The sequence below is a fragment of the Acidimicrobiales bacterium genome (genome assembly GCA_035547835.1).
GTDB lineage: Bacteria > Actinomycetota > Acidimicrobiia > Acidimicrobiales > Iamiaceae > DASZTW01.
In genome coordinates this window covers 60,705-118,375 of record DASZTW010000006.1, presented here as the reverse complement: position 1 = coordinate 118,375, position 57,671 = coordinate 60,705, and the positions used below count along the sequence as shown (strand labels likewise).

Below are 57,671 nucleotides of genomic sequence, written 5' to 3'. Positions count from 1 at the left end.
TCGCCCGGGTCATCGGTCCACCACCCGGCGGCGCGGAACCCTGCGGCGCACACGTCGGCGGTGACGAGGTCGCGGTCGAACTTGGTCGACAGCTCGGTGCGCACACCTTCGCCTCTCGCGAAGTCGACGCTCAGGCCGAGATCGGCAACTTGCACGGTCTGGGCCTCGGACGAGCGGAGCCACATCTCGATGCGGTGCTGTGGTTCGTTCCAGCGGGCCTCGTGGTCGAACGACGCCAACTCGAAGTCGGCGCCGAGCTCGCGGTTGAGGACCGCCAGCACGTTGCGGTTGAACGCCGCAGTGACGCCGCCGGGATCGTCGTACGCGGCGAGCAGGCGCGGGCGATCCTTGATCAAGTCGGTGCCGAGCAGCAGCGCTTCGCCGGGCTCGAGCACCTCGGCCATCGTCGCCAGGAAGCAGGCCCGCTGTTCGGGGTCGAGGTTGCCGATCGTGGAGCCGAGCAGCGCGACGGTGCGGCACCCGGGGGTGGGCAGCTCGTCGAGATGCCGCTCGAAGTCGCCGACCACCCCCACCACACCGAGATCGGGGTAGCGGTCGTCGAGGACCGCCGCTGCGTAGCGCAGGATCCCCTCGCTGACGTCGAATGGCACGAACGTGTGGACGCCGGTGGCGACGAGCGCGTCGAGCAGCAGGCGGGTCTTGTCCGACGTGCCCGATCCCAGCTCGACCAGCACTTCTGCGCCGGTCGCGGCGGCGATCTCGGCAGCGTGGCGGGCGAGGATCCGGCGTTCGGCCTCGGTCGGGTAGTACTCGGGGAGACGGGTGATCTCGTCGAAGAGCTCGCTGCCGCGGTCGTCGTAGAACCACTTCGGCGACAGCCACTTCGGGTCGGCGGTGAGGCCGGCGGCGACCTCCTCGCGCAGCGTCTCGTGGAGGTCGTCGTCAGTGAGGTGCACCTCGATGGGCACGGTGGCGGAGGCGGACATGGCGTGGGATGCGGGCACAGCAGGGTCCTTGGGAAGGGCGGGCGCGCAGGGACGACCGGCGGGTGGGTGCGGGTCAGGCGTCGGCGGCCAGGCGGAGCCCGGCGAACGCCCAGCGGGCAGCGGGCGGGAAGAAGTTGCGGTACGTAGGCCGGACGTGGCCGGCCGGTGTGATCGCGCAACCACCCCGCAGCACTTGCTGGTTGCACATGAACTTGCCGTTGTACTCACCGACCGCGCCGGGCGCGACCCGGAAGCCGGGGTACGGCGCGTACGAGCTCGACGTCCATTCCCACACGTCGCCATACAGCTGGCGCAGGCGTGGTTGCGGACCGTCGGCCCCGGTGCCAGCGACGGGGTGGAGGTGGCCGGCGGAAAGGTCGTTGAAGACCGGTGGTGGCGCGTCCGACGCGGCGGCGTGCTCCCACTCGGCTTCGGTGGGGAGCCGGGCGCCGGCCCAGTGGGCGAACGCGTCGGCCTCGAAGTAGCTGACGTGCACGACCGGCTCGGCCGGGTCGACGGCCCGCAGACCGTCGAGCGTGAAGACCTGCCAACCGCCGTCGCCGCCGCCCTGCCAGTAGAAGGGCGCGATCCATCCCTGCTGTTGCACGGTCGCCCAGCCTTCGGAGAGCCACAGGCCCGGCTGCGAGTAGCCACCGTCGTCGATGAACGCCAACCAGTCGCCGCACGTGACCGGGTTGGTCGCCAACCGGAACGGTTCGAGATGCTCGCGATGGCGGGGCACCTCGTTGTCGAACGCGAAGCCGTCGCCGCAGTGGCCGATCTCGACCAGGCCCCCGTCGAAGTCGACCCAGCCGATCGACGCCGGTACGGCAGCGGATCGGGCGGGGGAGGTGGCGGCACCCGTACGGCCAGGGCGGGTGCGGTACGAAGGGAACGTGGGGTTGCACGACAGCACGTGCTTGATGTCCATGAGCAGCAGCTCTTGGTGCTGTTGTTCATGGTGGAGGCCGAGCGTGACCAGCTCCACGATGCGGTCGCGGGTCGAGGCCGGGTGGTCGTCGAGCGAGTCCAACAAGTCGAGCATCTGCTCGTCGGTGGCGGCCCGGTAAGCGGCAACTTCGGCGATGCCGGGGCGGGAGATCACCCCGCGGCGGTCGCGGGCGTGTCGCTGGCCGACGGCCTCGTAGTACGAGTTGAACAAGTACGCGAAGGCCGGGTCGTGCGGCTGGAAAGCCGGCAGGTGGGGGGCGAGGAGGAAGGTCTCGAAGAACCAGGTGGTGTGCGCCCGATGCCACTTGGTGGGACTGACGTCGGGCATCGACTGCACCACTTGGTCCTCGGGCGACAGGGGCGTGGCGAGGGTCTCGGTGAGGGTGCGCACCTCGCAGTACCGGGCGCGCAGGTCAGACGGTCCGGCGGCGCCCATCAGTCGTGCCCGAACTGGGCATGCACCCACTCGTCGTCGCGGATCGGTGGCAGGTCGAGACAGCTCAATTCCAACCCGAACATGTCGACCATGCGGTTCTGCATCAGACACCCTCCGCGATCTTGGTGGCCCAGGGGTAGTCGGGTTTGCCGCTCGGCGAGCGGACGACCGTGTCGACGATCACGAGCTTGCGCGGCACTTTGTAGCGGGCGATGCGCGCCCGGCAGTGCTCCTGCACCGCGTCGAGCGTGGGCGCGGCTTGCCCGTCGACCAGCTGGAGCAGCGCGCACACCGCTTGGCCCCAGCGCTCGTCGGTCACGCCGACCACGATCGCGTCGGCGATCGCCGGGTGGTCCTTCAGCGCGCCTTCGACTTCTTCGGGGTAGATCTTCTCGCCGCCGGAGTTGATCGATGCCGAGCCACGGCCCAGCAACGTGATCGTGCCGTCGGCTTCGTGGCGGGCCCAGTCGCCGGGCATGGCGTAGCGGGTGCCGTCGGGGCCGGTCACGAACGTGCGGGCCGTCCGCTCGGGGTCCTTGTGGTAGCCGAGCGGGATGTTGCCGGCGCGGGCGAGCCTGCCGACTTCGGGCGACCCGGCCGGGAGCGGGCTGAGGTCCTCGCCGAGCACGAAGCTGCCTTCGAGCCCTTCGACGCTCACGCCGATGCCTTCTTTGCGCTCGGCGCCCGAGGGGATGATCGCCTGCCCGTTGTGGCCGGTCTCGGTCGAACCGATCGCGTCCACGAGGATCAGCCCGGGGAAGCGGTCGAGGAACCGCTGCTTGAGCACCGGCGAGAAGCTCACGGCCGAGCTCGACAGCACGAACAGTGACGACAAGTCCCAGCGGTCAGGTTCGGCGTCGAGTGCCTCGATGAGCGGGCGGGCCATGGCGTCGCCGGTGATGAACATCGTCTGGACCTTCTCGTCGTCGACGAGTTGCCAGGCCGCCTCGGCCGAGAACTTCGGGATGAACACCACCGTGTTGCCTTCGAAGAACATCCGCAGCGTGCCCCACTGCGCGGCCCCGTGCATGAGCGGCGGCGTGCAGAACGAGATCATCGGCGACTCGGAGGTCCTCGCCTTCTCTGCCGGCTCGAACTCGTCGGTCACGTGGTGGCCGGTGTACGCGTCGACGCCGCCGCCGAGGGCGTAGTACACGTCTTCTTGGCGCCACAGCACGCCTTTGGGCATGCCGGTCGTGCCGCCCGTGTACAGCACGTACAAGTCGTCGGGGGAGCGCGGGCCGAAGTCGCGGTCGGCGCTTCCCGCGGCCACAGCGTCCTCGAACGGCACCGCGCCGAGCGCCGAGGCGTCGGTGCCGGACCCGTCGTCGATCACCACGAACGTGCGCAGGGCCGGCAGCTCGGGCGCCACCTCGGCGACGCGGGGTGCGAAGGTGGCGTCGAACACCAGGCCGACGAGGTCGGCGTTGTCGAACAGGTAGCGCAACTCGTCGGCGACGTAGCGGAAGTTGACGTTGATCGGCACCGCACGGATCTTGAAGGCGGCCAGCATCGCCACCACCCACGCTTCGGAGTTCAGGCCGTAGATCCCGACGTGGTCGCCGACGCCGATGCCCTGGCCGGCGAGATGGTGGGCGAAGCGGGTGGCCCGCTCGTCGAGCTCGGCGTACGTCGGCCGCCGTGGCCCGGCCACGAGCGCCAGCCGGTCAGGGACGACGTCGACCGCGTGCTCGAACAGGTCGGCGATGTTGAAGGCCATGAAACACGTTCTAGCGCGCGTGTCCCGGCGTTGGACCCAGCAGGGCGACGGGTCTGGCGGGCCGAGGCCCGGCGCGGGTGAGGGCCCGGTCTACGACTTGGGCTTGGCGGCGCGGGTGGCCGCGGCCCGCTTGCGTGTGGCGGGCGTGGCGGTCGACGCCTTCGTCGCCCGTCTGGCCGTGGTGGCCTTGGTGCCCGCCCGCTTGGTGCCCGCCCGCTTGGTGGGCGCGGGCTTGGCCGACGATCCGGTGGCGGCGGGCGCGGCCTGCCCGGCCGCCGCCGTCGCGGCCTTGCCGTTCGACGCGCCGCTGCGGGTCCGGGCGGCGGCGAGCAACTCGGCCATGGCGGGTCCGGCGCCAGCGGCCATGTCCCACACGTCGGGCACCAGCTCGCGGCACACCACGAGCCCGATGTCGACGTTGTCCTGGTAGCTGAACACCGTGATGTTGAGGCCACAGCCCTCCATCACGGGGCCCAGCGGGTACGTGGCGAGCATCTCGGCCCCCGCGAAGTACATCGGGAACGGCGGGCCGGGCACGTTGGACACGACCGCGTTGTGCACAGGCCGGTGGCGGCCCGCGAGCGACCAACCCGAGTAGAGGCGGGCCGCCAGGTTGAAGACGTTGGGCGGCGCGTACTCGGCCCAGCCCATCAAGGTCTCCGCTCCGATCGCCTTGTGCTCCTCTTTGGCTCCCTTGGTGGACTCGGCGATCGCCAGCAGGCGCTCGCCGGGATCGGCGATGTCGGTGGCGAGCGACACGAACATCGCCGACACCTGGTTGATCGACTCGCGCTCGGTGCCGTCGTGGACCGAGATCGGGCACGTGACGAGCAGCGGTGTATCGGGGACGCCGCCATGGTGGTCGAGGTAGCGGCGCAACATGCCGGCGCACAGCGCGAGCACAACGTCGTTCACCTTCACGTCGAACGCGGTCTTCACTTCCTTGATGTCGTCGAGCGAGACGCGCGCGAGACCCACCGAGCGGTGCGCGGTGACCGACTCGTTCCACGGGCAGCGCGGCGCGGTCAGCGGCACGGCCCCCACGCCCTTGGTCGGGTCGCGGCGGCCCTGGATCACGTTGTTCACCGACTCGACGGTGGTGCGCAGCAGGGGCAGCAGGCCGGTGGCCTTGCGAACGCGGGAGCGGACCGCGTGCTGCACCAGCTCGAGGTCGGTGGGGATGTGGTCGTCGCGCGGGTCGAACTGCTGCTCGGGCACCGGCTCGCCAGTGAGCGCCGCGAGGTCGGCCGCCGCACCCCGACCCCCGCCGTCGGGGGTCAGGTCGAACAGGTTCATCATGATGTCGGCGCCCGACACGCCGTCGACCGCGGCGTGATGCACCTTGGTGACCACGCCGATCCGGCCGTGCCTGAGGTTCTCGATCACCCACATCTCCCACAGCGGCCGGCTGCGGTCGAGCGGGGTGCCGGCGATCTGAGCCGCCAGCGCGCCGAGCTCGCGGCGACCGCCGGGCGAGGGCGCGCCGATGCGTCGCAAGTGGTAGTCGAGGTCGAAAGTCGGGTCGTCGACCCACACCGGGTGCGCGAGGCGGAACGGCACCTCGGCGATGCGGCGACGGAACAGCGGGAGGTCTTGCTTGGACTCGATGAAGTCGCGGAGCCGCTCGAAGGAGTACCCGCCGGGCATGGTCGACGGGTCGAGCACCATCGTCATGCACACGTGCATGTGATGGGAGGGCGTTTCCAAGTACAGAAACGAGGCGTCGAGGCCAGAAAGCCGCTTCATGGGGCCCTCCCTGTCGGGGAATGGTCGAGGGACGCGAGTTTTCCACCCGGTTCGCCGTGCCGCACCTTCGATCCTCCACGATCTGGCCGGTGGGAGCGTGTGCGGCAAGACTCCCCGCATGGGATGGGTTCTGCTGGCGCTCGGCAGCGTGAGCGCGCTCTTCACGGTGAACGCCCGGTACCCCAGCCGCAACCGGTGGCTGGTCGCGCCGAGCTTCTTCGCCTCGTGGCTCACGATCGAGCTCGCGCCCCAACTGTTGCTGGGCCAAGCGGCGATCGCTGCAGTGTTGTGCGTGTTCGGCGCGCTGGGCTCGGCGCCGGGGTGGGTCGGGCTGGTGCTGTGCGCGCTGTCGTGGGTGGGCCTGCTCGCCATGGTGGCGCAGGCCCAGCGGAGCGCGTCGACCATGCGGGCCGCGCTGGTCGACACGATCGGCGCCGAGGCCGGGTCGCGCTTGTCGCGGGGTGCCCTCCTCATGCCGTTCGTCCATCGGGCCAAGGGCGTGGCGTCGAAGCGCAACATCGTGTTCGCTCGGGCCGGCGGGCGGCGCCTCACGCTCGACGTCTTCCACCCGGTCGACATGAAGCCGGGTGATCGTCGCCCGACGATCCTGCAGATCCACGGGGGCGCCTGGGTCCTCGGGTTCCGCCAGATGCAGAGCATCCCGCTGCGGAACCACCTCGTCGCCAACGGGTGGGTGTGGGTCGACACCGACTACCGCCTCGCCCCGGCGGCCGGTTGGCCCGATTTCCTCGTCGACTGCAAACGGGCGCTGGCGTGGACCCGCGAGCACGCAGAGGAGTGGGGGATCGACCCCGACTTCGTGTGCGTGACCGGGAACTCCGCCGGCGGCCACCTCAGCTCGCTGGTGGCGCTCACCCAGAACGACCCCCGGTACCAACCCGGGTTCGAGGACGCCGACACCAGCGTCCAGGGCGCGGTCCCGATCTACGGCGTGTACGACTTCACCAACCGCAACCGGTCGATGCACGACGACTGGGTGCCGACGTTCCTCGAGCCGTGGGTGATGAAGGCGTTCCACGACGAGCAGCCCGACTTGTTCCGCGACGCCTCACCCATCGACCAGGCCAACGCCGACGCACCACCGATGCTCGTGGTGCACGGCGACCGCGACACCTTGGCGCCCGTGGCCGACGCCCGCACGTTCGTCGACGCGGTCCGCGCCGCGTCCCGCCAACCGGTGCTCTATGCCGAGCTGCACGGCGCGCAGCACGCCTTCGACATGTTCCCGTCGCTGCGGTCCCTGCCGGTGGTCGAGGCGATCGAGCGCTTCCTCCATTGGGTCCATACAAGCCGCCTCGAGGCCGACCCCGCCGCCAAGTCCCCCCCGAAATCCCGTGCTGTGAGCAGTTAGCCACCTGGTGGGTGGCCAAGTGCTCACAGCAGGACGGGGGTTGGGACGAGAACGTGTTCTACTCTCGGGCCGATGGATTTCGGGGACACGCCGGAGGAGGCCGAGTTCCGGGCGCGGGCTCGGGCCTGGCTCGAAGCGAACGCCCCGGCCAGGGGGAGCGCGGATGACTTTTCCGACGGCTACCTGAACGGCCAGTTCACCGAAGCCGAGCACGCCGAGAACTGCAAGCGTTGGCAGCGCGCGTTGCACGAGGGCGGTTGGGCGGGTCTGGCGTGGCCGGTGGCCTTCGGCGGGCAGGGTCGTCCGGCCATCGAGCAGGCCGTGTTCAACCAGGAGATGACCGGGTTCGGCGTGTCGGTGGGTGTGTTCGCCGTGGCCCACGGCATGGTGGCACCGACGCTCATGCGTCACGGCACCCCGGAGCAACAACGGCGGTTCTTGCCGGCCATGCTGCGCGGCGACGAGCTGTGGTGCCAGTTGTTCAGTGAGCCGGCCGCGGGGTCCGACCTCGCCGGCATCACCACTCGTGCCGTGCGCGACGGTGACGAGTTCGTGGTGACCGGCCAGAAGGTGTGGACGTCGAGCGCGGCCGAGAGCGACTGGGGCATCCTCCTCGCCCGCACGGATCCCGACCAACCCAAGCACCAGGGCATCACGTTCTTCGTGGTCGACATGCGCAGCCCCGGCATCACGGTGCGACCGCTCGTCCAGATGAACACGCTGTCGCACTTCAACGAGGTCTTCCTCGACCAGGTGCGCATCCCGGCAGCCAACGTCGTGGGCGACGTCGACGGTGGCTGGCGCGTCGCCGTGACCACCTTGTCGAACGAGCGCGCCGCCATCGGCGGGTCGAGCAAGGGCGACGAGTTCCTCCAGCTCGTCGACCGGGCGCGAGCGCTCGGCCGCACCGGCGAGCCCGTGATGCGCCAGCGTCTGGCCGCGGCGTTCGTGCGCCACCACATCCTCCGCTTCCTCCGCTACCGCATGCAGACCGCGGTGAGCCAGGGCCGAGCGCCCGGGCCGGAAGCCTCGATCATGAAGCTCGTGTACACGCAGCACGTGAAGTCCATGGCCCAGATCGGCACCGACTTGGCGGGGCCGGGCGGGATGCTGTGGCGAGGGCCGGACGCCGACACGTTCTGGCAAGGCCGGATGCTGATGTCGCTGTCGCTGTCGATCGGCGGGGGCACCGACGAGATGCAGCGCAACGCGGTGGCCGAACGGAGCCTGGGGCTACCTGGCGAAGTGCGCGCCGACCGCGACGTCCCGTTCCGCGACCTCGTCCGCGCGGGTCGTTAGCCTCGCCCCGATGTTCGACGCGGAGGACCTGCCCCAGGGCCAGGCTGCCCGCCGCCAGCGGGTCGTCGAAGCCGCGCTCGCGCTGGCGGCCGACGGTGGCTACGACGCGGTGCAGATGCGCGACGTTGGCCGCGAGGCGGGCGTGGCGCTCGGCACCATCTACCGGTACTTCTCCTCGAAGGACCATCTGCTCGCGGCCGCGCTGGTGTCGTGGGTCGACGTGCTCGAACAGCAGATCTCGCGCCGGCCGCCGACCGGGGCCACGACCGCGGAGCGGGTCGCCGACATCTTGCGTCGAGCGCACCGGGCGATGCAGCGCCAACCCCGACTGGCCGAAGCGGTGGTGACCGCGCTCGTGTCGGCTGATCCGGCCACCGCCGTGCCCCAGCGCCAGGTCGGCGAATCGATGGGTCGAGTGCTGTCGCGGGCGATGTCCGACGATCTCGACCAGGCATTTGCCGACCAGGTGATCATGGTGCTCACCCACGTCTGGTACTCGGCGTTGATCATCTGGATCAACGGGAGCGGCGACATCGCCGCGGCGGCCGACGATGTCGAGACCGCCTGCCATCTGATGCTCGACCACGTCGAGTAGCGGCCGGGGCCCACGGAGGTCGGACACCGGTCGCCCGGCACGCCCGGGGCTGCTTGGCCCTCCGCCAGGCTCAGTGCGGGTGGGTGAACTTCGCCATCAGCTCGATGAGCGTGCGCACCGCGAAGCCGGTGCCGCCGGCGGGGAAGTCCTGGTCCTGGCTCTCGGCGAACGCCGGGCCCGCGATGTCGAGGTGCGCCCACGGCGTGTCGCCGACGAACTCCGCGAGGAACAGGCCCGCCACGATGGTGCCGCCGTACGCACCGCCGACGTTCTTCAAGTCGGCGATCTTCGAGTCGAGGTCCTTGCGGTACTCGCGGTGCAGGGGCAGCGGCCACAGGCGCTCGTCGACCGCGTCGCCCGCGGCCCGGACCTGCTCGGCGAAGCCGTCGTGGTTGGACAGCACCGCGGCGACCTTGCGGCCGAGCGCCACCATCGCCGCGCCGGTGAGGGTGGCGACGTCGACGATCGCGTGGGGCGACTCGGCGGCGGCCGCCAGCAACCCATCGGCGAGGATCAGCCGGCCTTCGGCATCGGTGTTGAGCACTTCGACCGTGGTGCCGTCGGAGTACGTGATGACGTCGCCGAGGCGCTGCGCGTCGCCGCCCGTCATGTTGTCGGTGAGCGGGAGGAAGGCCCGCACCCGGGTCTTGACCCCGAGGTCACGCGCGGCGGAGACCGCCGCGGCCACCGCGGCGGCGCCAGCCATGTCCATCTTCATGGTGAGCATCGACGCGTTGGGCTTCAGCGACAGCCCCCCGGAATCGAACGTGATGCCTTTGCCGACCAGGGCGAGGGTGCCGCGGCTGCGGCCTTCGGGCTCGTACGTGAGCTCCACGAACCGCGGCTCGTGCTGTGACCCGCGGTTCACGGCGAGCAGGCCGGAGTAGCCCAGCCGCTCGATCGACTTGGCGTCGTGGATGGTGGCGACTGCACCGCCCGACCTGGCCAACGCGGCGATCGACTCGGCGAGCACCGCCGGCACGAGCGTGCCGCCCGGCTCGTTCACCAGGTCGCGCGCGGCGCAGACGGCCTGGGCGATCCGCGCGCCGCGGTCGAGCGCGGCCTTGGCGCGCGCCCCGCCGGTGCCGACCACGATCACCCGCTCGAGCTCGGAGGCCTTGGCGTCGCGCTTGTACTTGTCAAACGAGTACGCGCCGAGCACGAAGCCTTCGGCCACCGCTTGGCTCGGTGGCAGGTTGGTGGCCACGAAGTGGTTGCGCTTGAGGGCACGGCCGGCGGCCGTTGCGGCGCGGCGGAGGTTCTCGCTGTTGGGCACTCCGCCTTCGGCGACCTCGCCGAGCCCGACGAGCAGGCGGCCCGGCAGCCACAGGATCTGACCGACCTTGCCGTCGAAGTCGACCGTCTTGGCGTACTCGGCAACCGCCTCGGGCAGCTCCGCGTTGGCGGCGACGCCTTCGACGGTCACCTCGGCGTGGGCCGGCAGCTCTCGGGTGAGCTCGAATGTGATCGGCACGGTGCCTCCGCTCGCTCGTGGGTGCAGGGTCTGAGCTTGTCAGGTGTGGATCACGACGGGCGTGCCGGGCGCGACGCGGCCGGCGAGCTCGGTCCAAAAGGCGTTCGGGACGCGGACGCAACCGTGGCTCACCGACTGGCCGATCAGGCCGGGCTCGTTGGTGCCGTGGATCCCGATCTGGCCGGGTCCGCCGCCGAAGGTCTCATACACGTTGGAGAACGCCGCCAGGCCGAACGCGCCGGCGCCGTAGGGGCCGGTGTCGTACGACAGCCGGATGGTCGACGTGACGTAGAAGTGGCCCGTCGGGGTTGGGGACGCGGGCTTGCCGACCACCGCGAGCGACGAGAGCACCGGCTGGCCGTGGTCGAAGAGCGTGACTGTGTGCGCGGTGAGGTTCACGACGATCCGTTGCGTGAGGTGGCGCAGCCGCACGTCGGACGACCGGACCCAGGCCGTGGCTTCGTTGGGCCGTGCGGGCACTTGCACGTGGACCCACCCAGGTTGACGCCCGACGACGAGGAACACCAACGCCCCGCCCTCGGGCGTCTCGGACATCGAACGGCCCGATGTCTGGCCCGGTGAGCTGTACAGCTCGACCGCAGGTACGACCGCGTCGGCCGCCCACGACCCGGGGTCGACGGGGACCTCGAGCGTGCCGTCGACGGTCGAGGACTGCGTGGTGACGGCCTGCGCCACGTCGAGCGTGGCGGCTCTGCCGTCGTTGGCGATCGTGATGACGCCGACCAGCACCAACACCGCGGACGCGAGCCCCACGAAGAACGACGGGATCCGACCGGGACGCACGGCTCCACGCTACGCGATCGGTCGCGCGGCATCGATCCCGCGGCAGGCGGATCGAGGTCGACGCCACCCGCCCGCGGCCGGCGGGCAGCCGGAGTAGGCCGGCAGCCGCGGCTGGCATGGCCGGCAGGCAGGTTCAGCCGGCAGCGGGGCTCGTCAGCGCGAGCCGGACGAGGCGTTCGATCTCGGCCCGTCGGAGCGGCTTGCGGAGCAGCAGGCGCCGGTAGAAGACCGCGCCGACGAGCGACGTCTGCACGTGGTCCGCATCGACGCCATCGGCGAGGTCGCCGCCGGCGCGGGCCGCACGCAGCCGCGCGGCGAGCATCGAGCGGCGCTCCGCGATGTGCGCGTCGAGCGCGGCCGCCACCTCGGGATCGTGTTCGGCGCGAGCGATCAACGCCGGAAGTGCCTTGCCGTAGCGGCCCTGGTGGAGGCGTCGGTTGAGGCTCACCATCGAAGTGATGAGGTCGGTCCGGAGGTCGCCCGAATCGGGGATCGGCTCGCAGCTGGCGAGCACCGGGACGATGTCGCGCACCAGCGCTGAGCGGTCGGGCCAATGGCGATAGATCGTGGTCTTGGCCACCCCGGAGCGGGCGGCGATCGCCTCGATGGTCACGGCGTCGATGCCCGACTCGGTGAGGAGCTCGACTGTTGCATCGACGATGGCGGCCTTCGATCGACAAACGCGTGGGTCGTCGACGGTGGTGGTCACGACGGCACCGCCGCCTCGGCCGGAGCAGAGGAGGTGCGGCCCGCCGCAGCGGGGTCGGGCACGTGGCGGGCGCCAGGGCGCAACTCGGCCGGCATCCGCCACCACACGATCACCGCACCGAGCAACGTGAGCGCGGCGCCGACCCACATCGCCACGAGGATGCCGCTCGCGAACGCCGAGCGGGCGGCATCGGCGATCGCCGCGCCCGCCGTGCCGTGGCGGCCGGCCACACCGAGGGCAGGTCCGATCCCGTGCAGCACCGTGGAGCCGTCGGCTGCCGAGAGGTGGTGGACCGTCGGCCCCATGGCGGCGCGGTACTTCGATGCGAGCAGGCTGCCGAGCACGGCGATGCCGAGCGCGCCGCCGAGCTCACGGGTGGTGTCGTTGACCGCAGACCCGACGCCGGCCTTGTTCAACGGCAGCGAAGCGATGATGGCGCCGGTTGCCGGCGCGGTGGCGAAGCCCATCCCGGTGCCGATCACCCCCAGCCCCACCAGGACCAGCCACGACGGCCCCGTGCGGCCCAGGTACGCCAGCGCGATCATGCCGCCGCCGATCAGGACCAGGCCCGACGTGAGGACTTTGCGGTAGCCGTAACGCTCCACCAGCGCCGCGCTGCGGGGCGCGGAGATCATCTGGGTGATCCCCGACGGCAACGAGTACAGACCCGCACGCAACGGCGACATGCCGAGCACGAGCTGGAGGTACTGGGTCAACAAGAAGTATGACCCGAACAGGCTGAGGAACGATCCCGAGATCGAGATGCAGCCGAGGCTGAACCGTTCGTCGTGGAAGAAGGCGAGGTCGAGCATCGGGTCGGGGGCGCGTCGCTCCCAGGTGATGAACACGCCGCCGAGCACGACCGCCAGCGCGATCGAGCCGAGGATCTGCGGGTCGCCCCAGCCCCAGGCGGGACCTTGGATCAGGCCGAACAGCAGCGACGTGAGCGCCGCGATCGACAGCAGTGCTCCGATGCGGTCGAGCGGCGCCTGGCTGGTGTCGCGCGAGGTCGGCAACAGCACCATGCCGGCAGCCAGGGCGATGGCCACGATCGGCACGTTCAACAAGAACACCGAGCCCCACCAGAAGTGCTCCATCAAGTAGCCCGACATGAGCAGCCCCGCGGCGACGCTGGCGCCGGCTACGCCGGCCCAGATCGCGATGGCCTTGGGTCGCTCGCGGGGAGGGAACACCGACGCGAGGATCGACAGCGTGCCCGGCATGACGAACGCCGCAGCCACACCCATCACCCCGCGGGCGGCGATCACCTGCCAGCTGTGGGTGGCCTGGCTGGCGAACAGCGAGGCGAGGCCGAACACCACGAGGCCACCTTGGAGCGCGCCCTTGCGACCGAAGCGATCGCCCAGCGCGCCGGCTGGGAGCAGGAGGCCCGCGAACAGCAAGGAGTACGCGTCGACCATCCACTGCTGCGCCGTGAACGAGGAGTGCAGCGTGTCGCCCAGGTCGGGGAGCGCGATGTTGAGGCCGACGTTGCCCATCACGATCATCACCAGGCTGAGGCAGAGCACGCCCAAGATGAGCCAGCGGCGTTCGTACGCGTGGCCCCCGGGTTGTTCGATCATGGCGGTGCTCCGTCGGGCGGTGAGGCGAACCTCGGCACGCTAAGGAGCGCCGTGGGGAAACGCAACGCGCGCGTAGCGAAATGCCGGTGCGCCATCGGCCACGGCGGCGCCGAACTTCGGCGAGTTGTGGGGGTCACGCGACCCACAACTCGCCGAAAGTCGGCAGCGAACTAGAATCTGTTCTAGTTTCGGCGGACGTGGCGACAGAGATCGAAGTGAGCGACCAGGGGGTCATGTCGGCCCCATCGGTCATCGAGTACCCGTTTACGCGCACCACCGGGCCGGTGATCGGCGCGTTCATGACCGGGTTGCGCGAAGGCATCCTGGTCGGGAGCCGCACCGAGGCCGGCGAGGTCGTGGTCCCGCCGATCGAGTTCGACCCGGTGAGCGGCAACGACCTCAGTGAAATGGTCGAGGTGGGTCCGGCCGGCGTGGTGACGACGTGGGCCTGGGTCGGCGACCCGCACGACAAGCACCCGCTCGACCGCCCCTTCGCCTGGGCGCTGATCCAGCTCGACGGCGCGGCCACCGGGTTGCTGCACGCCGTCGACGCGGGGTCGGCCGACGCCATGTCGACCGGTATGCGGGTCGTGCCGCAGTGGCGCGACGACCGCGAGGGCGAGATCACCGACATCGTGGCTTTCGTGCCGGAGGAGGGCTGATGGCCGAGGTACAGCTTCCGGAGCGCCTGCAGGGCCTCGAGCCGGTGCGTTCGGTCCGCACGCCGGCGCGGCTCGACTACCAGTTCACCGCCGGCGCCGCGTCGTCGCGGTTCCTGCAGGGCATCGCGAACAAGCGGATCCTCGGTGAGCGCTGCCCGATCTGCAAGAAGGTGTACGTGCCGCCGCGGGGAGCGTGCCCGTCCCACGGCGTGCCGACCACCGAGCAGGTCGAGCTGGCCCACAAAGGCACGGTCGTGTCGTTCTGTGTGGTCAACGTGCAGTTCTACGGGTCGGTGATGGAGATCCCGTATGTGTGCGCCAACATCCAGCTCGACGGCGCCGACCTCCCGCTCATGGGGCTCATCCAGGAGGCCAAGGCATCCGACGTTCGCATCGGGATGCGGGTCGAGGCGGTCTGGGTCGACGACGAGGATCTCGCCCCCACGCTCGAGAGCATCAAGTGGTACCGGCCGATCGACGAGCCCGACGTCGACGTGCACCAACCCGGCGAGCACGGGTGGGAAGGGGTCGAGGACTGATGCGCGACGTCGCCGTCGTCTCCTTCGCCCAGTCGCAGCCGCACCAGCGCCGGGTCACCAACGCGAACGAAGTCGAGATGCTGATGCCGGTCACTCGGGCGGCACTCGACCAGGTCGGCCTCACCATCCGCGACATCGGCTTCACGTGTTCGGGCTCCACCGACTACCTGGCCGGGGTGGCGTTCTCGTTCGTGTCCACCCTCGACGGGGTGGGGCCGTGGCCGCCGATCGCCGAGTCGCATGTCGAGATGGACGGTGCGTGGGCGCTGTACGAAGCGTGGGTCAAGCTCCAGATGGGCGAGATCGACACCGCGTTCGTGTACTGCTACTCGAAGTCGTCGCCGGGTGACCTGCCGATGGTGCTCACCCGTCAGCTCGACCCGTTCTCCGAAGGCCCGTTGTGGCCCGACTCCGTCTCGATCGCTGCGCTCCAGGCCCGCGCCGCGCTCGACGCGGGGGTCGCGACCGAAGCCGACATGGCCGAAGTCGCCGCGCGCAGCCGCCGTGACGCGCTCGCCAACAACCCGGCCGCGCAGCTTCGCTTCGACCGTCCGGCCGACGAGTTGCTCGCCGACCCGTACCTGATCGCTCCGCTGCGGCGTCACGACTGCCCGCCGATCACCGATGGCGCGGCCGCCGTCGTGTTGGCCGCAGGCGACCGGGCCCGCGAGCTCGTCAACCGCCCCGCGTGGATCCGCGGGATCGACCATCGCATCGACCCGATGACCATCGGGCGGCGCAACCTCACCGACGTGCCGTCGGCGCGGCTGGCTGCGGAGAAGGCCGGCGTCGCGTCGGGCAGCGTCGACGTCGCGGAGCTGCACGCCCCGTTCACCCATCAGGAGCTGTTGCTGCGCAAGGCGATCGGCTTGGCCGACAGCGTGACGGTGAACCCGTCGGGTGGCGCGCTGTGCGCCAACCCGATGATGGCGGCGGGCCTGGTCCGCATCGGCGAAGCGGCGAACCGCGTGATGGCCGGCGAGGCGGGCCGGGCCGTGGCCCACGCCACGCAAGGCCCGGCGCTGCAACAGAACTTGGTCTGCGTGCTCGAGGGAGAGAGCTGATGGCGAAGGAACGGGTCGGGGTCATCGGCATCGGCCAGACCAATCACACCTCGGTGCGCGGCGATGTGTCGGTCACGGGACTCGTGCGAGAGGCCGCCAAGCGGGCGCTGGCCGACGCCGAGCTCACCTGGGCCGACATCGACGCCGTCGTGATCGGCAAGGCGCCGGACTTCTTCGAGGGCGTGATGATGCCGGAGCTCTTCCTCGCCGAAGCGCTCGGCTGCACCGGCAAGCCGATGTTGCGGGTCCACACCGCTGGCTCGGTGGGTGGGTCGACGGCCATCGTCGCAGCGAGCTTGGTGCAGGCGGGCATCCACGAGCGGGTGTTGACGGTGTGCTTCGAGAAGCAGTCGGAGTCGGAGGCCATGTGGGCCTTGTCGATCCCGATCCCGTTCACACCACCTCTTCACGCCGGCGCCGGCGGCTACTTCGCGCCGCACATCCGCTCGTACATGCGGCGCTCGGGCGCGCCCGACACCACCGGGATCTTGGTGGCGCTCAAGGACCGCACGAACGCGCTGAAGAACCCGTACGCGCACCTCCACGAAGAGGACGTCTCGTTCGACAAGATCAAGGACTCGGTCATGTTGTGGGACCCGGTCCGCTACTCCGAGACGTGCCCGTCGTCCGACGGCGCCTGCGCGCTGGTGCTGGCGTCGGAGTCGGCGGCAGCCAAGGCGCCGCGACCGCCAGCGTGGGTCCACGGCACCGCCATGCGCAGCGAGCCGACCATGTCGGCCGACCGCGACCCCGTGCTGCCGCGCGCCGGATCCGAGTGCGCCCGCGACGTCTACCGCCAGGCAGGCATCACCGACCCGCGCCGCGAGATCGACTGCGTCGAGATGTACGTCCCGTTCAGCTGGTTCGAGCCGATGTGGCTGGAGAACCTAGGTTTCGCCGGCCCCGGTGAAGGCTGGCGCATGGTCGAAGACGGCGTCACCGCCATGGACGGCGATCTGCCCGTGAACATGTCGGGCGGGGTGCTGTCGTCGAACCCGATCGGCGCGTCGGGCATGTTGCGCTTCGGCGAGGCGGCCATGCAGGTGCGCGGCCAGGCCGGCGAGCACCAGGTCGACGGCGCCCACGTGGCCCTCGGCCACGCGTACGGCGGCGGCTCCCAGTACTTCTCCATGTGGGTGGTCGGATCCGACAAACCCTGACCCGACCCGAGCTGACCTGACCTGACCGTCGCGTTCTGGGCACCCGAGAGCTGCCCAGTTCGGCGTCGGGGTGGGTGGGCGGGGAGTGCGGGAGTGGGCGCGCGTACAGTCGGTGCCATGGTTGACGCCACCACTGCTCCCACGGCCGACGAGCGAGACGCGGCCAGAGCAGCCAAGCGGGCATCCGCGGAGTTCTCCTTCGAGGTGTTCCAACGCGCGTCGGCCACCATGACCACTCTCATGGCCGCGATCGGTGACCGGCTCGGGCTCTTCGCCGGCCTCGCCGAGGGCCCGGCGACGGCCAGCGAGCTGGGCGCGCGGTCCGGCTGCCACGCCCGCTACGTGCGCGAGTGGGCCGCGGCGTTGACGGCTGCCGGCTACGTCGACCACGACGCGGCCACAGACCGGTTCTCGTTGCCCGACGCGCACCGCGCCGCGCTCGCCGACGAAGGCGGCACGCTGTTCCAAGGCGGGATGTTGCAGAACCTGCTCGGGGTCGTGCCGATGCTCGACGCCATCACCGACGCGTTCCGCAGCGGCGACGGGGTCGATCCGTCGCGCTACCCGCCCGACTGCTTCGAGGGCATGGCGCGCATGACCGGGGCGGCCCACGACAACGTGCTCGTCCCGAAATGGCTGCCGACCGTTCCCGACGTGCAGCAACGGCTGATCGACGGCTGCTCGGTGGCCGACGTCGGCTGCGGGCAAGGGCGTGCCATCACCGCGCTGGCCTGGGCCTTCCCGGCCTCCACCTTCACCGGTTACGACCCGTTGCCGGGGCAACTCGACGCGGCGCGGCGGCATGCACAGGCGACCGGGGTCGCCGACCGCATCCAGCTCGTGCGCGCGGACGCCATCGCCGGCCTGCCCGACCAGCACGACGTGATCTGGCTCTTCGACGTCCTGCACGACACCGCCGATCCCGCCGCGCTGGTGCGGTCGATCCATGACGCGCTGCACCCCGACGGCGTGGCCCTGGTGCTGGAACCGAACGCGGGCGACGCGCTCGCCGACAACGTCGGGCCTGTCGGCGCGCTGGAATACGGCATGAGCGTCCTGTACTGCCTGCCCGTGGCGCGCGCGGCGGGCGCCGAAGGCCTCGGGACGTTGGGCAGCACCGAAGCGACGCTGCGGGAGCTGTTCGACGGGGCCGGGTTCGTGTCGGTCACCGAAGCACCCATCGACAACCCGTTCAACCGTCTGTGGGTCGCCCGCCGCTGACGGCGATCCGGGCGGTCACTCGCCGATGCGAGCCGACGCGGTGGCCTTGGCCGGGGCATCGTCCATGCGGTCAGGCCAGTACGGCGGCGGGAACACGGTGCGCTCGTCGTCGACCGGCTCCGCGTAGAACTGGCTGATCCAGCGGCGGAACTTCATGATCGGCCCGTCGGTGTCGGCCAGCGCAGGGCGCACGAGGTGCGCTTTGTGCTCCCAGATCGGCTTGTCCTCGAGGAACTGCTTTTCGACCTCGGCGCAGAACGCCTTGCCGACGTTGGCCGTGGTCTGCTCGTCGCCCAGCGTCTTGAACCGGAAGTTGAACCGGGTGACGCAACGCGTGTGGTCGATCGGTGTGGTGGCCGCCAAGTTCACCGTGTCGACGATGCCACCGAAGTTCACCAGCGCCAGGCCCGGCCCGAACTGCTGGTTGTCGATGCGGGCCTCGACCACGCCCCGGGGCGTGACGAACTTCTGCGACGACAACATCTTGGTGAACGGGCCCTCGGTCTCATAGCTCTCGAGCTCGGGAACGGTGGCGGTGTTGTGGACGAACCGGAAGTGCGGTGAGTCGACGCCGTTCTCCGCCATCTCCTGCAGCGCGGCCTCCACCTCGTGCTCGAAGCGGATGGTGGTGGACCAGTCGGCGTTGTCGGCCGCGAACTCGGGCACTTCGGGGATGTCCCACTGCGGCTCGGCCCCGTCAGGGTGGTACCAGAACATCACCATGCCGTTGCGCTCGATGGTGGGGTACGTGGCGACACGACCCTTGCGGTTCACCCGCTCGCTGTAGGGGATCTCGCAGTTGACCCCTTCGGCGTCGAACTTCCAGCCGTGGAAGGGGCACACGAGCTGGGTGCCGTCGACGTGGCCGCCGTGGCCGAGGTGCGCGCCGAGGTGGGGGCAGAACGCATCCATCACGTGGGCGTCGCCATCTGCGTCGCGCCACCAGATCAGGTGGCGGTCGAAGTAGTAGAGCGGGCGGACCTCGCCGCCGGGCAGCTGGTCGGAGTAGCCCGCCATGAACCATCCGAACGGGAGCGGGAACGGGTAGCGGTGTGCGGTGGGTTGCATGGGTCGGCTCCGCGCGAACTAGAACGTGTTTCAATCATCATAGGAGGCGAGCCGGCGGCGAGCCGACCGACCGGCACGGCACCGGTTCACCAGTCGCAACCTGGCGAGGTGCCACCGGATGCACCACGGGAGGCCGGGATCGGCAACTGCCATAGGATCCCGCGGGAACGCCCGCGGGGCGCAACGGGAGGACGCGTGAAGCTCGGTTTGCAGGTTGGCTACTGGTTCGCGGGGCCGACCCCCGGCGTCGCCGAGCAAGTCGCGGCCGCGGAACGGCTCGGGTTCGACTCGATCTGGTTCGCCGAGGCGTACGGCTCTGACTGCTTCACGCCGCTGGCGTGGTACGGACAACAGACCTCGGGTGTGCAGCTCGGCACGGCGGTCTGCCAACTCTCCGCTCGCACGCCCACCGCCACCGCCATGACCGCGCTCACGCTCGACCACCTCACCGGCGGACGGATGATCCTGGGCCTCGGCGCGTCAGGCCCGCAGGTCGTCGAGGGGTGGTACGGCGAGCGCTACCCGCGGCCGCTCGCCCGCACCCGCGAGTACGTCGAGATCATCCGCCGGGTGCTGGCTCGTGAGGAGCCGCTGACCTTCGACGGCGACTTCTACCAGCTGCCACGGACCGGGCCTGACACCACGGGGCTCGGCAAGCCCATCAAGTCGATCACGCACCCGCGCCGCGCCGACCTCCCGATCTACCTGGGCGCCGAAGGCCCGAAGAACGTCGCGCTGGCGGCCGAGATCGCCGACGGCTGGCTGCCCCTGTTCATGGGCCCGGGCGGCGATGCGTACTACCGCGCCGCCTTGCAGGAAGGCTTCGACCGCCCCGGCGCGCGGCGTGGGTGGGACGACTTCGAGGTCTGCGCCACGGTGAGCGTCGTGGTGAACGACGACGTCGAGGTGGCGGTCGACAGCATCCGCCAGCACCTCGGCTTCTACATCGGCGGCATGGGTGCCCGTGACGTGAACTTCCACGCCGACGTGTTCTCGCGCATGGGCTATGAGGCGGAGGTCCACGACATCCAGGACCTGTTCCTGTCAGGTGCCAAGGCCGAGGCGATCGCCAGCGTCCCGCGCCAACTCGTCGAGGACATCGCGCTGGTCGGCCCGGTCGACAAGATCCGCGACGACCTGGCGCGCTGGGAAGAGACCTGCATCACCACGATGTTGGTGTCGGGTCCGCCGCTCGCGCTGGAAGTGATCGCCGACACGATCCGCGGCTGAACCCCGACGTCGATGCGGCGCGCCTGGCGGGGTGGGGGTGTGGGGCCGATGCTGCCGGTGGCGGCGTGGGCGGCCGGATCAGGGCAGCTCGGGTCGGGTGGCGGCGTCGGCGAAGCGGCGCAGCCGGGCGTACGCCACGGCCAGACGGCGGGCGTGCTCGCTGCTGGCGAAGTCGCCGAGCGCACGCTCGAGCTCTTCGTCGGTGGCGGGGTCGAGCAGGAATGCCGTGTACTGCTTGGCCGCGTCGCCGATGGCGTCGGGCGCGAGGTGTGCCACTGTGTCGGGCGCGTCGACGCGCAGCGGGCTCTCGCAGAGCAGCTCGACCAGATGTTGGGTGGCGGGGAGCCGTGCATTCGTCTGGCCGGCCAATGCGTGGTGCCACTCGCTGAAGTAGGGGTCGAGGTCGGCTTCGGCGATGGCGATGGCGTCGAGGATGCGGTGTGCCGCGAAGCCCGGGCCCACCCAGCGACCGAGGTTGTGTCGCCACCAGACGGTGAGGAACCGCCACACGGCCCGCCGCTCGGTGAGCGGCCAGGTCTGCCAGTTGGCGCGCTGCAGCTTGGTGGTCACCACCGCAGGGGTGATGCCGGGATGGTCGGCCGCCGAGAGCTCGAGAAGGCGGGGGAGGAGGCGTTTGAAGTCGTCGACCTCGCCCCAGGTGCTCACCGCCTTGCGGGCGTAGCGACCGAGCAGGTCGGCGGGTACGTCGCGGACCGGCGCGGCGCCCAGCCCCATGAGGTCGGCGTCGCTCACGCAGTGTGCGCAGGCCGGCATCGTGGCGCGGTACGGGTAGGGCGAAAATGCGAGGTAGAGCGCGTCGACGGCCGCGCGCACCTGAGCGTTGCTCGTTGGCTCCTTGGCCGTTGTGATGATCCACCCCCTTCGCAGAGCGCCCGCCGCCGGCGGCGATGCTATCGGCGGTGGCGACGAGCTGTCAGGTCTGTCAGCGTGGCGCCCACCAGGAGCAGCCCGCAGCCGATCATGGCCCACGAGCGCAACGGCGAGCCGGTGCGGGCCAGGGGCACCGCGTCGGCCGGCGCGGCGAGCTGCGCGGGAACGACGGTCACCGGCGGTGCGGTGGTCGGAGGGGTCGTGGGTGTGACCGCGGTGGTCGGCGGCGCGCCGGTCGGCGGTGCGGTGGTGGGCGGTGCGGTGGTTGGAGGGGTCGTGGGTGTGACCGCGGTGGTCGGCGGTGCGGTGGTCGGCGGTGCGGTGGTGGGCGGTGCGGTGGTGGGCGGTGCGGTGGTCGGAGGGGTCGTGGTGGGCGGCGGGGGCGTCGCGGCCAGGGTGGCCTCGGCGCGCAGGGGCCGCACCTTGGGCAGGATCACCCGCTGCGCGACGGCGCTCGTGGGTGCGAACAACGCGGGTTGGAGGTCGGGGACTTCGGCCTGCACCGCCACGGTGGCGGCGCCAGCGGGGCGCGTAACGGTGATGGATGCCGTGCCGTCGAGGCCGGTGGTGGCGACCAGACCCGCCGCCGTGGTGGCACCCGACAGGGCGAAGTCAACGACCACACCGGATACCGGTCGCCCGCCCGCGTCGACCACCGTCGCCACGGCTCTCGGCGGCGCCTCCGCACCGACCTGCGTGGTGGCGTCGTCGGCTGAGGCAGCGGCTGGCGTCACCCAGCGCACGCGCAACGCGATCGGGCCCACGAGCGAGCGGTGGGCTTCGCCGTCCGCGCGGATGGCCCGAGCCCGGGCCAGCACGTTGGCAGCCTTGCCCCCGAACCCGGCGATCTGGTCGGGGCGCAGCCGCTCGACGTGCAGGCGGCCGTAGGGGTACTGCGCCCCGCGCAGGTCATGGAGCGCCAGCATCACCCCAGCCGTGTCGATGGGGTCGGGGCTGCGGCCGTAGCGCCCGGCGATCCACGCCATGGCGGTGAGGTCGCCGGGAGCCAGGGGCAGTGTGGTCGGCCGGTAGCCGAGGGCGGCGTCCGGTGCCCGCGACCCGTGGTCGATGCAATAGGTGGTGCCGATGCCGGCGAGGTCATACGACCCGTACCAGCTCGTCCAGCCCAACACGGTGCCCTCGAAGCCCACACCGTGGCGGACGGCCGCGCGGGCCGGCACGGGGGTTGCCCACAACACGGCCAACCCGACCGCGGCGACGACGCCGACCAGGCGCGCGGCACGGCGGAGGGGCGACCGCGCGGCGGCGAGCGGAAGGGAAGGGGTGGCGACAGCCGGATCTGGCATGGCACGACCTCGATCAGACGGAGGATGGAGGTCGGCCGGGGCCGGCGAGTGGTGAAGATCGAAAGATATCGAAGGATCACGACAGTGGCAACCCGGTGCCAAGTCGGTGCGGCCGTCACCGATGGGTGCGCGGCGGTCGGCGGGCGCAGCAGCGCTCGAGGCGCTCGATGATGCCCTCGGGTGCGTTGGCCTCGATGAGGTCGAGCAGATCGCGCTCGGGCGGCCAGTGATCGACCAACCAGCTGCCCATCACGGCCGGGCCCACCCAGTCGAGGAGCAGCTGCGGCTCGTCGACCTCGATGTCGTCGAGGGCGCGCTCGGCGAGCTCGGGGAACTTGGCGAACAACCACGGCCAGCCCACGTGGTCGAGCTCGCGGTGCAACCGGCGGATGGTCGTGGTGCTGGGCGGATCGGCCCCCGGCGCGGCCTCGGCCAGCTCGGCCCGCAAGAGCGGGTGCACCGCCGCCGCGCGACGCCACGTGAGCGGCGCCTCGGGCTGCAGCGCCAGCGGGGCGACCGCATCGAGCCACATCCGCTGCACCCAGGTGGCGGGACCCGGTCGCTTCCGGTCCAGATCGATGCCGAGCGCGCGTGCGAGCAGGTCGGCCACGCGGCCCTCGGGTGGTTGATCGGCGCAGTCGGTCAGCAGCGCTCGGGCCGCCTTGTCACACGCATGGGTCGACCCCGCCGCGACCCCGTCGCGCGTGAACAGGTGCGTGTGCACGACCCGCCCGGGCTCCGGCGGTCGGCCACCGTCTGGTGCGGGCGACAGCGAGCGCACCGTGCCGCTGACCACCACGCCGATGCCATGCCAGTCGTCAGGCGCGTCGAAGCCGGCGAGCACCTGCACCGGATGCGTGGCACCCGGCTCGATCTCGCCGAGCGGGATCATGCCGATCTCGATCGGTTCGGGCTCCTCGGGCTGGAGCCGGATGCGCACGAGTTGCGGATCGCGCGGCGGGACGGAACGGCTCAACGCCTCGGCGATGTGGTGCAGCTCCGACGGGCCGAGCGGCGGCTCAGATGGGGCTGGGGGCCACGACGGGTCGCCGCCTGCGGCGGCGGGGGACGACGCGTGGGAGGAGGACTGGACAGAGGATCGTTGGGTCGACATGGACCGCTCCCTGCGGAGATGGCAGCGAGACGGTCGCGTGAGCGGGGTGACCGTGATCCCGTCGGGGTGGCCACGATCCAACCACACGGGTGTGACATTTGGGACCTGCGCGGGGAGGTCGCGTGGCGGATCGTCGAGTCGGGGGCGTCCGCGCCCAGGACGCAGGACGCACGACCATGGCCTCCACCAGCCGAGCCGAGGACGAGGACGCCGCCGCGGGCGGCATCCGGCCGGCGAGACGCTGCGCACGCCTATCCGCGCAGGTCCTCACGGTTGGATGTTGGGTCGAGGCGCGGGTGGCGACTCCGACCGTCGCGGTGGGACGGCACGCGCCCCAGGGGTTTGGGGTCAGATCGCGACTTGGGGGCCGGTGGCCGCGGCGGGCGTGAGCCGTACCCGCGGCGCCGGGGCGGGGAGCTGCCAGGACATGGCCGCAGCCGTCTCCGGTGCCGGCATGCGATCGACGTGGCGCGAGGCGTTGGGCCAGCGGCGCTCGGTGAGGACTCGGGCGAGGCGGGCGTCGCTGGCGGCGTACGCGTGGAGCGCTTCGTTGGTGAGGTCGTGGATGTGGGACCGGTCGACTTCGACCGGGGTGAGGCCCATGGCCCTGGCGATCGACTTCAGCGAGCACGAGATCCGCAGCAGCGGACCGACGTCGGACTTGTAGAGGCGATACGCGTCGAGGTGGCGGTGGCCGTACCACTCGCCCCGGTACGCGCCCGGGTGTCCGGGGAGCGGCCCACGCACCGCCAGCGCCGGGTCGTGGCGGATGCGGAGCCCCAGGTCGAGGGGGTGGCGGCTGGCCCGGTCGGCGATGAAGGGAAGGTCGAACGCCCCCCCGTTCCACGTGGCGATCACGCCCGGCGGCAGCTCGAGGAGCTGCTCGTCGACAGCTAGGAGCAGGTCGGGCTCGGGCCCGGTGAACACCCGGTCGTGCCCGGGCCACGACAACGCAACGGTGAGCACACGGGCAACAGCGGGGTCGAGGCCGTTCACCCGCGTGTCGGTCTCGATGTCGAGGCCGTAGATCATCGGCTGGTGTCCCACCGTGTCACGTCCCTCCCGCGACGGCCGTTGCCGAATGCTACGAACGGCTACGGCGCGAACGGGGGATGGTCGCGGGTGGGGTCGGTCGGTGGTGCCAGCACCGGTCGGGCAGGCGACCCCCCGGGGCTCACAGCAGTTGCGAAGCGAGCTCGGCCAGCTCGGACCGTTCGCCGCGAACCAGGCGGACGTGGCCGAACAGGTCCTGGCCGCGGAACGCGGTGACCAGCGCGGTGAGGGCGTTGGTCTGCTCCGACAGGAAGGCCGCGTCGATCTGGGTGGTGTCGCCGGTGAACACGACCTTGGAGTCGGCGGCGATGCGGGTCAGGATCGTCTTGCCGACCTGTGGCGACAGGTTCATGGCCTCGTCGACGATCACGAAGCTCGAGTGCAGCGTGCGACCCCGCAGGTGGGTCACCGATTCCATGGTGAGCTGGCCCCGGGCCCGCACTTCTTCGAGCACCCGTGCGGCGTCCTCCTGGCTCCGTTCGTCGGTGAGCGCGTACACGGCATCGGTGATCGCGGCCATCCACGGGTCGAGCTTCTCGTCGAGCGTGCCGGGCAAGTAGCCGAGCTCGGCCTTGCCGACGGGGACCACCGGCCGGTACACGCAGATCCGGCTGTAGCGGCCCTCCTCTACGACCTGTTGCAGGGCTGCGGCGACCGCCAGCAGCGTCTTGCCCGTTCCCGCGGGGCCGTCGAGGGCCACGACCTTCACGCCTTCGTCCAGCAGCAGGTCGAGCGCGAACCGCTGTTCCTTGTTGCGAGGCCGGAGGTCCCACGCGTGGCGGTCGGGTCCGAGCAGGCGCACGTGCTGGGGCGTGCGACGGACGAGCGCGGACTGGCTGCCGGCGTGGAGCACGCCGTACTCGTTGACTTCGAGGCCGTCGAGCGCCGCTGCCGCGGGATCGTCGGGCAGCACCGAGCCGGTGTCGAACAGCCGGTCGATGAGCGACGCGGCGACTTCGAGCTCGTGCCAGCCGTAGCCGCGCGGCCCGCGGCGCACCGCGCCGAGCGGGTCGTGCTCGCTGGTGGCGAGCCCGAAGGTGGCGGCCTTGACCCGCATTGCGGTGTCGTTGGACACGAGCTGGACGGGCGGCCCTCCGGGCAGCTGCTGGCCGAGTGCGGCGCCGATGATGCGGTTGTCGGGCTTGTCGGCGTCGAGGCCGTGCTCGCGCAGCAGCGCGGTCTGCACGTTGTTGAGCTCGACGCGGATCGTGCCGCCGACCTCGCGCGGCGCCGCGGCCTGCAAGTCGCCCCCGAAGTCGAGGCGGATCCCTTCGATGCGGCGCAACACCTCTCGCGCGGCGACCCCCACCGGGTCGAGCCGCTTCTTCAACCCGTCGAGCTCCTCGATCACGGTGAGGGGCAGGACCAGGTCAACATCGGGGTACGCGTCGAACACGCCGTCGGCATCGGCGACCAGTGCGGAGGTGTCGAGCACCACCGTGGCAGTCGTCGTGGCGCGCCCGTCAGGGCGCGACGGCGCAGGGAGGAGGTCGGTCACAAGGCATCCCTTCGATGGGCGCGGCGGCCCGGCGACGCCGGGGGGCGCAGCTGGCGCCCCTCATCTCTCGCGTCCGTCGGACCTGTGGTCACGAACCGTTCCGGGCTCGCTCACACGAAGCAATCGTGCGCATACCGCCACCAATGAAAGCCGCGCGCGGTGCCGGAGTGGGGGATGGGCCGGGTCAGTTCACGAGATGTTCAGCCGGCCGACACGCCGAGGGCGGTGGGCGCCCCGGTGCGCTGGCGCGGCGTCGCCGGCTACGTGGTGGACGGCGACGCCGTCACGATGAAGTGGACGGCCACCGGTCCGTGCACGCCGAGGGTGATGAGCTGTTCGATGTCGCCTGTGCGGCTCGGGCCGCTGATCAGCACCAGGTTCGACGGGAGGCTGCGCCCGTCGCCGAGCGGCCGGAACACATCCGCGGGCGTGGCGGCGATCGAGGCCGCGTCGATCACGCAGGCGTGGACCCGGGGCAACAGGCTGGCTGTGCGGCTGCCTGCCACTGCGCAGTCGACCACCGCCGAGCCCGTGGCGGCGATGGCGGACACCGCCGAGGTGACGCCGAGGTCCGCACGCGCCGCGGCGGCAGGTGACAGATCGGTCGACACGTCGACGCCGAGGGCACGCAGGGGCTCGACCAGCGCCCGCGCACGGGGCTCGGCGCTGACCACCGCGCTCGTGATGGCGTGCTCGCGCACCAGTCCGGTGAGCAGGTCGGCGGGCACGCCGGCCGCGGCCACCACATCGACCGCGGCCTTCTGGTCGGTGGCGACGCGCCGGAACACGTCGACCAGGTCGGCTGCGGTGCCGTCGTCGGCGGGGTCGACGAGCCGGAAGCGGATCTCGGGCGCGCTCGCCTCCGGTGCCGGCGCGGGGTGCGCGGGCCACCTCGGTTCCGGTGAAGTGGACGTGCGAGCCGCCTGCCGCCGGAGGCGGGCGAGAAACGCAGTCCGGTCGCCGGACTCGAAGGCAGCCCCGGTGGTCACCCGGCGAGCGCGTTCACGAGGTCGGTCACGCTGATGGTCGTGGTGCTCGCGGCGGACGGCGCGGTGACGTCGGTCCGCTTGCCGATGTTGTCCATCGTGGCCCTGGCGTCGAGTTTCATGACTCACCTTCGGTTCGTTGGCGCCAGCGGTCACGGAACCGCTGGCCGGCGGGCACGGGCAAGGTGCGCCCCTTGCTCCAACGCGCCGCTCCTGGAACCATCCAGGGGTGCTTTGCCACGCCGCGACCGAGCGCGGCGGCCTTCGTGGAGGCGTCGTAACCCCGTGGCGACGCCCACAGCATCGACCACGCCCGCCACGCCGCACGCTCGGCTCGGCCCGCCCCGCCGGCCGCCCGGTTGCGGCGATGGGCGAGCAGCAGGTCCTGCAACGGGATCTCGACCGGGCAGGCGTCCATGCACGCGCCGCACAGCGTCGAGGCATCGGCCACTTCTGCGGCGCCGGGCGTGGTACCCGCGAGCAGCGGGGTGAGCACCGCGCCCATCGGCCCCGAGTACACCCACCCGTACGCATGGCCGCCGACTTGGCGGTACACCGGGCAGACGTTGAGGCAGGCGCCGCAACGGATGCAGTTCAACATCTCCTCGAACTCGGTCCCGAGCAGGTCGCTGCGCCCGTTGTCGAGGATCACCACATGGAGCTCGTCGGGCCCGTCGGGTTCCCCGGCGCGGCGCGGGCCCGTGATGATGCTCGTGTACGACGTGAGCCGCTGGCCGGTGGCCGATCGGGTGAGGAGCGTGAGCAGGAGGTCGAGCTGGGCCCAGTCGGCCACGACCCGCTCGGCTCCGATGACCACGACGTGGATCCGGGGGAGCGACGTGACCATGCGGCCGTTGCCCTCGTTGGTCACCAACACGATCGATCCGGATTCGGCGACACCGAAGTTGGCGCCGGTGATGCCCACGTCGGCGTCGAGGAAGCGGCGGCGCAGCTCGGCGCGGGCAAACGCGTTGAGCTCCTCGGGAACCGCCGGAAGCGACTCGGGCGCGCCGGCCTCGGCGCCGAACACCTCGCGGATCGAGCCGCGATCGTGGTGGACGGCCGGCGCGATGATGTGGCTCGGGTGCTCGCGGGCGAGCTGGATGATCCACTCGCCGAGATCGGTCTCGACGACCTCGCACCCCGCGTCCTCCAGGGCGTCGTTCAGGCCGGTCTCCTCCGTGGCCATCGACTTCGACTTCACGACGCGGGGCGGCCCGGCGGTCGCGTGGTCGGGTCGCAGCCGCGCAGCACGCCCGGCGAGCCGGGCGATGTGCCGGTTGGCGTCGGTCGCGTCGGGGGACCAGTGCACGTGACCGCCGGCGGCGAGCACCTGGTCCGCGAAGCGTTCGAGCACGGCGGGAAGGTCGGCGATGAGGGCGCGTTTCACCGCGCGGGCACGGTGACGAAGGACATCGGGGTCGTGCAGCTCGGCCAAGCCGTCGAGGCGGTGGCTCGCGAAGCGGTCGACCGCAGTGGCCACACGGCGGCGTAGCACCGGGTCGGCGACGGCGACCGCCGTGCGGTCGCGCAACGTGCTGTCCGGGCCGAGCGGCCAACTGCCGGTCATCACTCGGGAGTACCCGGTCGCTGGGGTGGCTCGTGGCGGGGTGTGTCGCCGGCTGCCTCCGCCGGCGCGTCGATGGGTGGGGGCAGGGCGGCCGCGAGCAGCTCGGCGATGTGGCTGGTGCGGATCGGCCGGCCGCGCGCCTCCGCGCGGGTGCGCAAGTGCACCAGGCATGACGAGTCGGCCCCCACCACCAGGTCGGTCCCGGTGTCCGCGAGCGAATCGAGCTTCTGGTCGGCCATGGCCTCAGAGGTCTCGGGCAGTTTCACGCTGAACAGACCGCCGAACCCGCAGCAGCGCTCACTGTCGGCCCACTCGGCGCGCTCACAGCCGTCGACAACGTCGAGCAGGTCCAGCGGTTGGTCCCGCACGCCGAGCTCGCGCAACAGGTGGCAGGAGTGGTGCCAGACCACCCGTTGCGGCTCGGGGGTGGCCAGGGCCGGGAGCGGATGGCCGGCCAGCCACTCGGTGAGCTCGAACGTGCGGGCGGCGACCGCGCGAGCCCGGGCGGCCGTGGCGGTGTCGCCGACGAGGTCGAACAGCTCCGGCCACGACCGTCGGACCATCGTGGCGCACGACCCGGCCGGCACCACCACCGCTTCGACGCCCGCGTCGAGCTCGGCCGCGAGCGCGTCGAGGGTGGTGCGGGCCACGCGGGCCGCGTCGGGTGAGAACCCGCTGTTCCACGCGGGCTGGCCGCAGCAGGTCTGCGCGAGCGGCACCACGACCTCGTAGCCCACCGCTTCGAGCAGCTCGACCGTGGCCATGCCCGCCTCGGGCTCGAACACGTCGACCAGGCAGGTGACCAGCAGGGCGACGCGAGGCCGCGCGTCGGGCGCTCGCTCCGCGCCGGCGGTCACGATCAGCGCAGCTCGTACTTGGGGTTCAACAGCGCCAGCCGCCCTCGGTGCTGGCCGACCATGCCGTGCACGCGGATCGTCGAGCCGACGTCGAGCCCGGCAAGCGTGCGACGGCCGAGGAAGACGACCTGGATCTGCCCGCCCTCATCGGCGAGCGTGACTTCGAGCGCCGCGACGCCGGAGACCGGCTGCACTTCCATGACCTTCACGCGACCGACCAGGTCGACTCGCTGGCGGAAGCGGGCGGCGGCGATCGGCGACGGCGTCTCGCTGGGCGTGGCGGTGCCGCGCGAGGCCGCGTCGGGCGCCACGTCGAACATGATGCCTTTCGGGCTCGCCTCCACTTTCGACGGCTTGCCGCCGACGGTCACCGTCCGGAGCCGCTCCTGGTTCGCGCGTGCTTCCTTGGCCGATTCGTAGTAGTCGGCCGCCGACTGCTCGCTGTGGCGGCCCGACTGCAGGTGGAACGGCACGAACGTGACGTTGACGTGGGGGAGGTCGGCGAGGGCCTCGGCGATCTCGTCACCGGTGCGGTCGTGCAAGAAGCGGTGCCAGAACCGCCGGTACTCCAGGCGCGGGATGAGGACGGTGACCTCGGTCTCGGCGTCGATCGCCTCCGCTGCGGCCGCCTCCAGCGCGGCCCGCGCCACCCGGCGGTCGGGGCACTCCACGATCTGCAGCGGCACCCGACCGAGGCCCGTCTCGGTCCAGTTCTCGCCGAGCTCGCGCGCGCGTTGCTCGTCGATCGCGAAGTGCATCGCACGTACCTGGTCGGGGGACAGCGTGCGCGCGTACTGCAACGCTCGACCGACCGCGCGGCTCAACTTGTCGACCATCACCAGCACGACGTGACGCTTCAGCACCACTTCCTCGGGGGCGTTCGACGCCTCGTGCGTCAGTTCGGCGAGCTCGGACTCGTACTGCTTGTTGAGTCGCATGAACACGAGGATCAGCAGCGGTGTGGCCACCACGACCACCCAGGCGCCTTGTTTGAACTGCGTCACCAGGATCGTGAGGAAGACGATCGCCGACAGCAGGGCGCCGATCCCGTTGATGGCCAAGCTGCGCTGCCAGCCCGGCTCGCGCTTCGTCAGATGGTGCTTGGTCATGCCGGACTGGCTGAGGGTGAAGCTCAAGAACACGCCGACCGCGTACAGCGGGATCAATGCGTTGACCGTGGCGTTGGTGACCAACAAGAGCACGGTGGCCGTCACCGCGAGCGACAAGATCCCGTTCGAGAACACCAGCCGGTGGCCGCGCTTGGTGAGCTGGCGCGGGAGGAAGGCGTCCTCGGCGGCGAAGCTGGCCAGGCGTGGGAAGTCGGCGAAGCTCGTGTTGGCCGCCAACATCAACACGAGCATCGTGCTGATCTGCAGGAACAGGTAGCCGAGGTCGGCCAATGCGCCGTGCCCGAACACCTGCCGCGCGACCTGGGAGATCACGGTCGGACTCCCCGACTCATGGGGCACGGGGTGCACCTTGGTCGAAAAGAACGACAGGCCGAGGAAGAACGTGCCGAGGATCACGGCCATCCACACGAGCGTCTTGCGGGCGTTCTTCCACTCGGTGGGACGGAAGGCCGTCACCCCGTTGGAGATGGCCTCGACGCCGGTCATGGCCGAACCACCCTTGGCGAACGCCTGGAGCACCGCGAACGCACCCGCGCCGTAAAGGAACGTATGGGTCATGCCCTGCTTGCCGGTGGGGTGCTTGGTGAGGTCGAGGATCGAGCCGGCCGAGCTGAAGTGCCCGATGTGCGCGCCGCCGAACAACTTCGCGAAGCCGATGGCGAACATCAGCATCATCCCGCCGATGAACAGGTACGTCGGGACCATGAAGATCTTCCCGGACTCCTTCACCCCTCGCAGGTTCACCAGGGTGATCAACCAGGTGACGACGATCGACAGCACCAGCCGATACGGCACCAGCGCCGAGACGACAGAGGTGACCGCGGCGATGCCCGCTGCGGCCGAGACCGCCACCGTGAGGCTGTAACCGATCAGCAGCGAGGTGCCGGCCACCAGTCCGACGACGGGGCCGAAGTTGTCGCGGCTCACCATGTACGAGCCGCCCGCGGTCGGATATTCCTTGACGGTCTGGCGATACGACAACACCAGGAACACCAACACGACGATCATCGCCGCCGTCACCGGCACGACCAGGCTGAAGGCGAAGACGCCGACGAGCGGCACCAGGATGTGGAGGATCTCCTCGGTGGCATACGCCGACGACGAGATGCAGTCCGACGAGAAGACCGCCAGCGCGGTCGGGACGCCGAGACGTTGGTGCTCGAGCTCCTCGGTGTGCAAGGGCGGGCCGAGGAACCGCTTCTTCAGCTTGTACGCGAACGTCTCCGGCAGGTCCAGGGCCGGGGACTCCGGCAGCGGCTCGACCACCGGCGAGTCGGTCGACGGAGGGGACCCGGTCGATGCGGTCGAACCGGTCGGGCTGGCGGTCTCGGGCGGGGCCGTGCTTTCCACAGGGCATCAGTCAAGCAAAGATGACCGCGCCTCCCGCGAAGCACGCGTCCGACGCCCGCCCCGCGAACCCCTCCGAGCGGTGAGCACTTCACCACCTGGCGGGTGGCCAAGTACGTGCGCGGACGGGTCGCCCGAGTCGCGGGTCGCCGTTCATTCGCCAGGCTGCGCGGCCTGGCGAACAGGCGCCGTGTTGCGGGGTCGGCTCGCCTCCTGAGTGCTCACCGCAGGGTGTTGCCGGGGGCGGGTGGAGTTGCGACTGGGCAGTGGACCGTGTTGCATGGCGCTCCGTGCACGTGGTGATCGTGGGATGTGGTCGGGTCGGATCCGAGCTGGCCATCTGGCTCGACGAGCACGGGCACTCGGTGTCGGTGGTCGACCGCGACAAGGGCGCGTTGCACAAGCGGCTACCCGAGGCGTTCGGCGGACGGTCGGTCGTCGGCTACGGCTACGACCGCGATGCGCTCCTCGAGGCGGGTGTCGAGAGGGCCGATGCGGTGGTGGCGGTCACCAGCGGCGACAACTCGAACATCATCACTGCCCGCGTGGCCCGCGAGACGTACCAGGTGCCCTACGTCGTCGCCCGCATCTACGACCCGCGGCGCGCGGTGATCTACCAGCGCCTCGGCATCCCGACGGTGGCGACGGTGTCCTGGACCGTCGACCAGATCCGTCGGCGCCTCATCCCGAGCGTGCTGACCCCCGACTGGACCGACTCCACCGGCACGCTGTCACTCGTCGAGCGTCCCCTGCCGGCGGCCTGGGCAGGCAAGAAGCTGAGCGACCTGGCCGACGACCGCTTCCGCGTGGTTGGCGTGGTCCGCGAGGGCGAGGCGCGACTGCCGAGCGACGACTTCGTCGGACAGGAGGGCGATGTGCTCCACGTCATGTGCACCAGCGACGCGCTCGAGGCGTTCGCGGCTCGCTTGGCGGGCGACGACAACGCCGAGGCGGCGTCATGAAAGTGGCCATCGCCGGCGCCGGGAAGGTCGGCGCGTACATCGCCAACGACCTCGCCGACGCCGGCCATCAGGTGGTGGTGATCGAGCGTGACCAGGCCGTCGTCGCCAAGCTCCAGGAGGAGCAGCTTCGGGCGACGTTCGCGGTGGCCGACGCCTGCGAGATCGCCGAGCTGCACAGAGCCGGTATGGCCGACGTCGACGTCATGGTCGCGGCCACCGGCGAAGACCAGGTCAACCTGGTGGTGTCGCTGCTCGCCAAGCAGGAGTTCGCGATCCCCCGGGTGGTGGCCCGGGTCAATCACCCCGACAACGACTGGCTGTTCAACGAGTCGTGGGGCGTCGACGTGTCGGTGTCGACCCCGCACCTGCTCACGGCGCTGGTCGAAGAGGCCGTGTCGGTGGGGTCGTTGGTGCAGCTGCTGAAGCTCGAGAACGGCGAGGCGAAGTTGGTCGAAGTGACGCTTGCGGCGTCATGTCCGAACACCGGGATCCCGCTCGCCAAGTTGGAGATCCCGCGCGACGCGACCGTGGTGGCGGTCGTGCGGAACGGCCACGTGGTCGTGCCTCGGGGTGACACCACGCTCGAAGCCGGCGACGAAGTGCTGGCGCTCGTGACGCCCAACTCCGAGGCCCGCATGAAGGAACTGCTCGTCGGCGGTTGACGGATTCCCGTGGCCACGAGCTGTCGGTTCTGCCGGATCGTCGCCGGAGAGGAGCCGGCCACGGTCGTGCTCGACGACGACGACTTCCTCGCGTTCCTCGACGTGCGCCCGCTGTTCCACGGCCACACGCTGCTCGTGCCGAAGGTCCACCAGGGCACGCTCACGGACTTGCCGGTCGACCTCGTCGGTCCGCTGTTCGGACGTGCCCGCTGGCTGGCTGCCGCGATGGAAGGCGCGCTCGGCTCGCAAGGGTCGTTCGTGGCCGTCAACAACAAGGTGAGCCAGAGCATCCCGCACTTGCACGTGCACGTCGTGCCGCGGACCAGAGGCGACGGCCTGCGCGGCTTCTTCTGGCCCCGAACCAGGTACGCCCCCGGCGAAGCCGATGAGGTCGCGACCCGGCTCCGCAGCTGGCTCGCCACCAACGACCCGCCCGCCCCCTGACCGCCTGCCCCCTGGCCGCTGCCCCCTGGCCGCGCGCCCCGATCCTGCTGTGAGCAACTTCGGGTGCGCGGATTGGTCACCCGAGTCGCGGGTCACCGTTCGGTTCGTGAGCCTCCACCTGGCGAACAGGCGCCGTGTCGACGGGTCGGCTCGCCTGCCGGCTCGCCTCCTTGGCCACCTCCTGGGTGGCTGGTTGCTCACAGCACGACGGAGGTCAGGCGATCACCGCGAGGTAGATCGCGGCGGCGAGGCCGAGGAGGACGACGCTGGCGCGCAGCGCCGGGGGTCGGAGCGCTCGGGCCACGTGTGCGCCGAGGTAGCCACCGACCAGCGTCGTCGGCGCGGCTACGGCGACCACCGTCCAGCGCACCGGCCCGAACAGACCGAAGATCACCACGCTCACCGTGCAGTCGACGAGCGACAACACCGTCTTGAGCGCGGTGAGGCGGGCGATGGTGCCGGGGAGCGACAGCACCAACGTGGCCAAGATGATCACCCCGAGCGCGCCGCCGAAATAGCCGCCGTAGATCGTGGCGGCGAAGATCGCCGGGTAGCGCCAGCGTCGGCCCTCGCCCGTGGGGTGGCCGAGGCGGCGGGCGATCCACGGTTGCAGGCCGACGAGCGCCGATGCCACGAAGACCAGCGCGGGGACGACCAGGTCGAACGCGCCCGACGGGGTCAGCAGCAACAAGATGCAGCCGGTGGTGGACCCGGCCACGGTGGCCAGCGCCAGGCCGCGCAGGGCCGTGGGCTCCTCCCGCAACTCGCGCTGGAATCCGCCGACGCCGCCCAGGTAGCCGGGCCAGGTGGCGACCGAGTTGGTGACGTTGGCCGTGAGCGCCGGGAGTCCTGCCACGACCATCGCCGGGAACAGGATCAGCGAGCCGCCGCCCGCCACCGTGTTGACCAACCCGCACAACAGCCCGGCGACGGCGACGAGGACGTAGCCGTCGGCATGCATCGCGACAGTCTGGCCGCGGGCGCCGCGTCACCGGTCAAGCGGCCGGTCAGACGAGGGGTCGGGCGGCCGGTCCGGGGACCGGTCGAAGGCTCGCCGGGCGGCCGCTCGAGCGGCCGATCCGCGAGGGTCGGGCCGAGCCGGCCGAGACGCCGCTGGTCAGGCGGTGGCGCCGAGCAGCTTGCGGCAGGCGTCGCCGAGCCCGCGCAGCTCGATGTCGTCGCGCCGTTGCGCCTCCCACACGGCACGGTCCATGGCGAAGCGCAGGAGACGGACCGACTCGCGGGCACCGGTGGCGCGACCGTCGGCATCGAGTGCGGCGCGGCTCATCAGCTCGTCGCCGTTGGGCGCATAGCCGAGCGATCTCGTGACCCCGATCGACGCCGGGTTGTCGTCGTGCGCGCCCGTCGCGGCCCGCGCCGCGCCGAGACCGGCGAACCCGAAGTGCAAGACGGCCGCCCGCATCTCCTTGCCGATGCCCTGGCCCTGGTGCGCCTGGCCGAGCCACGACCCCGTGTGGAAGGTGCGGTTGGTCGGGAAGTCGGTCGCGAAGAGGTCCTGCATGCCGACCGGTGCGCCGTCGGCCCACACCCCGAAGGCCACCCGCCAGCTCTCCGGCCCGAGCGCGCCCCGGCCGGACCAGTGCCATTGATAGAGGCTGCGCCGAACCTCGTCGGGGGTGCCGAGCGCCCAGGCCTCCTCGAACGGAATGGCCGCCGCGGGGTGGATGCCGGTCGCGGCCACATCGGCGAGCGCTTCGAGATCGGCGTCAGTGGGGTGGCGCAACACCAGACGCGGGGTCCGGATCTCGAGCTCGAACAGAGGCCAGTCGCGCATGTACCACGATGGCGATCGGGGTGCGCCGCGAGCCAGCGAGATTCGCGGGCGTCAGCCCTCGAAGCGGACCTTCGGCTGCCCGTCCGCCACCGTCAACGTCACCGGGACCGCAAGGAGGTCGAGCGGATCCCGGTCGCCCAGACCCGCGGCGTGCACGGTGACCACCTCGCCGCGGTGCTCGCCTGCCGCGATCGCCAAGTCGACGCGGACGACCGCCGCGCCGGACGGGCCGTCGGCGTCGACCACCTCGTCGGCGTCGACCACCACCGCGTCGTACCGGCCATCGGGGAGCACCCCGCCACCTTCCCACACCGCCCACCCCGGCAACTGTGAGCACTTGACCACCCACCAGGTGGCCAAGTGCTCACAGCAGGGCGGGGTCGGCGGGGTCAGAGGTCGTCGATCAGGGCGAAGGCCTCTGCCTCGGCAACACCGAGCGCGCGGCCGACCGTGGCGAGCTCGTCGTGGATGCTGCGGCGAAAGCGTGCGAGCGCCGCGTCGCGGCTCGGGTCGTCGTCGCCGGGCACGAACATCGTGGACTCGAACTGGCTGCGGTGCGCCTCGAGCGCGGCGACCTTGGCGTGGCCGTAGCCGGTGACGTCCTCGACGTGCGTGGGTGCGTCGGCCTCGAACAGCAACAGCGCGGAGGGACGGTGCGGGGCCAGACCGTGCTCGCGGAAGAAGTGGGGGTCGCGGGCGGCGACGACCGCGTCGCACGTGAGGAAGCCGGCTTCCCGGTGGTCGGGATGGAGGCGGTACCGCTTCCACGGGTCGTGGCCGACCACGATGTCGGGTCGCAGCTCGCGGATCCAGCGGGCCACTTCAGAACACGTCGACCGGTCGTTGCGCAGCTCGCCGTCGACCTGGTCGACGAACACGACCTCGCCCCCACCGCCGAGCGCGCGGCTCGCCTCCCGTTGCTCTGCTTGTCGGATGGCGACCAGCGCGGTGAGGTCGGCGTCGGGGTTCCATGTGCCTTTCGAGCCGTCGGTGCAGACGAGGTGGTGGATCTCGCAGCCGGCCGCTGCCCACTTGGCGAACGTGGCGCCGCACCCGAACTCGATGTCGTCGGGGTGCGCCCCGATCGCGAGCGCGCGAGCCGGGGTGGGGAGGTTCGAGCTCCGCAGCCGGACGGGGGTGATCGGCGACCCAGGCACGGCCGGATGGTACGTCCGGCGCGGTGCCGCTCGCGCGACCTCGGGCGCCGGGCGCCGTGCGCCGGGCCAGGCCGCCTCAGTCGAGGTACGCGAGGTCGGCGGGGTCGTCGATGTCGTACTGGAGGGCGTCGTGGCGTCGCACCACCAGCGGCAGCGATCGCCGCTCTGCCTCGGCCATGTGCCGCGCGCACGAACCAGGGCCGTACGCAAACTCGAAGCCGGCGCCCGTGGGCACCGAAGCGACGTTGGTACCGTCGCCGCGGCGATCGGGTACCAGCACGACCGTGTCGGCGGCGGCGACGAGCGGTTCCTCGGCGAGCCAGGCGAGGGTGGTGGCGCGGGGCAGGTCGCCGTGGGCGACGACGGCCCGGTCGTAGCCGGCCGCGGCGGCTGCCGCGACGGCGGCCTGCACGGCGCCGTTCAGCCCCGATCCCGGCTGCCAGCTCACGTCGGCTCCCACCGACCGGGCCCAGGTGGCGACTTCATCGTCGTCGCACACCACCCACACGGGAAGCGGCGCGGCCGCACGCACCACGATCGTGGCCATGTGGCGCGCGAGCGCCGAACGCTCCGCCGGCGACAGACGTGGGGCCAGACGCTCCTTGGCCCGGCCGAACGCCTTGACCGGCACCAGCACCACGGCTCCCACCGGGCTGAGTCTACGGCCGGGGACCTGCCGTAGAGTCAGCGAGATGGACATCAACGTGGCGGTGATCGGCGCCGGGTCGTGGGGCACCACCGTGGCGGCCTTGTGCGCGGCCAACACCCCCACGATGTTGTGGGCCCGCCGGGCGGAGCTTGCCGAGCAGATCGACACCGAGCACGAGAACCGCGACTACCTCTCGGGTTTCCAGCTACCCGCGCAGCTGCGTGCCACCGCCGACCTGGAAAGGGCGGTGCGTCAAGCCGACGTGCTCGTCATGGGTGTGCCGTCGATCGGCTTCCGCGACGCGCTCGAAGCGGTGAAGCCGTTTCTGCGGCCGTGGGTGCCGGTGGTCAGCTTGTCGAAGGGCCTCGAGCTGGGCACGAAGTTGCGGATGAGCCAGGTGATCCAAGAGGTGGTGCCCGGCCACCCGGTGGGCGTGCTGACCGGTCCGAACCTCGCCAAAGAGATCCTCGCCGGCCACGCGGCCGCCAGCGTCGTGGCCATGGACGACGACAACGTGGCGCGGGCGCTCCAGAAGATCTTCTACGGCGACCTCTTCCGCTCGTACACCAACCACGACGTCGTGGGTTGCGAGCTCGGCGGCGTGTTCAAGAACGTCATCGCCATCGCGTCGGGCATGGCCGACGGCATCGGCACGGGCGACAACACCCGCGCCACCGTCATCACCCGTGGCCTGGCGGAGACCACCCGCCTCGGTGTCGCCATGGGCGGCGAGGCCATCACGTTCTCCGGCCTGGCCGGCATGGGCGACCTGGTGGCGACCTGCATCTCGAGCCAGAGCCGCAACCGCCACGTCGGCGAGCAGCTCGGCAAGGGCCGCAAGATCGACGACATCATCGACGAGATGAACATGGTGGCCGAGGGCGTCAAGACCTCGAAGGTCGTGGTCGAGCTCGCCGAGGAGTACGACATCGAGCTCCCCATCTGCGAAGAGGTCTACAAGGTCTGCCACCAAGGTGGTTCGGCCGAGGACGCCTACCGAGGTCTTGCTCGGCGGCGTACGGGCCGGGAGATGTACGGCTTGGCTGATCCGCCGCGGCTTCGTCGATGACGGCTCGCCGAGGCTGGCGCTCGGTGGTCGCGAAGCCGCTGGGCGGTCGCGGGCGCGGGACCAGCCGGGGGGCTGGCCCCGAGCCGGCCGACCCGGCGGCCACCAAGGGTTGGGTGCGGCCCTGGGCGTGGTCGCACGGGGGACCCGCGACGCCGGATGCGGGCGACGAGGTGGGACCCGACGAGGTGGGACCCGTCGAGGTGACGACCGTCGACGTGACCACCGGCGGCTCGGCTGCCTCGGGCACGCCCGTGGTCGCGAACGCGCGGCCTGATCGCTTCACATCGATCGGCACGATCGACGGACCGGCGCTCGCCGCCGTCGACCCTCGCGGCCTGGTCACGCCCGGCGGCGCCAGCTGGTCACTCGATTGGTGGGTCGGGGCCGACGATCGCTGGCACCTCCCGTCTGAGGAAGTCGCGGTCCGCCAGCGCCCGCTCGGCGCCGCCCCGGTCGTCGAGACGGCGATGCGCATCCCCAACGGCGACGCCGTGCAGCGCGTGTACGCGGCGCAAGTCCCCGATGGTCACGTGGTCGTGGTCGAGGTCGAGAACCGCTCCTCGATGCCGTTCGCCCTCGCATGGGCGGTCCGGCCGTTCGTCCGCGGTCGGGTCGGATCGGTGGGGTCGGTGGTCGTGGAGGGGCGAACGGTCGTGGCGCGGCCTGCCGCGGGGTCCGCCGCGCACGACGCGCCCGCGGTGGTCCTCGATCGTGGTCCGGGCCGCGTTGCCGTCGGCGCGGGTTCCGGCGGGGATCTGGCCAGCGTGGTGCTCCTCGGCGAAGCGGCGCTGGTGCCCGAAGGGCCGGCGACCGCTGCCTGCCCGCGAGGGCTGGCGCAGGCGGTGGCGATCGTCGCGGTTCCGCACCGGGCGACGGTCCGGGTGGTCGTGCCCCTCGATGTCGGTCACCCGATCGCGCCGACGTTCCCGCCGGTCCTGCCGACCGCCGACGACGTGGTGGCCGGGTGGGACATCCACTGCGGAACCGAGCGGCGCATCGTGTTGCCAGACAGCCAGCTCGCCGAGGCTGCCGCCCGGGCACACCGGCGCCTCCTGCTCGGCGCCACCGAGGGTGGGGCGGCGGGGTCGACGTTGGTGAGCCGTCTCGACCCGCTGGCCGTCGTGGCGGTGCTCGACGCGCTCGTCGACGCAGGCCATGACCACGAAGCGGGCCAGATCCTCGCTTCGTGGCTGCTGGCCGAACCTCGATCGGTCGGCGCCGGTGCGCCCGCCCTTGTCGCACTCGCTCGGTACTGGTCGGCCACGGGCGACGACGACCTCGTGCGCGCCGGGCGCGAGATCCTGCGCGACATGGCGGCAGCCGTGGCAAGCAGCGCGGCCCGAACCGACCTGCCCGTGGCCCTGCGCTGCTGGTCGGTCGCTGCACTGCAGGCGGCGGCATCGCTGCTCGACGAGATCGGCGACCACCGGGCTGCGGCCGACGCGCGCCACACGGTCGGCACCCTCGCCGACGCGCGCGACGCCGCGCTGTCGGCGCTGACGGGGCCGTCCGGCCATGCCGGCTCGTCCGATGCCGATGCCGACGACCACCGTGCGAACGGCGCCGGTGCGGGCGGACGGGTCGCCGACGAGGCCCGCGCGCAGGCTCGAGCCGTGGTGGCGGCCGTGGCAGCCGGGGCGTTGGCGGCTTCGCACCCCGGCGTCGGGCCGGTTGTCGCGGGGGCGGGCGACGAGGGCGAACATGGCTCGCTCGTGGAAGAGCTCGACGCGGCCACGGTCGCAGTGCGGCGCGGCGAGGCCGACGCGACGGTGCGCTTGGAGCGACTCGCGGCGACTGCGTCAGACGCAGGTGCGTGGGGGACGGGAGGCGACGACGACCTTGCCGTGGCGGCCCGGCTGTTGCGCGCCGCGCGGGCCCTCGCCGTCGTCGAGGTGGGCGGCAGGCTCGACGGTGCCCGTCAGGCCACGGCGACGGGTGGCCAGGGGCCGGACCAGGGCGAGGGTGCGGGCGAGCACCGCGCCGCGCGCGAGCTGACGTTGTGTCCGGCCTGGCCGTCGGAGTGGCGGGGGAGCGGGCTGGAGGCGCACGGCATCCGCTTCGGGGCGTCGGCAGTGTCGTTCGCGGTCCGCTGGCACGGAGAGCGTCCGGCGGTGTTGTGGGAGGTCGACGGCCCCCCGGTCACCTTGCGTTCCGGCCTCGACCCCACCTGGTCGACCGTGGAACACCGCGGCGAGACCCTCTGGCACCCGACCCCACGGTGATCTCACCCCGACGGTGAGCTCCACGCTGCTGTGGGCATGCGGGGCTGCCCAGGTGCCTCAACTGCTCACCCCACGATGGTGGGGTGGGGTCACGGCTGGAGTTGGACGGTCTGGATCGCCCAGGGGGCGAGGTCGAACGTGGCTTCGAACGGCTCGAGCGGACGGCCGCGGAGGTCGACTTTCCAACCGTGGCGACCGTCGATGGTGACTTCGGCTGTTGACGCGCTCGGGTTGAACACCCGCACGGTGAGCCCTCCCGACGGGTCCCGGAGCACCGCCGACACGACCGCACCGGTGACCGACAGGGCCTGGTGCCGGTCGCCGTGGATCCGTTCGGCACCACCTGGCGAACCCAGCCCGCGCATGGGGACAAAGGCGTCGTCGACCACGTCGTAAGGGTCGCGGCCACCGAGGTGGACGGCGTAGCGGAAGCGCTGCGGGCCTGCCATCTGCGGCCCTTCCATCGGAGTGATCGGCCCGGCGGGCAACATGCGGGTCCGCATGGGGATCTGCGACAGCAGCCCGGTGCACCGCAACAACGTGAGCGCCAGCGAGTGCGCGGCGCCATCGCGGATGTCGACGAGCTCGTACTCGAGAAGGCCTTCGTGGGCGACGGTCAGGCCACCCGCGCACACGAAGCGGCGAGACGGGAACGTGGGGACGCCTTCCTCGTTCGGCCCGCCTTCGGCCGTGAGGCCCCGCTCGATCGTGGCGAAGGCGCACTCGGCGGTCGACGTGGTGGCGGCGGTCGGCAACGGGAACCAGGCACGTAGCCGGTGGTCGCGGGTCTGGTTGTCGAGGGCGACGTCGACCCGCAGCAGGTCGTCGCCGGCGTGGAGCTCGAGTGTGGTCGTGACCACGACGCGGTGCTCGCCCACCCGTTCCTCGCCGAACGTGGCGTGTGGCCAGGTGTACGTGGCGACGGTGGCGAGCTGGGCCCGCACCGGCCCCGTCTCGAGCACCGTGACCTCCACCGAGTCCGGCGCGTCGACCACGGTGTCGTTCGCCGGGGGGCACCAGTTGTACGTGTCGCCCTTGTCGCCGTCGTCGACCAGCCGGCCGAGGCCGCCGTGGCCGTTCACCGAGTACGTGCCGTCGTCGGCAACGTCCACGGTCAAGATGCCGTTCGACAGCGTGCGGTCCGACGCGGTGGCCGGATCGACCGACAAGGCTGCGGGTGCCGTGCGCCGCCAGCCGAAGCCGGGGACGTCGGCCACGTGGGCGAGGACGGTCCGCGTGGCCTGCCAGGTCATGTGGAACCGGCAGCTCGCGTCGGGACGGGTCGACGCCAGCTCCTCGACGGCGGCGAGCGACGGAGCCGGGTCGAGCAGCCCGAAGCGACCCGCGTCGACGTGGAGGTGGAGGTCGAGGCTGCCGTCGGCGCCGTGCTCGACGTCGATCCGGTCGACGTCGAGGAAGTTCTCCACCACGACACGGTGGAAGTCGACGGCTTGTGCGGCGGTCGTGGTCACGAACTGGACTTCGGGCGGCGACGAGCCGACGGTCTGTGTGCCGGGCAGGTCGTCGCCGGGCGGGAGCTCGAACGACACGACCCCGCTGCGCGTGCGGGCCACGGGGTTGACCGCCAGCGGCACGTCGCCGCCCGCGCCCTCGGCGGCCGCGGCCAGCGCTCGGTCCGCGAGGCCCTCGGCGATCCCGATGGCCTCGTCGAAGCGGTGCAGCACGGAGTCGACCACCTCGTCGACCGAGCACGCGCAGATGGAGTCGTGCGCCGAGTTGCGGACCATCTCCTTCCAGGCCGCCGCGAGGAACGTGGTGGGCCAACTGTCGGGCGGCGCGAAGAGCGCCCACAGCGGCTCGGCCTCGCGCTCCAACGACCGCTCGGCGCGAGCCGCTGCCTGTTTCACGTCGACCCGGTTCGACGCGACCCCCATCAACAAGTTGGCCCGGGCGCCCGAACGCAGCTCGCCGCGGTACGTCGGCAGCCCGTTGGTCACCGCGTCACGGGCGTACTCCGCCAGCCCACCGACCCGAAAGTGCCAACGGTCCTGCAGCGCGTTGGCCTCGGCGACCAGCCGGCCGAGCTGCGGTTGCGGGTGCAGGTGGTCGGTGCCGTTCATCCACAGCAGCGGGTCGGTGGCCTGATGCGGGTGCGCCTCGGCGTAGCGGTCGACTTGCTCGACCAGGCCCTTGGCGTCGTCGGGCAACTTGGCGCCGTTGCCGTACCCGCGAGGCAGGTACTCGGCCCGGACCCGCGAGCCGTCGGGCGCCTCCCACCAGAACGCGGGCGAGTCGCACAAGCGGTCCGGCACGCCCCGCCACACTGTCGTGTGCGCGAAGCCGAACTGGCGCAGCAGCTGGGGCATCTGCGCGATGTGGCCGAACATGTCGGGCAGGTAGCCGACCTCCATCGCGCCGCCGAACTCGGCTGCTTTGTCGATGCCGAGCGCCAGGTCTCGGATCATGGTCTCGCCCGACACGAGGAACTCGTCCATCAGGATGTACCACGGCCCCACTGACAGCCGGCCCGAGGTCACGAGGCGGCGCAGCCGGTCGGCGGCGTCGGGCCGGATCTCGAGGTAGTCGTCGATCACAGCCGTCTGCCCGTCGAGCATGAAATGGGCGTACGACGGGTCGGCTTCCAGCAGCGGCAAGAGGTCGTCGACCAGGTCGACGAGGGTCATCCGGAACGACTGGAACGGCTTGTACCACTCCCGATCCCAGTGCGTGTGCGGCAAGACGTGCACGGTTCGCGCCATGCCGTGCAGCGTAAACGTCGCCCCGCGTGCGGCGGGCCGTCCTGCCCCAACCCTGCTGTGCGCGCTCAGCCACCTCCTGGGTGGTCAAGTGCTCACAGCAGGGGATGGGGGCCGTAGGGTGAGCCGGTGAGCTCCGCACCTCTCGACGGCTACCGGGTGGTCGACCTGACGTCGAACATGGCGGGACCGTTCGGCACCCAGATCCTCGGCGACCAGGGCGCCGACGTGATCAAGGTCGAGCCGCTCGTGGGCGACATCACCCGCCACACCGGCACCGAAGCCAACGGCATGTCGGCCTACTTCGCAAACCTCAATCGCTCGAAACGGTCGGTGGCGGTCGACCTTCGACGCGACGAGGGACGGGCCGTCGTGCGCGACCTCATCGCCACAGCCGACGTCTTCGTGCACAGCATGCGCCTCGATGCGGCGGCCCGGGCAGGCCTCGATGCCGAGACCGTCCGCCGGGACCGCCCCGAGCTCGTCCACGTTGCCATCGCCGGGTTCGGCACGCACGGCCCGCTCGCGGGCCTGCCCGTCTACGACCACGTGGTCCAGGCGCTGTCGGGCATGGCGTCGATCCAGGCCGAGCGCGACGGCTCGCCGCGCCTCACTCGCCACGGCCTGGTCGACAAGGCCACCGGCCACGTGCTGGCCGAGTCGGTGTGCGCGGCCCTGCTGCGGCGGCACCGGACGGGCGAGGGTGCGTCGCTGTCGATCAGCATGCTCGAAGTCGCGCTGGCCTTCCTGTGGCCCGACGGGATGATGACCGAGTCGGTGCTGGCGCCCACCGTCGGGCGACCGGCCGTCGCCGGCTCGTTTCGCGCCACCCCCACCGGCGACGGCCATCTCGTGTTCGTCGCCATGACCGATGCGCAGTGGGCCGGTGTCGCGGCGGCGGTGGTCGACATGGGGGAGCCGGCCGTCGAAGGCGAGTCGCGGGTCGACCTGCTCCGCCGCCTCCGCACCTGCCTCCGCGCGACGACCACCGCTGCGGCCGTCGACCTCCTCACCCGCCACGAAGTGCCGTGCGCGCCGGTGCTCGGGTTGGACGAAGTCGCCGACCACCCCCAAGTCGTGGCGAACGGATCGGCACCCGTGCTCGACCATCCGGTGATGGGCCCGCTCCGCCAGGTGGTGCCGGTGCCGTCGTGGCCCGGCGTCGAGGTCGGCGCGCTGCGGCCGGCGCCATCGGTGGGCGAGCACACCCGCGAGGTGCTGACGTCGATCGGCTACGACCCGGCGCGCCTCGACCAACTCACCGCGGACGGCGTCATCGGCTGAGCTGCGCCGTCGTCACCGACGGCGCAGCGTCGTCGTCACCGACGAAAGAAGGTCGGCTCCACGGTGACGCCGGTGTGCAAGGAGCTCGCGATGAAGCACTCGCGGTGGGCCACCTCGCACAAGTGCAGGAGTCGGTCGTCGCTGGGCGTCGGGCCGGGGTGGTCGGTGTTGATGGTGATCCGGGGCCGCAAACCGATGGCGGTGAGGCGCAACGGCGGGTCGTCTTCGGGCATCATGCCGACGGCGTCGTCGGCGTAGGCCACGACGTCGATCCGGGCCCGCGCGGCGACGGCCAGGAAGCTGAACAGCTGGCACGACGAGGCCGCCGCCACCACGAGCTGCTCGGGGTTCACGAACCGGGCGTCACCGAGGAACGCGGGGTCGTTCGACATCTCCGCGCCGGGCTCGACCCGCGTGCCGTCGACCAGCTCGACCCACCAGCGGTGGACCCGGTGGTAGCCCTCGTAGCCGACGCCGGTCGACCCGGCCCACTCGAGCCCGCTCCGGTAGAGGTGCACGGTGCCGCTCATCGCCGTCGGGCCGCCACGGCCAAGGCGCAGGCGGCGCCGAGCAGCAACCCGCCACCGCCGACCACGCGCAGCCCGCGCCCCCCGCCCGCAGCGCGGCGCCCGTCATCGCCGTCGGGCTCGGTCGGGCCGACCGTCCCTTTGCCGCCCACCGCCCCGACGGACCCGGTCGAACGGAACGATCCGACCGAGCCGATCGACAGCATCGACCCCACCGACCCGATGGACAGGATGGATCCGGCGGAGCCGATGGACAGGATCGATCCGGCGGAGCCGATGGACAGGATGGATCCGGCGGAGCCGACCGACAGGATGGATCCGGTGGACCCGACCGACCGGATGGATCCGGCGGAGCCGACCGAGCGGATCGACGCGGGAGACCCGTCCGACCACATCGACCCAGGCGACCGGTTCGCCCCGTTCGCCGGCACCGGCAACGCGCTCATCGGATCGCCACCGGCGCCACGGGGCCCCCGACCGACCGGGTCATCGGCAGGGGACTGGCCACGAGCAGGCAGTCGTAGCGGCCGTCCGCGGCGCAGGCGTCGGCCAGCTCGTCGAGGAACCAGTTCTGGCCTTGTAACAGCCCCATGTCGCGCAAGTGGATCATGTGCACGGGCAACAGCGCCTTCGGGTCCTCGCACGGGAAGACCTCGAACACCAAGGTGTCGGTGGCCACCGCCGCCACGTCGTGGTCGTGGAGCCACTCGATGGAGTGTGCCGACAGGCCCGGAGAAGGATGGCTGTAGCGCGCGCGGCGGTCGGGGAGGAAGTGCATCTGCCCGGTGCGCACCAGCAGTGCGTCGCCTGCCAGGACCTCGATGCCTGCGGCGGCGGTGGCCGCATCGAGGTCCTCGCCGGTGATCGGGTAGCCGTCGTCGAAATGATCGACGCCTTTCAGGCGGGCGATGTCGACCAGCACGCCGCGGGTCGTGACCGGGCCGACGTGCTCGATGCCGAGCTCGTGGGCGCCCGCCTCGTCGTTGGTGACGGCGTCCACGCCGTTGTAGAGCTTGCCGTCGTAGCCGACATGGGCCAGCGCGTCCCAATGGGTCGCGGCTTGCACGCCCATGGTGACGGCGTCGTCGGACGTGCAGAAGTCCGTCGGGTCGCCGGTCATGGACTGGTTGACCGTCAGCATCGTGCGGTGGGGGTTGTCACGTCCGGGGATCCCGCCGGTCTGCGGGCCGTCCTCGTCGAAGGGGATGGCGAGCGACAACGCCGTGCCGGTGCGGGCGGCCGCGAGGCCACGGCGGACGGCCGCGTCGTCGATCAGGTTCAAGGTGCCGCGGCGGTCGTCAGGTCCCCAGCGTCCCCAGTTCGACACCTTCGCGGCGAGCTGTTGGAGGTGCTCCGGCAGTGCCATCGGCTCAGTCTCGCGGTTCGCCGGCCTCCCGGCGCTCGACAAAGGACCGGGCAGCCTGACGTGCGTGCCTCGCCGGCCTGCCCACTCGGGCCCTAACTTCGAGGGCGTGCGTCAGCTCCGGAAGGCCTTGCAGGGCAAGGGCCCCACGCTCTCGGTCGAGCGGGAGCTGTGGGGCGCGGGCGCGGAGTACGTGGTCGGGGTCGACGAAGTGGGCCGCGGTGCATGGGCCGGGCCGCTCACGATCGGTGCCGCGGTGTTGCCGTCGGACCGCAGGGTCTACAAGGTGCGCGACTCCAAAGTCCTGACCGAGGCGGAGCGCGAAGCGATGTTCGACCGCCTCGTGCCATGGTGTGTGGCGTGGTCGGTCGGCCACGTCAGCCCGGCGGAATGCGACCGGCTCGGGATGGCCGAGGCCCAACGAGTGGCGGCGCGGCGGGCGATCGACGGTCTCGGTGTCGTGCCCGACCAGGTGCTGGTCGACGGCAACTGGGACTTCGTGGGCACCGGTAACGTCCGCCGCATCGTCAAAGGGGACGCGACCTGCTTGTCGATCGCCACCGCGTCGATCCTCGCCAAAGTCACCCGCGACCGGATCATGCGCGCCGAAGCCGAGCACCACCCCGGCTACGAGTTCGACAGCAACAAGGGCTATCCGTGCCCGCGCCACAAGATGGCGTTGCAGTGGATGGGTCCGTCGTCGATCCATCGACGCCGCTGGGTGTTCATGGATCACACCGCGTGGTCCGGTCACTGGCGCCCACCGGAGTGGCGCGGGGAGGACGATCCACCCCCGTTCGCCGAGTGGCAGCCCGTCGTCCCGGACCCCCAACACCGCCTCTTCGATCCCTGACCCGCCCCACCCATCGAGCCAACCGCCACCGTCCGACAACCCATCCGCCCGACAACCCGAAACAACCCCGTGGTGGGTGGGGAAGTGGTGGTTGGGGCGACCGGACAGCCACCCCGTCGGGTGCTTGGGGTGGTCAGTTGGTGCGGAGCTCGCGGAAGGGGCTGGTGGTGTCGATGCCGGGCTCCTTCGGGAGGCCGAGCACGCGCTCGCCGACGATGTTGCGCAGTACCTCGTCGGACCCGCCGGCGATGTGCATGGCGGGCTCGCTGAGCACGAACTGGCTCCACGAGAACGTCCCCCACTCGCCGGTGTCCGCCACCAGGCGCGGACCGAGCACGTGGGAGATGAACTGCGTGGTGGCCCGCATGTTGTTGCACAGGGCCATCTTGGTGATCGACATCTCCGGGCCCGGTGCCTGGCCGGCGCGGATCTTGTCGACCGCACGCTGGTTGGTGAACTTGGCGACCTGGTAGCCGATGTAGACCTTGGCGAACTCGTCGCGCAGCACCGGGTCGTCGGCGAGGTCGAAGTGGCGCATGGTCTCCATGAACCGCACGCCGTTCGCCATCCCTGATCCCGACCCGGAGCCGGCGCCGATCGACGCCCGCTCGTTCATGAGCGTGGTGAGCGCCACCGCCCACCCCTGGTTCACGTCGCCGAGGCGGTGGTCGTCGGGGATGCGGACGTCGTTGAAGAACACCTCGTTGAACGCCGCGCCCCCGGTCATCTGGCGCAACGGCCGGACTTCGAGCCCGGGCGCCTTCATGTCGACGACGAACCCGGTGAGGCCCTGGTGCTTGGGGAGATCCCAGTCGGTGCGGCAGATGACCTCACCGATGTCGCTGTAGTGCGCGCCGGACGTCCAGACCTTCTGGCCGTTGACGATCCACTCGTCGCCGTCGCGGTCGGCCCGCATGGTGAGGCCGGCGAGATCGCTGCCGGCACCGGGCTCGCTGAAGAGTTGGCATCCGATCAGGTCGCCTCGGTACATCTTCGCCAGGTACCGCTCCTTCACGTGCGGTTGGGCGTGGGCCAGGATCGTCGGCGCGACCATCCCGAGGCCGATCCCGAAGAAGCCGGCGTCCGGCGTGGCGTAGCGGGCCTCGAGTTGGTCGTAGGCACGCGCATATGCCGCGGGGAGGCCCCGGCCTCCGAGCTCGGTCGGCCCGGCCACCCAGCCGAAGCCGGCGTCGTAGCGCGTGGCGCGCCACTCCTTGGCCTTGGCGATGTCGGCCTTTTCGGTCTCGCGGTCGGTCTCCTCGAACATGCCGAGCTCTTCTTCGCCTTCGCCCCACTTGAAGCGCTTGTCGGCTTGGCGGAGTTGGGCGTGGCCGTCGAGGAACGTGGCGGCCTCGGCCAGGAAGTCGTCGAGGCTGATGGTCGGTTCTGCCATTGGTCGTGCTCCCCCCGGGTGCAGTCCGGCTCCACAACTTGACCAGTCAGTCAAGTGGCAGAGGTGAACCTACAAGAACCGCGGCCGCCCCGGCACGTCCGCGCGCCGGGGCGTGGAGTTGCCCGACCTGGCGAAGTGCCCCACGGGGGGTCGCCCCTCTACCGTTGACGGATGTCCGATCGGCTCCGACCCCTTGCCGTCACCGTGTTGGGCGCGCTCACCTTGGCGATGTGGACCGGGCGGTTGGGGTTGGCGTGGGGCACCGGCGGCTCGTCGGCCTCGAAGCTGTGGGCCACGGTGCCGGTGGTGGTGTTCGTCGTCGCGGGGATGGCGGCGCTCGCCGTGGTGGTGCGGACCCCTGGTCCGCACCTCGCGGCACGCGACCGCACCCTCGCCCGGGTTGTCGCGTGGTGGACCATCTTCTACTGGGTGGTGCGCCTCCCGGTGATCTGGTTCGACGGGCGGTCCGTGGGCTTCAAGGGCGTCCACACGGTGCTGGCGCTCGTGTCGTGGGCCGCCGCAGGGTGGACGATCCGCTCGTTGCGCTCTGTTCGTCGGCGCGACGCGCTCGCCAACCCCGCTTGACGGAAGCGAACAGACGTTCGATAGTGGATGGGTGACGCCGCCCGCCGCACCGGAACGCTCCCGCTCGACCGCACCGGAACCCGATCACCAACCCGAAGCGCTGCGCCGGCTCCGCGCGCGCACCGGGCCGCTCACCTTGGCCGGCGAACGCGCCCTGGTCGTCGCTCCCGAGCTGCGCGGGCTGTTCCCCGACGGGTTGCGCCGCGGTACCGCCGTGGGCGTGGTGGGCGACGCGGCCGTGTCGCTCACCTTGGCCTTGGCAGCCGAGGCAACCCGCACCGGATCGTGGCTGGCCGTGCTCGGCGCGCCGTGGCTCGCCTGGCCCGCTGCCGCCGAGTTGGGGGTCGCCATCGAGCGCACGGTCGCCGTAGCCGATCCTGGCGCTGAACGCTGGGCCGAGGCGGCTGGCGCCCTGCTCGACGGGTTCGACCTGGTGGTGGCGGTGCATGGCCCGGGCCGGCAGCGCGTGCGCGCCGCCGAGGCACGTCGCCTGGCCGGCCGCGCCCGCCAACAAGGCAGCGTGCTCGTGCCGTTGCCCGACCCGTTCGGCGAGCGGTGTGAGGCGTGGCCCGAATCGACCGACCTGCACTGCCGTGCCGACACCGCCGAGTGGATCGGCATCGGCTCGGGCCACGGCCACCTGACCGGCCGGCGCGTGCAGGTCGAGGTGGGTGGGCGCCGAGTCCCGCGGCCGCGCCGCGCCGAGCTGTGGCTGCCGGGGGCGTCGGGCGACATGGCCGTGGTCGAACCGGTGGCGTCGGTGACCGCCTTGCGCTCGTGAACGCGCGCTCCCGCGAGGTCCCAAGCGCGGAGCCGATCCGCACGGTGGCGGTGCACTGCCCCGACTGGCCCGCCGCCGCCGCCGGCGCACCGCCGGACGAGCCGGCCGCCGTGTTCCACGCCAACCGGGTGGTGGCTGCCACCGCCGCGGCGCGCCGCGACGACGTGGTGCCGGGCCTGCGGCGCCGCGAAGCGCAGCGGCGCTGCCCCGAACTGGTGGTGCACACCCACGACCCTGCCCGCGACGCCCGGGCGTTCGAAGCGGTCGCCGCGGCGTTGGGCACCCTCACCCCACGGGTCGAGGTGACCCGGCCCGGCACCTGCTCGTTCGCCAGCCGCGGCCCGTCGCGCTACCACGGCGGCGACGCGCCGCTCCTCGAGCGGGCCGAAGCCGTGGCGCGAGGAGCCGTGGCCGGCCGTGCGCCGGTGCGTGTCGGCCTGGCCGACGGGCCGTTCGCCGCGCTGCTCGCCGCAGTGGGGGCCAGCGACCACCAGCCCACCGCCCTGGTGCCGCCCGGTGGCTCGCCGGCCTTCCTCGCACCCCTGCCGGTCACCGTGCTCGGCGAGTGGGCTGCCGGCGTGGGAGGCGGAGGTGGTGCCGAGGTGCGCGACGGGGCGATCGTCGAGCTGGTCGGCGTGCTGGGCCGCCTCGGCCTGCACACCCTCGGCGCGTTCGCCGCCCTTCCCGCTGGCCAGGTCGCCGGCCGGTTCGGCCCCGCGGGGTCGGCCGCTCACCGCTTGGCGTCGGGCCTCGACCCCAGGCCGCTGTCGACCCGTCCGATCCCGCCCGAGCTCACCGTGGCCGCCGAGCTCGACCCGCCGGCCGAACGGGTCGACCGGGTGGCGTTCGCCGCCAAAGCCCTGGCCGACGAGCTGCTCGGCCGGCTGCACCACGACGGGCTCGCGTGCGCCCGCCTGCTGGTGGTCGCCGAGACCGAGCACAGCGAGCGGCTCGAGCGCTGTTGGCAGACCGACACCGGGTTCGGGCAGATGGGCGCCGCCGCCGTGGCGGACCGGGTGCGGTGGCAACTCGACGGTTGGCTGAGCGGCCCGCCCGCCGTGCGGCCCACGTCGGGGATCATCCGCCTCGCCCTGGTGCCCGAGGAGCTGGTGGTCGCGGGCAGCCGCCAGCCGGGGTTCTGGGGCGGTGCCGCGGGGGCGGGGGAGCGGGTCGTGCGGGCCGTGGCCCGGGTGAGCGGTCTGCTCGGTCCCGAAGCGGTGTGTGTGCCCGAGTTGGGCGGCGGGCGCGACCCCGAACGACAGGTCCGTCTGGTGCCGGCGGTGGCAGTCGAGCTGCGCGAGCAGCGCCGAGCCACCACCCCATCCCACGCGCTCCCGTGGCCCGGGCGGATGCCGCCGCCCACTCCTGCGGCGGCTGCCGCCACGGCACAGCGTGAGGCGATCGAAGTGTGCGACGTCACGGGCCGCGAGGTGGCGGTCGACGGGCGCGGGCAGCTCAGCGCGCCGCCGGCGGAGGTGTGGCGCGGCCGACGGTCCCAGCCGGTCACCGCGTGGGCGGGCCCGTGGCCGACCGACGAGCGCTGGTGGGACCCTGAGCACCATCGTCGCCGTGCCCGCCTCCAGGTGGTCACCCCCACAGGCGCCTACCTCGTGGCCCGCGAGCACGGCAGTTGGTGGCTCGAAGCCCTCTACGCCTGACACCCCGCCGCCCCCGCCCCCGTCGCCCCCCACCAGACCCCGTAGTGGGTGGGGACGTGGTCGTTGGGGCGACCGGAATCCCCCCCAGTTCGGGTACCGGGTGCGGCCGCGGGGACAGGACAGGACGTCAGGTGGGTGGGCGGAGGTGCCAGATCCGGGCGGTGGTGGCCGAGGTGAGTGGCCAGGCGAGGCCGCTACCGGCCAGCGCGGCGCCCGTGGTGACGCCGCGATCGGTGTCGCCGGCCGCGAGGTCGATCTCCGTCACGGCGTAGTCGCGGTCGGGGTCGAGGCCGTCCACGTGCAACGCGTCGAGGCCGCCCGCGTGCGACGGGTCGAGCGCTGCGCCTGCGTCGGCGGCGCCCGCCCGCGCCGTGAGTTGGTAGGCGAACACGACGGCCGCGGATCGGTCGGGGGCCAGGTAGGCCAACGCCGCGCGGTCTGCGTCACCCTCGAACGGCGACACCAGCCGGTACAGGTCGCCGTGCTGCACGAGCGGCCGGACTCGGCGGTAGACGCCGACAGCGCGCCGGCACACCTCCCGCTCGTGCGGCGTGAGCGCACGGGTGTCGAGGTCGAACCCGAAGCGGGCGCTCATCGCCACGGCGCAGCCGAACGCGACCGGCCGGCCACCCCAACGGGTCACGTGTGCACCCACGGCCAGCGCCGGCAAGAAGTGCGACGCGGCCCACTGCATCCGTACCCGGTCGAGCGGGTCGGTGTTGTCCGACAACCACACCTCGTGGAACCACCGCATGGTGCCGACGTCGACCCGCCCGCCGCCCGACGCGCACAGCATCAGCGTGAGATCGGGGTGACGTGTGGCCACGGTGGCCATCACATCCCAGGTGGCCCGGGCGTGGTCCACCCAGAAGTTCGACTGCCGATCCGCGCCGAGCATGGGCGATCCGGCATCGGTCATCGCCCGGTTGGCATCCCACTTCACGTACGTGATGCCGGGGGTCGCCTCGAGGGTGCGGTCGAACACGCCCGCCACGAAGTCAGCCACCTCGGGTTGCAGCACGTCGAGGACGAGCTGCTGGCGCTCCTCGCGGCGCGGCCGCCCCGGCTGGCCGACCACCCAGTCGGGATGGTGTTCGTAGCACGACGATCCCGGGTTCACCATCTCCGGCTCCAGCCACAGCCCGAAGCGCACCCCACGTTCGCGTGCCCGCTCGGCCACCGGGGTGAGCCCGTTGGGCAGCTTGCCCGGGTCGACGGTCCAGTCGCCGAGGCCGGCGTCGTCGTCGTCGCGCGGGTGTGCGTCACCGAACCAACCGTCATCGAGGAGGAACAACTCGGCACCCAAGTCGCTGGTGTCGTCGACGAGGTCGACCAGCCGCTGCTCGTCGAACGCGAACCCGGTGGCTTCCCAGTTGTTCACGACGATCGGGCGGACGGTGTCGCCGTCACGCACCACACGCTCGCGGGCCCACCGGTGCAGGCGGCGGCTCAGCGGGCCGACCCCTTCGGTCGACCACGCCCAGCACATCTCCGGCGTGGTGAACACTTCGCCGGGGTCGAGGACGTACTCGGCGGCGAACGGGTTGTGCCCGCACCACACCCGCACGACGGGGTGGGCCGAACGCTCGAACCCGAAGCGCACGTTGCCGCCCCAGGCCAGCATCCCGGCCACCACGGTGCCGGTGATCTCGGTGGCCGGGCCATCGGGCGCCAGCAGGAAGAACGGGCTGCGCTGCAAGTGGGGCCGCACCCCGCCGCGTGACTCCAACAGCCGGGTGCCGAGGGTGACGGGCTCCCAGGTGGGGGTCCACTCGGCTGCCCAGTCGCCGCCGAAGTGCGTCAGGTGGGCGCCGCTGTCGCGCAGCAGCGGGGCCGCCGCCGCGACCTCGTGCAGCGTGACGGGACGGTCCTGGCGGTTCACGACCTCGACCCACTGGCGCAGCACCCCGTGCGGCTCGGGTCGGAAGTGCAGCCGGACCTCGAGCGGTCGGCCGTCGTCGACCAGCACGATGGTGAGCCCGGGGCTACTTCCAGCCTCGCCCCCGGCACCACCGGAGCCGCCCGGTTCGTCGACCGTCTCGACGTGCTCCACCCGAAGGTGCGTGGTGGTGGCGCCGTCCGCGTGCGTCACGCGCAGCGCCGGCGCCCGCAGCGGTTCCTGGTCCCACGACGGGTGGGCGAGTGGGTACAGCCCCGCCGGCAGCTCGGGCGACAGCGCCGCGACATGGCGCTCGATCGCGGGCCCGAAGCCCGCCTGGTGGAGCAGCCCGCGGTCGTCCACCACGAACGCATAGCCGTCACCGCCCGAGTGCACCGTCGTGGTCTGCATCGCCGGCGACGGTAGCCGGGACCGATCTGCCGTTTCGGTGCCCTCGGCCGCCCGGCGGACAGGCGTCGATCGCGCGCAGGCAGCCGCTCGCGTGCCGGTCCGGGCGCGGATGGGGCGGGCTGCGGATCGATCCCGCGCTCCGTCCGTCGCGGTCCGGTCAGGTCACCCGCTGCGGCTGTTCGCGGCCGGGTCAGGTGTTGATCGAGTCGAGGATCTCGGTCATCGTCTGGCGGAAGCGGCGGACTTCGTCGCGGTGGAGCGTCGACAAGTCGGCCAGACGCTCGTCGCCGGTGTCGGTGAGGCGCAGCCGGACGCGGCGGTGGTCGCCCGGGTCGGTGTCACGGTCGACCAGGCCGTTGGCGACCGCCCGCTCGACCAGCTCGCTCACCGAGTGCAGGCGCAGCTGCAGCAACTCGGCCACCTCGCTCAAGGTCGGTGGCTCCTCGCCGGGTGCGCCCTTGATGGCGAGGAGCAGTTGGTGCTGGGCGGGGGTGATCCCTGCGGCGCGGGCGGCCTGCTCGGAGAAGCGAAGGAACTGGCGCAGCGTGTAGCGGAACTGCGCGAGCGCCTGGTAGTCCGCCGCCGACGGCTTCGCCCGCGGGGTCGACTTCGAAGCGCGAGCGGGCGATGAGGTCGTCGGCTTGCTCATCGGCTCGGCGCCTCCACTGCCGACCCGTGGGCGCCCGCGGGCTTGCGTGGCGACGGGTGTGGGTTGGCGAGGCCGTCATCGCCGCGGACGAGGTCCTCCGGGTCGCCGCTGCTCTCGCCGTGGGCGCCTTCGCGGCGACGTTGGCTGTGCAACAAGTTGGCGCCCGACGTGAGGAACAGCGACACGATCGCGGCGATCAGCAACGTGGGGATGATGCGCATCCCCACCATCTCGGCCACCACCAAGGTCGAGCCGAGGGGCGTCTTGGTCACCCCCACGTTGCACGCCACCATGCACGCGGTGGCCCACAGCACATAGTCCTGCCCGTGGCCGAACTGGATGCCGCCTGCCCGCCCGACGCAGTAGCCGATGAAGAACAGCGGGATGATGAACCCGCCCTTCCACTGGCCCGCCATGGTGACCGGCGCGGAGATGAGGTGACCCAGCGCGGCGAGCAGCAACGTCGACACCGCGATGGTGTTGAGCGCGCCGATGTGGGTGAGTTGCGCCTCGGAGAACGTGAGGGCGTACGGCGAGATCCAGGCGATGCCGCCGAGCGCGACGCCGGCCACGACCGGCTTCGACCAGCTCGGCAGTCGCCGCACCGTCCAGCGGAAGAACATCGACAACCACGTGAAGAGGTAGGCGACGACGGCGCCCGCCACCCCGCACAACACGGCCCACCCGAGGTCACTGGTGTGGATGTGCATCGGTGCGGCCGGGAAGCGCCAGATCGGCTGGAGCCCGAGTGACGTGATGGCGACGTACACCGCGTACCCGATCGCGCTGCCCAGGCAGGCGGGGAGGAGAGCCTCGTAGTACTCGAGGCCGCGCCGGTGCAGGATCTCCAGCGCGAACACGGCAGAGCCGAGCGGCGCACCGAACAACACGGTGAAGCCCGCCGCCATGCCGGTGATGGTGAGGATGCGGCGGTCGACCCGGTCGCTGTCGGAGCGGATCCCGACCCACGAGCCGAGCGTGCCGGTGATCTGGGTGAGGGGGGCCTCGGGCCCGATGCCGCCACCGACCGCGATGCCGAGCAGCGACACCGGCACCAGCGAGCGGAGGTTGTGGACGTCCTCCATGCCGCCGGTGATGTGGATGTTGTCGACGAGCAGCTCGGTGTCGCCGGGGTCGCCAAGCAGCTTGACGAGCAGGGCGACGGCGATGCCGATCGCGATGAGGAGCGGCCAGTGGGTCCAGTTGGCGTAGTGCGTAGGCCAGAGGAAGTGCTGCAGGCCACGCAGCGCCTCGACGTACCCGGCGCCGACCAGCCCGCCGATCAGACCCGTGGCCACCACCAGGGGGAGCAACCGGTTGCGCGGCCCGGAGAAGGCTTCGAGGAAGAGGCGACGGGGCCGGGCGAACGTCGGGCGCTGGAAGATGGGTGGCAGCTCTGACACGAACTAATCGTAGGGCGAACTATTCGTACGTGGCGAATCGCGGTCCCTCCTCGGCTTCCGGGCCGGGGCGGCGGCGTCGCCCGCATGATCCCGGCGAAGCGAGTTGCAGAGAACGAACAGACGTTCGATACTCGCGCGATGGGGTTCGGGAACCCGCAGATCCCCTGGAGGGAGCTCGAGCAACGGTATTCCGGCAAGGTCCGCCACCAACAGGGGCGTCGTCGCGACGGCCGCTCCGACGCGGTGCCTGCTGGGGCCGACGGTGGCGACAGCCCGGCCTGGTCGCGCAAACGCTCGCCGTACGTCGCGCCCGACCGCCGACCGCGGTCCGACCGTGCCGCGGGTGTGCCGTACGCCGAGCTCCACTGCCACTCGAACTTCAGCTTCCTCGACGGCGCGTCGCATCCCGAGGAGCTGGCCGAGGAAGCCGACCGGTTGGGACTCGAAGCCCTCGCGCTCACCGACCACGACGGCTTCTACGGGGTGGTCCGTTTCGCGGAGGCGGCTCGTGAGGTCGGCCTGCCCACGGTGTTCGGTGCCGAGCTCACGCTCGACGGTGCCGCCCGCACCCCGGCGGGGGTCGCCGATCCGCCAGGCCGCCACGTGGTGGTGCTGGCCCGCGATCCGGTCGGCTACGCCCGCCTGGCCCGCGCCATCAGCGAGGCGCAGATGGCGGGGGAGAAAGGCGCGCCCCGCCTCACGCTCGACGAGTTGGCGCTGCTGGGCTCGGGCGGCTCGCTCGGCACGACCCCCGCGAGCCGTCCCGGCGGAACGGGAGCCGGCCCAGCCGGGGCCGCCGACCACTGGCTGGTGCTCACCGGTTGTCGCAAAGGCGCGGTGCCCGCCGCGCTGGTCGATGCCGGCCCGTCAGCCGC

The 57,671-nt window shown here is 71.6% G+C and carries 52 protein-coding genes (2 of these 52 cut by a window edge); 20 read left to right on the top strand and 32 right to left on the bottom strand.

Annotated features, from left to right (window positions below; translation table 11 throughout):
• From egtD to VHA73_06965, 4 genes are all read right to left on the bottom strand, one after another.
• On the bottom strand, positions 1-965 hold the 5' portion of the coding sequence (gene egtD / locus VHA73_06980; protein ID HVX17759.1) for an L-histidine N(alpha)-methyltransferase. The gene continues 28 nt to the left of window position 1, outside the view; only the first 965 of its 993 coding nucleotides appear in the window; it begins with the start codon at positions 963-965; the stop codon falls past the left edge of the window.
• A gap of 55 nt (positions 966-1,020) precedes the next feature.
• Entirely contained in the window at positions 1,021-2,334 is a 1,314-nt protein-coding gene (gene egtB, locus VHA73_06975) for an ergothioneine biosynthesis protein EgtB (protein HVX17758.1), read from the bottom strand.
• A 103-nt stretch (positions 2,335-2,437) separates the two neighbouring features.
• A complete protein-coding gene (locus VHA73_06970; protein ID HVX17757.1) occupies positions 2,438-4,054 on the bottom strand; it encodes an acyl-CoA synthetase in 1,617 nt (538 codons plus the stop codon).
• A 90-nt stretch (positions 4,055-4,144) separates the two neighbouring features.
• A complete protein-coding gene (locus tag VHA73_06965; protein ID HVX17756.1) occupies positions 4,145-5,800 on the bottom strand; it encodes a wax ester/triacylglycerol synthase family O-acyltransferase in 1,656 nt (551 codons plus the stop codon).
• A gap of 118 nt (positions 5,801-5,918) precedes the next feature.
• On the opposite strand from VHA73_06965, the gene VHA73_06960 reads away from it, so the two are divergent.
• The 3 genes from VHA73_06960 (at position 5,919) to VHA73_06950 (ending at position 9,066) form a co-directional block, all read left to right on the top strand.
• Entirely contained in the window at positions 5,919-7,172 is a 1,254-nt protein-coding gene (locus VHA73_06960; protein HVX17755.1) for an alpha/beta hydrolase, read from the top strand.
• A gap of 72 nt (positions 7,173-7,244) precedes the next feature.
• Positions 7,245-8,471: an acyl-CoA dehydrogenase family protein gene (locus VHA73_06955; GenBank protein HVX17754.1), complete on the top strand. Its 1,227-nt coding sequence runs from the start codon at positions 7,245-7,247 to the stop codon at positions 8,469-8,471.
• Between the two features lie 10 nt (positions 8,472-8,481).
• Entirely contained in the window at positions 8,482-9,066 is a 585-nt protein-coding gene (locus VHA73_06950) for a TetR family transcriptional regulator (protein HVX17753.1), read from the top strand.
• 70 nt (positions 9,067-9,136) lie between these two features.
• On the opposite strand, the gene VHA73_06945 is transcribed toward VHA73_06950, so the two are convergent.
• The 4 genes from VHA73_06945 to VHA73_06930 all read right to left on the bottom strand — a co-directional run bounded on the left by VHA73_06945 (position 9,137) and on the right by VHA73_06930 (position 13,636).
• Positions 9,137-10,540, bottom strand: coding sequence for a leucyl aminopeptidase (locus VHA73_06945; protein HVX17752.1), 1,404 nt, complete (start codon positions 10,538-10,540; stop codon positions 9,137-9,139).
• Positions 10,541-10,579: 39 nt separating this feature from the next.
• Positions 10,580-11,344, bottom strand: coding sequence for a L,D-transpeptidase family protein (locus VHA73_06940; protein ID HVX17751.1), 765 nt, complete (start codon positions 11,342-11,344; stop codon positions 10,580-10,582).
• Between the two features lie 133 nt (positions 11,345-11,477).
• Entirely contained in the window at positions 11,478-12,053 is a 576-nt protein-coding gene (locus tag VHA73_06935; protein ID HVX17750.1) for a TetR/AcrR family transcriptional regulator, read from the bottom strand.
• Positions 12,050-13,636 carry an MFS transporter gene (locus tag VHA73_06930; GenBank protein ID HVX17749.1) on the bottom strand — a complete coding sequence of 529 codons (1,587 nt, stop codon included), beginning with the start codon at positions 13,634-13,636 and terminating at the stop codon, positions 12,050-12,052. Before VHA73_06930 ends, VHA73_06935 begins: the two co-directional genes overlap by 4 nt.
• Before the next feature lie 197 nt (positions 13,637-13,833).
• On the opposite strand from VHA73_06930, the gene VHA73_06925 reads away from it, so the two are divergent.
• From VHA73_06925 to VHA73_06905, 5 genes are all read left to right on the top strand, one after another.
• Positions 13,834-14,298, top strand: a complete 465-nt coding sequence (locus VHA73_06925; GenBank protein ID HVX17748.1) for an OB-fold domain-containing protein — start codon at positions 13,834-13,836, stop codon at positions 14,296-14,298.
• Complete coding sequence (locus VHA73_06920) at positions 14,298-14,837, top strand: Zn-ribbon domain-containing OB-fold protein (GenBank protein ID HVX17747.1); 540 nt, start codon at positions 14,298-14,300, stop codon at positions 14,835-14,837. The genes VHA73_06925 and VHA73_06920 overlap by 1 nt, the downstream gene beginning before the upstream one ends.
• On the top strand, positions 14,837-15,901 hold the full coding sequence (locus VHA73_06915; GenBank protein ID HVX17746.1) for a thiolase domain-containing protein: 1,065 nt from the start codon (positions 14,837-14,839) through the stop codon (positions 15,899-15,901). The genes VHA73_06920 and VHA73_06915 overlap by 1 nt, the downstream gene beginning before the upstream one ends.
• A complete protein-coding gene (locus VHA73_06910) occupies positions 15,901-17,061 on the top strand; it encodes a thiolase domain-containing protein (GenBank protein ID HVX17745.1) in 1,161 nt (386 codons plus the stop codon). Before VHA73_06915 ends, VHA73_06910 begins: the two co-directional genes overlap by 1 nt.
• 117 nt (positions 17,062-17,178) lie before the next feature.
• Entirely contained in the window at positions 17,179-18,282 is a 1,104-nt protein-coding gene (locus VHA73_06905; protein ID HVX17744.1) for a class I SAM-dependent methyltransferase, read from the top strand.
• A 15-nt stretch (positions 18,283-18,297) separates the two neighbouring features.
• Here VHA73_06905 and VHA73_06900 read toward each other — a convergent pair whose 3' ends face one another.
• A complete protein-coding gene (locus tag VHA73_06900; GenBank protein ID HVX17743.1) occupies positions 18,298-19,350 on the bottom strand; it encodes a Rieske 2Fe-2S domain-containing protein in 1,053 nt (350 codons plus the stop codon).
• A gap of 195 nt (positions 19,351-19,545) precedes the next feature.
• Between VHA73_06900 and VHA73_06895 the strand changes: the two genes are divergently transcribed.
• On the top strand, positions 19,546-20,580 hold the full coding sequence (locus VHA73_06895) for an LLM class F420-dependent oxidoreductase (GenBank protein HVX17742.1): 1,035 nt from the start codon (positions 19,546-19,548) through the stop codon (positions 20,578-20,580).
• A gap of 78 nt (positions 20,581-20,658) precedes the next feature.
• On the opposite strand, the gene VHA73_06890 is transcribed toward VHA73_06895, so the two are convergent.
• The 10 genes from VHA73_06890 to VHA73_06845 form a co-directional block, all read right to left on the bottom strand.
• Positions 20,659-21,414: a hypothetical protein gene (locus VHA73_06890; protein HVX17741.1), complete on the bottom strand. Its 756-nt coding sequence runs from the start codon at positions 21,412-21,414 to the stop codon at positions 20,659-20,661.
• A gap of 77 nt (positions 21,415-21,491) precedes the next feature.
• Positions 21,492-22,778, bottom strand: coding sequence for an Ig-like domain-containing protein (locus tag VHA73_06885; GenBank protein ID HVX17740.1), 1,287 nt, complete (start codon positions 22,776-22,778; stop codon positions 21,492-21,494).
• Between the two features lie 115 nt (positions 22,779-22,893).
• Positions 22,894-23,892 carry a hypothetical protein gene (locus VHA73_06880; protein ID HVX17739.1) on the bottom strand — a complete coding sequence of 333 codons (999 nt, stop codon included), beginning with the start codon at positions 23,890-23,892 and terminating at the stop codon, positions 22,894-22,896.
• A gap of 348 nt (positions 23,893-24,240) precedes the next feature.
• On the bottom strand, positions 24,241-24,939 hold the full coding sequence (locus tag VHA73_06875; GenBank protein ID HVX17738.1) for a 3'-5' exonuclease: 699 nt from the start codon (positions 24,937-24,939) through the stop codon (positions 24,241-24,243).
• A gap of 127 nt (positions 24,940-25,066) precedes the next feature.
• A complete protein-coding gene (locus VHA73_06870) occupies positions 25,067-26,443 on the bottom strand; it encodes a PhoH family protein (protein HVX17737.1) in 1,377 nt (458 codons plus the stop codon).
• 260 nt (positions 26,444-26,703) lie between these two features.
• A complete protein-coding gene (locus VHA73_06865) occupies positions 26,704-27,432 on the bottom strand; it encodes an LUD domain-containing protein (GenBank protein HVX17736.1) in 729 nt (242 codons plus the stop codon).
• Positions 27,429-27,551: a hypothetical protein gene (locus VHA73_06860; GenBank protein ID HVX17735.1), complete on the bottom strand. Its 123-nt coding sequence runs from the start codon at positions 27,549-27,551 to the stop codon at positions 27,429-27,431. Before VHA73_06860 ends, VHA73_06865 begins: the two co-directional genes overlap by 4 nt.
• A complete protein-coding gene (locus VHA73_06855) occupies positions 27,548-28,999 on the bottom strand; it encodes a lactate utilization protein B (GenBank protein ID HVX17734.1) in 1,452 nt (483 codons plus the stop codon). The genes VHA73_06860 and VHA73_06855 overlap by 4 nt, the downstream gene beginning before the upstream one ends.
• The gene (locus tag VHA73_06850) at positions 28,999-29,856 is read right to left on the bottom strand and encodes a (Fe-S)-binding protein (GenBank protein HVX17733.1); all 858 of its coding nucleotides are present in this window, start codon (positions 29,854-29,856) and stop codon (positions 28,999-29,001) included. Before VHA73_06850 ends, VHA73_06855 begins: the two co-directional genes overlap by 1 nt.
• Positions 29,857-29,858: 2 nt before the next feature.
• Entirely contained in the window at positions 29,859-32,252 is a 2,394-nt protein-coding gene (locus VHA73_06845; GenBank protein HVX17732.1) for an amino acid permease, read from the bottom strand.
• A 371-nt stretch (positions 32,253-32,623) separates the two neighbouring features.
• Here VHA73_06845 and VHA73_06840 point away from each other — a divergent pair, with 371 nt between their 5' ends.
• The 3 genes from VHA73_06840 to VHA73_06830 are packed head-to-tail and all read left to right on the top strand — an operon-like array spanning position 32,624 to position 34,401.
• On the top strand, positions 32,624-33,295 hold the full coding sequence (locus VHA73_06840; GenBank protein ID HVX17731.1) for a TrkA family potassium uptake protein: 672 nt from the start codon (positions 32,624-32,626) through the stop codon (positions 33,293-33,295).
• Positions 33,292-33,957, top strand: coding sequence for a TrkA family potassium uptake protein (locus VHA73_06835; protein HVX17730.1), 666 nt, complete (start codon positions 33,292-33,294; stop codon positions 33,955-33,957). Before VHA73_06840 ends, VHA73_06835 begins: the two co-directional genes overlap by 4 nt.
• A gap of 9 nt (positions 33,958-33,966) precedes the next feature.
• The gene (locus VHA73_06830) at positions 33,967-34,401 is read left to right on the top strand and encodes an HIT family protein (GenBank protein HVX17729.1); all 435 of its coding nucleotides are present in this window, start codon (positions 33,967-33,969) and stop codon (positions 34,399-34,401) included.
• Between the two features lie 214 nt (positions 34,402-34,615).
• Here the strand turns inward: VHA73_06830 and VHA73_06825 are convergent, their stop codons facing one another.
• From VHA73_06825 to cofC, 5 genes are all read right to left on the bottom strand, one after another.
• On the bottom strand, positions 34,616-35,362 hold the full coding sequence (locus tag VHA73_06825) for a sulfite exporter TauE/SafE family protein (protein HVX17728.1): 747 nt from the start codon (positions 35,360-35,362) through the stop codon (positions 34,616-34,618).
• Between the two features lie 156 nt (positions 35,363-35,518).
• Positions 35,519-36,196, bottom strand: coding sequence for a GNAT family protein (locus VHA73_06820; GenBank protein HVX17727.1), 678 nt, complete (start codon positions 36,194-36,196; stop codon positions 35,519-35,521).
• A gap of 51 nt (positions 36,197-36,247) precedes the next feature.
• Positions 36,248-36,490, bottom strand: a complete 243-nt coding sequence (locus tag VHA73_06815) for a hypothetical protein (GenBank protein ID HVX17726.1) — start codon at positions 36,488-36,490, stop codon at positions 36,248-36,250.
• A 95-nt stretch (positions 36,491-36,585) separates the two neighbouring features.
• Complete coding sequence (locus VHA73_06810; protein HVX17725.1) at positions 36,586-37,353, bottom strand: PIG-L deacetylase family protein; 768 nt, start codon at positions 37,351-37,353, stop codon at positions 36,586-36,588.
• Positions 37,354-37,429: 76 nt separating this feature from the next.
• Positions 37,430-38,002, bottom strand: coding sequence for a 2-phospho-L-lactate guanylyltransferase (cofC, locus tag VHA73_06805; GenBank protein ID HVX17724.1), 573 nt, complete (start codon positions 38,000-38,002; stop codon positions 37,430-37,432).
• A gap of 43 nt (positions 38,003-38,045) precedes the next feature.
• Here cofC and VHA73_06800 point away from each other — a divergent pair, with 43 nt between their 5' ends.
• Positions 38,046-39,071 carry an NAD(P)H-dependent glycerol-3-phosphate dehydrogenase gene (locus VHA73_06800; protein HVX17723.1) on the top strand — a complete coding sequence of 342 codons (1,026 nt, stop codon included), beginning with the start codon at positions 38,046-38,048 and terminating at the stop codon, positions 39,069-39,071.
• Positions 39,072-39,241: 170 nt separating this feature from the next.
• The gene (locus VHA73_06795) at positions 39,242-41,293 is read left to right on the top strand and encodes a hypothetical protein (protein HVX17722.1); all 2,052 of its coding nucleotides are present in this window, start codon (positions 39,242-39,244) and stop codon (positions 41,291-41,293) included.
• A gap of 89 nt (positions 41,294-41,382) precedes the next feature.
• Here the strand turns inward: VHA73_06795 and VHA73_06790 are convergent, their stop codons facing one another.
• Positions 41,383-44,013 carry a glycoside hydrolase family 38 C-terminal domain-containing protein gene (locus VHA73_06790; protein HVX17721.1) on the bottom strand — a complete coding sequence of 877 codons (2,631 nt, stop codon included), beginning with the start codon at positions 44,011-44,013 and terminating at the stop codon, positions 41,383-41,385.
• 126 nt (positions 44,014-44,139) lie between these two features.
• On the opposite strand from VHA73_06790, the gene VHA73_06785 reads away from it, so the two are divergent.
• A complete protein-coding gene (locus tag VHA73_06785) occupies positions 44,140-45,294 on the top strand; it encodes a CoA transferase (GenBank protein ID HVX17720.1) in 1,155 nt (384 codons plus the stop codon).
• Positions 45,295-45,329: 35 nt separating this feature from the next.
• Here VHA73_06785 and VHA73_06780 read toward each other — a convergent pair whose 3' ends face one another.
• From VHA73_06780 to VHA73_06770, 3 genes are read right to left on the bottom strand one after another with little or no spacing between them, the layout of a single operon-like run.
• On the bottom strand, positions 45,330-45,824 hold the full coding sequence (locus VHA73_06780; GenBank protein ID HVX17719.1) for an OsmC family protein: 495 nt from the start codon (positions 45,822-45,824) through the stop codon (positions 45,330-45,332).
• On the bottom strand, positions 45,821-46,267 hold the full coding sequence (locus VHA73_06775; GenBank protein ID HVX17718.1) for a hypothetical protein: 447 nt from the start codon (positions 46,265-46,267) through the stop codon (positions 45,821-45,823). The genes VHA73_06780 and VHA73_06775 overlap by 4 nt, the downstream gene beginning before the upstream one ends.
• Positions 46,264-47,187 carry a cyclase family protein gene (locus VHA73_06770; GenBank protein ID HVX17717.1) on the bottom strand — a complete coding sequence of 308 codons (924 nt, stop codon included), beginning with the start codon at positions 47,185-47,187 and terminating at the stop codon, positions 46,264-46,266. Before VHA73_06770 ends, VHA73_06775 begins: the two co-directional genes overlap by 4 nt.
• 106 nt (positions 47,188-47,293) lie before the next feature.
• On the opposite strand from VHA73_06770, the gene VHA73_06765 reads away from it, so the two are divergent.
• Positions 47,294-48,037 carry a ribonuclease HII gene (locus VHA73_06765; protein ID HVX17716.1) on the top strand — a complete coding sequence of 248 codons (744 nt, stop codon included), beginning with the start codon at positions 47,294-47,296 and terminating at the stop codon, positions 48,035-48,037.
• Positions 48,038-48,170: 133 nt separating this feature from the next.
• Here the strand turns inward: VHA73_06765 and VHA73_06760 are convergent, their stop codons facing one another.
• Positions 48,171-49,430 carry an acyl-CoA dehydrogenase family protein gene (locus VHA73_06760; GenBank protein ID HVX17715.1) on the bottom strand — a complete coding sequence of 420 codons (1,260 nt, stop codon included), beginning with the start codon at positions 49,428-49,430 and terminating at the stop codon, positions 48,171-48,173.
• A 171-nt stretch (positions 49,431-49,601) separates the two neighbouring features.
• Between VHA73_06760 and VHA73_06755 the strand changes: the two genes are divergently transcribed.
• From VHA73_06755 to VHA73_06745, 3 genes are read left to right on the top strand one after another with little or no spacing between them, the layout of a single operon-like run.
• Positions 49,602-50,015: a hypothetical protein gene (locus tag VHA73_06755; GenBank protein ID HVX17714.1), complete on the top strand. Its 414-nt coding sequence runs from the start codon at positions 49,602-49,604 to the stop codon at positions 50,013-50,015.
• 31 nt (positions 50,016-50,046) lie between these two features.
• Complete coding sequence (locus VHA73_06750; protein ID HVX17713.1) at positions 50,047-50,796, top strand: hypothetical protein; 750 nt, start codon at positions 50,047-50,049, stop codon at positions 50,794-50,796.
• A complete protein-coding gene (locus VHA73_06745) occupies positions 50,793-52,454 on the top strand; it encodes a hypothetical protein (GenBank protein ID HVX17712.1) in 1,662 nt (553 codons plus the stop codon). The genes VHA73_06750 and VHA73_06745 overlap by 4 nt, the downstream gene beginning before the upstream one ends.
• 127 nt (positions 52,455-52,581) lie before the next feature.
• Here the strand turns inward: VHA73_06745 and VHA73_06740 are convergent, their stop codons facing one another.
• The 3 genes from VHA73_06740 to VHA73_06730 all read right to left on the bottom strand — a co-directional run bounded on the left by VHA73_06740 (position 52,582) and on the right by VHA73_06730 (position 56,796).
• Positions 52,582-54,744 (bottom strand): alpha-galactosidase, encoded by a 2,163-nt coding sequence (locus VHA73_06740; GenBank protein ID HVX17711.1) that lies wholly within the window; start codon positions 54,742-54,744, stop codon positions 52,582-52,584.
• Between the two features lie 190 nt (positions 54,745-54,934).
• Positions 54,935-55,393 (bottom strand): MarR family winged helix-turn-helix transcriptional regulator, encoded by a 459-nt coding sequence (locus tag VHA73_06735; protein HVX17710.1) that lies wholly within the window; start codon positions 55,391-55,393, stop codon positions 54,935-54,937.
• Positions 55,390-56,796: a chloride channel protein gene (locus tag VHA73_06730; GenBank protein ID HVX17709.1), complete on the bottom strand. Its 1,407-nt coding sequence runs from the start codon at positions 56,794-56,796 to the stop codon at positions 55,390-55,392. The genes VHA73_06735 and VHA73_06730 overlap by 4 nt, the downstream gene beginning before the upstream one ends.
• Before the next feature lie 138 nt (positions 56,797-56,934).
• Between VHA73_06730 and VHA73_06725 the strand changes: the two genes are divergently transcribed.
• On the top strand, positions 56,935-57,671 hold the 5' end (the start) of the coding sequence (locus VHA73_06725) for an error-prone DNA polymerase (GenBank protein HVX17708.1). The gene runs 2,713 nt beyond the window's last position; 737 of the gene's 3,450 nt are visible here — the first part of the coding sequence; it begins with the start codon at positions 56,935-56,937; its stop codon lies off the right edge, out of view.

Coding starts and splice junctions, on each gene's coding strand:
- VHA73_06905 (HVX17744.1), top strand. CDS start 17,179: ATGGTTGACGCCACCACTGCTCCCACGGCCGACGAGCGAGACGCGGCC.
- egtB (HVX17758.1), bottom strand. CDS start 2,334: ATGGGCGCCGCCGGACCGTCTGACCTGCGCGCCCGGTACTGCGAGGTG.
- VHA73_06860 (HVX17735.1), bottom strand. CDS start 27,551: ATGAAACTCGACGCCAGGGCCACGATGGACAACATCGGCAAGCGGACC.
- VHA73_06760 (HVX17715.1), bottom strand. CDS start 49,430: ATGGCAGAACCGACCATCAGCCTCGACGACTTCCTGGCCGAGGCCGCC.
- VHA73_06855 (HVX17734.1), bottom strand. CDS start 28,999: ATGACCGGCAGTTGGCCGCTCGGCCCGGACAGCACGTTGCGCGACCGC.
- VHA73_06910 (HVX17745.1), top strand. CDS start 15,901: ATGGCGAAGGAACGGGTCGGGGTCATCGGCATCGGCCAGACCAATCAC.
- VHA73_06755 (HVX17714.1), top strand. CDS start 49,602: ATGTCCGATCGGCTCCGACCCCTTGCCGTCACCGTGTTGGGCGCGCTC.
- VHA73_06960 (HVX17755.1), top strand. CDS start 5,919: ATGGGATGGGTTCTGCTGGCGCTCGGCAGCGTGAGCGCGCTCTTCACG.
- VHA73_06800 (HVX17723.1), top strand. CDS start 38,046: ATGGACATCAACGTGGCGGTGATCGGCGCCGGGTCGTGGGGCACCACC.
- VHA73_06900 (HVX17743.1), bottom strand. CDS start 19,350: ATGCAACCCACCGCACACCGCTACCCGTTCCCGCTCCCGTTCGGATGG.
- VHA73_06920 (HVX17747.1), top strand. CDS start 14,298: ATGGCCGAGGTACAGCTTCCGGAGCGCCTGCAGGGCCTCGAGCCGGTG.
- VHA73_06740 (HVX17711.1), bottom strand. CDS start 54,744: ATGCAGACCACGACGGTGCACTCGGGCGGTGACGGCTATGCGTTCGTG.
- VHA73_06915 (HVX17746.1), top strand. CDS start 14,837: ATGCGCGACGTCGCCGTCGTCTCCTTCGCCCAGTCGCAGCCGCACCAG.
- VHA73_06825 (HVX17728.1), bottom strand. CDS start 35,362: ATGCATGCCGACGGCTACGTCCTCGTCGCCGTCGCCGGGCTGTTGTGC.
- VHA73_06965 (HVX17756.1), bottom strand. CDS start 5,800: ATGAAGCGGCTTTCTGGCCTCGACGCCTCGTTTCTGTACTTGGAAACG.
- VHA73_06930 (HVX17749.1), bottom strand. CDS start 13,636: ATGATCGAACAACCCGGGGGCCACGCGTACGAACGCCGCTGGCTCATC.
- VHA73_06775 (HVX17718.1), bottom strand. CDS start 46,267: ATGAGCGCGTTGCCGGTGCCGGCGAACGGGGCGAACCGGTCGCCTGGG.
- VHA73_06735 (HVX17710.1), bottom strand. CDS start 55,393: ATGAGCAAGCCGACGACCTCATCGCCCGCTCGCGCTTCGAAGTCGACC.
- VHA73_06880 (HVX17739.1), bottom strand. CDS start 23,892: ATGTCGACCCAACGATCCTCTGTCCAGTCCTCCTCCCACGCGTCGTCC.
- VHA73_06950 (HVX17753.1), top strand. CDS start 8,482: ATGTTCGACGCGGAGGACCTGCCCCAGGGCCAGGCTGCCCGCCGCCAG.
- VHA73_06970 (HVX17757.1), bottom strand. CDS start 4,054: ATGGCCTTCAACATCGCCGACCTGTTCGAGCACGCGGTCGACGTCGTC.
- VHA73_06790 (HVX17721.1), bottom strand. CDS start 44,013: ATGGCGCGAACCGTGCACGTCTTGCCGCACACGCACTGGGATCGGGAG.
- VHA73_06820 (HVX17727.1), bottom strand. CDS start 36,196: ATGCGCGACTGGCCTCTGTTCGAGCTCGAGATCCGGACCCCGCGTCTG.
- VHA73_06955 (HVX17754.1), top strand. CDS start 7,245: ATGGATTTCGGGGACACGCCGGAGGAGGCCGAGTTCCGGGCGCGGGCT.
- VHA73_06780 (HVX17719.1), bottom strand. CDS start 45,824: ATGAGCGGCACCGTGCACCTCTACCGGAGCGGGCTCGAGTGGGCCGGG.
- VHA73_06835 (HVX17730.1), top strand. CDS start 33,292: ATGAAAGTGGCCATCGCCGGCGCCGGGAAGGTCGGCGCGTACATCGCC.
- VHA73_06885 (HVX17740.1), bottom strand. CDS start 22,778: ATGCCAGATCCGGCTGTCGCCACCCCTTCCCTTCCGCTCGCCGCCGCG.
- VHA73_06770 (HVX17717.1), bottom strand. CDS start 47,187: ATGGCACTGCCGGAGCACCTCCAACAGCTCGCCGCGAAGGTGTCGAAC.